The organism is Duganella sp. SG902 (genome assembly GCF_013376005.1).
In the GTDB taxonomy this organism is placed as follows: domain Bacteria; phylum Pseudomonadota; class Gammaproteobacteria; order Burkholderiales; family Burkholderiaceae_D; genus Rugamonas.
Window position 1 is genome coordinate 1 of the sequence record NZ_JABMJK010000012.1, and the last position, 57,671, is coordinate 57,671.

The window sequence follows — 57,671 nt, forward strand, 5'->3', positions numbered from 1 at the left end:
GCATGTGTAAGGCATGCCGCCAGCGTTCAATCTGAGCCAGGATCAAACTCTTTAGTTTAATCTCTGTTTGTGGTCATTTCTGACCAGGTTCGCTCTTACTCAAAATACTGACAGTATTTCTTTGTTTGAGCATTTAATGCTTTTTGTTGCAGCACCAAATGCCCACACTTATCGACTGTTAATTTTTAAAGATCTTGTGCAGCTCGCTGAGAAGCGTTTTGTTCATCAGCACAGAAGCGAGATTATGAAGCGTTTCGTTTATCTCGTCAACCCCTCGTTTCTTCATCGTTTCGCTTTGCAGCGTTGCGGTGTTTCGCGAGGGACCGAACTATAGCAAAGCCTCCGACGGCTTGGCAAGTACTTCCTTTCACTTTGCCGTCCAATCCCCGTTTTTTGCAGACTGTCGCAATCGCATGGCGCGCAAGGGCGTGGCTCGTTACACTTGCATCATGTTAAGTGTGAAAGCCGTTCATGTTCCCTACGCCTAAAGTGCAAGACACCCTGAAGACCGCCGGCAGCCTGCTGCATCGCGGCTTTGATGCGACCGCCACCTGGGTCACCCAGCTGTCGTGGTGGAAGTTCCTGGTGTTTGCCGCCCTGATGCTGGCCGCCGGCTCCATCCTGCAGGACGAGCTGTTCTCCTCTGGTCCGGTACAGGACGAGATTGACCGCGGCGCGCACATGCAGAAGCGCAAGAGCGGCGATACCAACATCCTGATCGACGACAGCGGCATCCACTTCAACCCGCGCGGCAAGATCCGCAACAAGAATAGCGAAGAAACCACCCCGCCGGTGGCGGCGCCGGAAGCGCCCGAGGCGCCGGCGGCACCGGAAGCCCCCGAAGCCCCTGCTGCGCCGGCCAAATCCGGCAAATCCGGCACCGCCTCGGTCCCCGCGCTGCCGACGTTGCCGGGTGAGGAAGTCCACATCGACCTGCCGCCGCAAATTGGCGAGGAACTGTCGAACGCGATTGAAGAAGCGGTGGACGATGCCGCCGAGCAGAAAGTGGCCCGCTACCACGGCCAAGCCTCCACCTGGTTCAAGAGCTTCATCACCCTGCTGGTGCTGGCCCTGTTCGGCACCAAGTTCCTGATGGGGAGTAAAAAACGCGCCGAGGCCGAAACCCAGACCGCCAACGCCGCCGCCGAGCGCGAATCCATGCAGCGCCAGCTGAGCGAAGCCAAGATGCAGATGATGCAGGCGCAAGTCGAGCCGCACTTCCTGTTCAACACCCTGGCCTCGGTCGAACACCTGATCGAGACCGATCCGCCGCGCGCTTCCGCCATGCAGCGCAGCCTGATCAAATACCTGCGCGCGGTGTTGCCGCAAATGCGCGACAACGCCCTGATCACCAACCTCGGCCGCGAAGCCGACATGGTCGAGGCCTACCTCAACCTGCTGAAAATGCGCATGGAAGAGCGCCTGACGGTGGACTTCGACATCCCGGACGGCCTGCGCACCGCCGCCTTCCCGCCCATGATGCTGCAGTCAATGGTGGAAAACGCCATCAAGCACGGACTGGAAGGCAAGCCGGAAGGCGGCACCCTGAAGGTGCGCGCCGACGTGGCCCACAACAAGCTGCGCGTGATCGTCTCCGACAACGGCCTCGGCTTCGGCGCCAAGCCCAGCGACGGCACCGGCCTCGGCCTGAGCAACATCCGCGAGCGCCTCAAGCTGCTGCACGGCGAGCAGGGCCAGTTGCTGATCGCCGCCAACAGCCCGAGCGGCGTGATCGTCACCATCGAAGTGCCCTACCAGTTGGCGGCGAAATCAAGTTAGAATTATTTAAACAATTATTTAGACAACCTCACACCCAAACACGATGCCTACAGCAATCATTGCAGATGACGAACGTTTAATGCGCGACCAGTTGCGCATGCGCCTGGGCCAGGTCTGGCCCGAGCTGGAAATTCTCGGCGAAGCCAAGAACGGCGACGAGGCCATCGAGCTGGTCGACCAGCTCAAGCCGGACTTCACCTTCCTCGACATCCGCATGCCGGGCAAGACCGGCATGGAGGCGGCCGCCATCATCGGCAACAAGAGCAACATCGTGTTCGTGACCGCCTACGACGCCTACGCCGTGGAGGCGTTCGAGCGCGGCGCCATCGACTACGTGCTGAAACCACCCGAGCAGGAGCGCCTGCAGATCACGGTCGAGCGCCTGAAAGGCCGCCTGAACAAGCCGGCCGCCGCCGGCGACGTCAACGCCAGCGTGACCGCCATGCTGGCCCAGCTGACCGAGAAAATCGCCGCGCCCAAGCCGCAGCACCTGCAGTGGATCCAGGCCAGCATCGGCCAGGACCTGCGCATGATACCGGTCGAGGAAATCCTGTTCTTCCGCTCGGACGAAAAATACACCTGCGTGCAGACCGAGAAATACGAGGCGCTGATCCGCAAGCCGGTGCGCGACCTGGCCGAGGAGCTGGACCCGGCGCTGTTCTGGCAAATCCACCGCGCCACCCTGGTCAACGTCAACGCCATCGAGGGCGTGACGCGCGACATCCGCGGCCGCCACCTGGTGATGATCAAGGGCCGCTCCGACAAGCTGGAAGTCAGCCGCAGCTTCCTGCATCTGTTCAAGCAGATGTAAACGCCTGAGTTACATCAACGTCCCTGCCGGACGGCTGAATTAGTGTGACTCCAGGCGGCCCGTTGGCCGCATGGAGTCACACATGGGCCGCCGCCTTCCCCCGCTTCTGCTGATCGCCGCGCTGGCGCTGACCGCGCGCCTGTCGTGGCGCATGGGCTGGTCCTGCGCGCGCGCCGCCGCCAACACCCGGCGCAGCCGCGGCATCATCCAACACGCCACCGACGCCATCATTTCCACCGACGAGCACCAGCGCATCCTGCAGGTCAACCCGTCGGCGGCCGTCATGTTCGACACCACCGCGCAAGCCATGCAGGGCGCCTCGCTGGCGCAATACATTCCGCGCGACCAGCGCCAGCGCGCGCCCAACGGCGCCGAACAATACTTCGGCGCCACCGGCATCCGCATGCGCGCCAAGGGCCGCCGCACCAGCGACTACGCCGTGACCGGACTCAAGGCCGGCGGCCAGCACTTCCCGCTCGAAGGCAGCATTTCCTCGCTGAGCGAGAACGGCAAGCGCATCTACACCATCATCCTGCGCGACATCACCGAGCGCAAACAGGTGCAGGAGCGGCTCGAGCAATCGTATTCACAGCTGCGCGAGCTGTCGGCGGCGCTGCAAACCATCCGCGAGGAAGAACGCAAGCACATCGCGCGCGAGCTGCACGACGACCTGGGCCAACTGCTGGCCACGCTGCGCGGCGACCTGGCGCTGCTGCAACGGCACAGCGGCAACAGCGCCGCCGCGCGCAAGCTGCAAAAAGGCATGGATGAGCTGCTGATGTCGGCCATCACCTCGCTGCGGCGCATCGCCAGCAACCTGCGGCCGCGGGCGCTGGATGAAGGGGGGCTGTATTTCGCGCTGGAGAGCTTGCGCCACGATTTTGAAACGCGCAACGACATCCGCTGCACGCTGGACGCCAACGAGGAGGAGTTGATCCTGGACGATGCCTACAGCACCGCCATCTTCCGCATCGCGCAGGAAGCGCTGACCAACATCACGCGCCACGCCGAGGCGCGCAAGGTGGCGTTGTCGCTGTACCGCAAGGACGGGGCCTTGCACATCACCATCCATGACGATGGCCGCGGCATCGCCGAGCAGGACATGGACAAAGCCTCGTCCTTCGGCCTGATCGGGATGCGCGAGCGCGTCTGGGCGCTCGATGGCGATATCGCCATCGTCAGCGACGGCGGCACGCGGATCATGATCCGCCTGCCACTGCCGCAAACCGATCAGAACGCGTGACGAATGCCCAGGTTGAAGGCTTTGTCGCCGCTACCGGCTTCGTTGTTGTTGCCAACGGTGTAGCCGGCGCCGTTCTTGTTCTTGATCTTGGCGTAGGCGACGTAGGCGCCGGTACGCTTGGACAGCGAGTACAGGTAGCCCAGCGCCCACTGGTCGGCGTCCTGGTTGTTGACGGTCTTGTCGTTCTTGCGGATGTACGACGCCATCACGGTGCCATTGCCGGCCGGGATTTGCGCGCCGATCAGCCAGTCGTTGCTGTCCAGGCTAGGCTTCGGCGCCACGGTGTAGCCGTAGGCGTTGGCGACCGGGATCTGGGCGCTGTTCACGCCTTTGTTGGCGCCGTAGGCGAAGTAAGCCTTGACCACCTGGAAGTCATAGTTGGCGGCGAACATGGTGGTGCGGCCGGTGTCCTGGATCTTGGCCGGGGTGGCGCCCACCGCGGCGGTGTCGTTGTTCTTGTTGTTGTATACCAGGCGCGCGTTCAGCGGGCCTTGCGCGAAGTTCAGGCCGAAGCCGAACTGGCGGCCGGCGGTCGAGCTGCCAGCCTGCTCGCCCAGGGCGTACAGGGCGTCGGCGCTGAAGCCCTCCATCACCGGGGTCGAGTACACCAGCGCGTTGCTGACGCGGGTGTTGGCGCCGGCCGACGGGAACAGGTTCTTGATCGAACCGGCATAGCCGGCGCCGAACGGGTCGGCCACCTGGCTTTGCGCCAGGTACAGCGGGGTGTACTGGCGGCCGATGGTCAACTGGCCGGCATCCTTGCTTTTCAGGCCGACGAAGGCCTGGCGGTTGAAGATGGTGTTGGCGCTGTCCAGCGCGCCGTCGTCGGCCTTGAAGCCGGTTTCCAAGGTGAAGATCGCCGACAGGCCGCTGCCCAGGTCTTCCGTGCCCTTGAAGCCGATGCGCGACTGGCCGCCGATGCCGCTGGTCACTTTGGTCAGCGAACCGGCCGCACCGCCGCGCTCGCTAACGATGCCGGCGTCCACCAGGCCGTAGATCGTTACGTTCGATTGAGCTTGTGCCTGTGCGGCGAAGCCGCCGATGATCAATGCTGCCAGAGTAAGTTTTTTCACTTGATGTTCTCTACTGAAGGTTGATAGAAACTGCGTGTTGATTCCACGGCCGGAATCATGCCTATCAATTACTTCAACAATGTGACAAACATCATTTGTTGTAAATCAACATCAAGCTTGCAAGTTATTTAAGGCGGCAGCTCAGCAGGTAGTAGTACTCGAGACGCTCGATGCGGATCTGCCTGGCGTGGTTGGCGAACCGCTTGCGCAGCGTGCTGTCGGTCAGGTAATTCTTCATGATCTCGTAGCGCTCGCCGTCGTCGGCGGTGACGATCTGGAAGGTGTTGCCCTCCGCATCGGTGCGGGCGATCACGGTGGAGTTGCCGTCCACATAGGATTCATCGAGGATCACCAGCAGGATATCCTTGCCCAGCTTGGCGCGCAGGGTCTTCAGGTATTTTTCCTGGTCCTCGCGGCGCACGTGGCACCACAGGTTGCCGATGAACACGGCGGTGTACCGGCCTTCCATGCCGTCCGGCAGGTTGAAGGCGTCCAGCAGGCCGAAGGTGACCACGTCCTCGTCCAGGCCGCGGGTTTCGGCCAGGTCCAGCATTTCCTGCGAGATATCGGTGGCGTAGACCGATTCGGCGGTTTCCGAGATCAGGTCGGTCCAGTAGGCGGTGCCGCAGCCCAGCTCCAGCACCCTGTGGTCCTGGAACAGCTCGGCGACCATTTCCTGCAGATCGTCCAGGTCGTCGTAGCGCTCTTCCTGGGCGTAGACCTGGTCGTAGTTGTCCGCGTTGACGGCGTAATATTGTGTCAACTGGTTGGTAATCATGATGATGCTTTCTTTATAGTTCGTAGTTTTCTTTTTCGCCGCTCATGGCCTGCTCGATCAACTTGCGGTTGAGCGTCGGCGTCAGCAGTTCGATAAAGGTGTAAATATAACTGCGCAGGTAGGCGCCCTGCTTGACCGCCACCCGCGACACGTTCATGCCGAACAGATGGCCCACGGGGATGGCGCGCAGGTTCTTGTCGCGCTCCGGATCGAAGGCCATGCCGGCGATGATGCCTATCCCCATGCCCAGTTCCACGTAGGTCTTGATGACGTCGGCGTCGATGGCTTCCAGCAGCACGTCCAGCTTCAAGCCGCGCAGCGAGAACGCGTGGTCGATCTTGCTGCGGCCGGCAAAGGCGCCATCATACGTGATGATGGGGAAAGCCGCGATCTCTTCCAGCGTCGGCTGCTTGTTGCGCAGCAGCGGATGGTCGGGCGGCACCACCACCACATGCTCCCACTGATAGCATGGCAAAGTGACAAGTCCGGTCACGCCGGCGATCGACTCGGTGGCGATGCACAGGTCGGCCTGGTCGCGCTGCACCATCTCGGCGATCTGCTGCGGATTGCCTTGCAACAAAGACAATCTTACTTTTGGGAATTTCTGCATGAACGCCTGCACCACCTTGGGCAGCGTGTAGCGCGCCTGGGTGTGGGTGGTGGCGATGGTGAAGCTGCCGCTGTCCTGGGCCGCGTACTCCTTGCCGATGCGCTTCAGGCTGTCGATTTCCTGCATAATCAACTCCACCGACTCCAGCACCAGCCGCCCCGGCTCCGTCAGGCCGCGGATACGCTTGCCGTGCCGGGTGAAGATATCGACCCCCAGTTCCTCCTCCAGCTCGATAATCGCCTTGGACACGCCCGGCTGCGAGGTAAATAGCGCCTTGGCGGCGTCGGTCAGGTTGTAGTTCTGGCGTACTGCTTCGCGCACGAAGCGCAACTGGTGAAGGTTCATTGCAGGTCTTGGCCCATCTTAAAATTATTAGCTTCCATGCTTATGCCCAATCCTTATATAAGCAAATAAAGACTAAGTCGTATGGAATAAAGACGAAGTTTATTACTATTAGCGCTAGTTTGGGGAATCAGCGACTATCCAGGAAGAATATTCATGTATCAATACGACCAGTTTGACCACCTCATCATCCGTGAGCGCATCGCCCAGTACCGCGACCAGGTACGCCGCCGCCTGGCCGATGAGCTGACCGAAGCCGAATTCCTGCCGTTGCGCCTGCAAAACGGCCTGTACATGCAGCGTCACGCCTACATGCTCCGTATTGCCGTGCCTTACGGTTTGCTGGCAAGCAAGCAAATGCGTATGTTCGCACATATCGCCCGCAAATACGACCGCGGCTACGGTCACTTCACCACCCGTCAAAACATCCAGTTTAACTGGGTTGAGCTGGAACAGACCCCCGACATCCTGACCGACCTGGCGTCGGTGGAGATGCACGCCATCCAGACCTCGGGCAACTGCATCCGCAACACCACCTCCGACCCGTACGCCGGCGTGGCCGCCGACGAGATCATCGATCCGCGCCCGTACGCCGAGGTGCTGCGCCAGTGGTCGACCTTCCACCCGGAATTCATCGCCCTGCCGCGCAAATTCAAGGTCGCCATCAACGGCGCCGTGGAGGACCGCGCCGCCATCGCGATTCACGACATCGGCCTGACCGTGGTGCGCAACGAGGCCGGCGAGATCGGCTTCAAGTTCATGGTCGGCGGCGGCATGGGCCGCACCCCGATCATCGGCAGCGTGATCCGCGAGTTCCTGCCATGGCGGCACCTGCTGACCTACACCGAGGCCGTGATGCGCGTGTATAACCAGTACGGCCGCCGCGACAACAAGTACAAGGCCCGCATCAAGATCCTGCTGAAAGCCATCGGCGTGGAAGAATTCGCCCGTCAGGTCGAGGAGGAATGGGCCGACCTGAAAGATGGTCCGGAAACCCTGACCGTGGAAGAGATGCAGCGCGTGATCGACTACTTCCAGCCGCCGGCCTACAAAACGCTGGAGGACAGCGACGTGGTGGCCGCGCAAGCCGGCAACAAGGCCTTCGCCAACTGGGTCAACCGCAACGTCAAGCCGCACAAGGTGCCGGGCTACGCGGCCGTGGTGCTGTCGCTGAAGAAGACCGGTGTGCCGCCGGGCGATGCCACCGCCGAGCAGATGGATTTCATGGCCGACCTGGCGGACCGTTACAGCTTCGGCGAGCTGCGCGTCACCCACGAACAGAACGTCGTGCTGGCCGACGTCGAGCAGTCGCAATTGTTCGCGCTGTGGCAGGAAGCCAAGGCGCACGGCCTGGCGACGCCAAATATCGGCCTGCTGAACGACATGATCTGCTGCCCTGGCGGCGACTTCTGCTCGCTGGCCAACGCCAAGTCGATCCCGATCGCCGCCGCCATCGCCGAGCGTTTCGACAATCTCGACTTCCAGCACGACATCGGCGAGATCGAGCTGAATATCTCCGGCTGCATCAACGCCTGCGGCCACCACCACGTCGGCAATATCGGCGTGCTGGGCGTGGACAAGGACGGCAGCGAATGGTATCAGGTGTCGATCGGCGGCGCGCAAGGCAACAACGCCGCCATCGGCAAGATCATCGGCCCGTCGTTCTCCGCGCTGCAAATGCCGGAAGTGATCGACCGCCTGCTGCAGGTCTACCTGCGCGACCGTTTTGAGGGTGAGACCTTCGCCGAATGCGTGGCACGCATCGGTGTCGCCCCGTTCAAGGAATTTGTGTACGCCACGCCGATCGCCGAAAAGGGCGGCCGCCTGGTTGGAGAGGATGAATATGTCTAAGCATTTGATTATCAAGGGCCGTGAAGTAGTGGAAGACGACTGGCAGGTGCTGCGTCTGGCCGAGCCGGTGGACGGCGCGCCGCCGCACGATCCGGCTACCGTGTCGGTCCCCGCCGGCAAATTCATCGTGCCACTGAGCCTGTGGCTGGTGCAGCGCGAGGTGCTGGCCGCGCGCACCGCCGCCGGCGAGATCGCCGTGTGGATCGCCTCCGACGAGCGTCCCGAAACGCTGAAAGGCCTGCTGGACCAGTTCCCGCTGATCGCCGTCGACTTCCCGAAATTCACCGATGGCCGCGGCTATTCGATCGCCTACAACCTGCGCACCCGCCTGGGCTGGACCGGCGAACTGCGCGCCATCGGCGACGTGCTGCGCGACCAGCTGTTCTCGATGCGGCGCGTGGGCTTCGACGCCTACTCGGTGCGCGCCGACCGCGATCCGCACGACGCGCTGAAAGGCCTGTCCGATTTCTCCGAAACCTATCAGGCGTCGGTCGATCAGAAAGTGCCGCTGTTCCGCCGCCACGCGCGCCCCGCGCCGGTGGTGGCCAACAACGACGGCGCCGGCATTTGATTGGAGTAGTGATGAGTGACCTGAGCAAGCTGATTGCGGACACGCGCGCCACGCTGTCCCGCATCGCCAGCGATTTCAGCCCCGCCGTCTTCGCCTCCTCGCTGGCGGCCGAGGACATGGTGCTGACCGACCTGATACTGAAGGGCGGCTACGACATCGGCATCTTCTCGCTTGAAACCGGCCGCCTGCACAAGGAAACGCTGGCCATGCTGGACAAGGTGAAAGCGCACTACGGCTACGAGATCGCGGTGTTCAAGCCGCAGGCCGAGGCGGTGGAGGCCTACGTGGCGCAGCATGGCCTGAACGCCTTCTACAACAGCGTGGAGATGCGCAAGGAATGCTGCCGCATCCGCAAGGTCGAGCCGCTGGGCCGCGCCCTGCTGGGCAAGAAGGCCTGGGTCACCGGCCAGCGCCGCGCGCAAGCCGCCACCCGCACCTCGCTGATGGTGGAGGAGGACGATCCGGCGCACTTCATGACCAAGTTTAATCCGCTGGCCGACTGGTCGGAGGAGGATGTGTGGAACTACATCCGCGAGAATAACGTGCCGTACAACGCGCTGCACGATCAGGGTTATCCGTCGATCGGCTGCGAGCCCTGCACCCGCGCCATCCAGCCAGGCGAGGACGTCCGCGCCGGCCGCTGGTGGTGGGAGAATCCGGAATCGAAGGAATGCGGCCTGCACGTGGTCGACGGTAAACTGATACGCATTAAATCCGTGGCCTGATGTCATTCCCGCGAAGGCGGGAATCCATAGGCCACGTCCGAAGTTACTCAGCATGGATTCCCGCCTTCGCGGGAATGACGATAACAAATAGGTTAGTTCAATGAACGCTCTAGTAGATAACAACGCGCACATGAATTCGCGCCACCTCGACGCACTGGAATCGGAAGCGATCCACATCATGCGTGAAGTCGCCGCCGAATGCAGCAACCCCGCCCTGCTGTTCTCGGGCGGCAAGGACTCTGTGGTCCTGCTGCGCATCGCGGAGAAGGCTTTCCGTCCTGGTAAATTCCCGTTCCCGTTGGTGCACGTCGACACCGGCCACAATTTTGAGGAAGTCATCACCTTCCGCGACAAGCGCGTGGCCGAACTGGGCGAGCGCCTGATCGTCGGCTCGGTGGAAGAGTCGATCCGCAAGGGCACCGTGCGCCTGCGCAATCCGCAAACCGATTCGCGCAACGCCGCGCAGGCCGTGACGCTGCTGGAAACCATCGCCGAACACGGCTTCGACGCCTGCATCGGCGGCGCCCGCCGCGATGAGGAGAAGGCGCGCGCCAAGGAGCGCATCTTCTCCTTCCGCGACGAATTCGGCCAGTGGGATCCAAAGTCGCAGCGCCCCGAACTGTGGGACCTGTATAACACCCGCGTGCACCCGGGCGAGAACATGCGCGTGTTCCCGATCTCGAACTGGACCGAGCTGGATGTGTGGCAGTACATCGCCCGCGAAAAGCTGGAACTGCCGCCGATCTACTTCGCGCACGAACGCCAGGTCATCCCGCGCAACGGCCTGCTGGTGCCGCTGACCGACCTGACCCCGGCGCGCGAAGGCGAAACCGTCGAAACCCAGGTGGTGCGCTTCCGCACCGTGGGCGATATCTCCTGCACCTGCCCCGTGTCCTCGGACGCGGCGACCGTGGAGCAGATCATCGCCGAAACCGCGATCACGCAAGTGACCGAACGCGGCGCCACCCGCATGGACGACCAGACGTCCGAAGCCTCGATGGAAAAACGTAAAAAAGCAGGATACTTCTAATGACTACGACTACTACCGAACAAAGCCTGCTGCGCTTCATCACCGCCGGCTCCGTCGATGATGGCAAGTCCACCCTGATCGGCCGCCTGCTGTTCGACAGCAAAGGCATCTTCGCCGACCAGCTGGACGCCATGTCGCGCTCCAAGCACAAGCGAACCGTGGGCGACACCGTCGACCTGTCGCTGCTGACCGACGGCCTGGAAGCCGAACGCGAACAAGGCATCACCATCGACGTGGCCTACCGCTACTTCGCCACCCCCAAGCGCAAGTTCATCATCGCCGACACGCCGGGCCACGAACAGTACACCCGCAACATGGTGACCGGCGCCTCGACCGCCGATGCGGTCATCATCCTGGTGGACGTGTCGAAAGTGAAGCTGCGCGAGGACGGCGGCGTCGATCTGCTGATCCAGACCAAGCGCCACTCGACCATCGCCCACCTGCTGCAGATCGAGCACGTGATCGTGGCCGTCAACAAGATGGACCTGGTGAACTACGACCAGGATATCTACAACCGCATCGTCAAGGCCTACGGCGAGTTTGCGGCGTCGCTGGGCCTGAAGGACATCACGCCGATTCCGCTGTCCGCCCTGACCGGCGACAACGTGGTGGAAAAGAGCGAGAAGCTGGGCTGGTACCAGGGTCCTACCCTGATCGAGCTGCTGGAATCGCTGTCGGTGTACGACGAATCGCACGACGCGCCATTCCGCTTCCCGGTGCAGCTGGTGGCGCGCCACAACGGCCACGAAGCCAACGACTTCCGCGGCTACATGGGCCGCATCGAATCCGGCAAGGTGTCGGTGGGCGACAAGCTGGTGGTGCAGCCATCGGGTCAGAGCGCGACCGTGAAGGATATCGTCACGCTGGAGGGTTCGCACCAGTCGGCGGTGGCGGGACAGTCGGTCACGCTGCTGCTGGAAGAGTACCTGGACATCTCGCGCGGCGACCTGCTGGCCAGCGCCGACCAGCCGGCCACGCAGCTCAAGCAGCTGAAGGCCGACGTGTGCTGGATGTCCGACGAGCCGCTGGACGTGCGCCGCAAGTACTGGATCAAGCATGGCACCAAGCAGACCTCGGCGAAGATCAAGACGATCGAGTCCCTGCTGGACATCAATACCCAGCAGCGCCACAGCGCCGATGGCCTGAAGCTGAACGACATCGCCACCATTGAGCTGAGCGTGCAACAGCCGCTGGCGGCCGACGCCTACAGCGACATCCGCGCCACCGGCGCCTTCATCCTGATCGATGAGGTCACGCACCAAACCGTCGCCGCCGGCATGATCCGCCTGTAACAGCAACCCCACCCCCGTCATCCCGGCGCAGGCCGGGATCCATGCTGAGTATCCCGCCCAGCGTTCCATGGATTCCGGCCTGCGCCGGAATGACGACGCCACAGCCAACAAAAGAATCACGCCATGGCCACTTTTGGAAAAGTGTATCTGATCGGCGCCGGCCCCGGAGCGCAGGATCTCATCACCCTGCGCGGCGCGCGCCTGCTGGCGCAGGCCGACATCGTGCTGCACGACGCGCTGGTGACGCCGGAAATGCTGGAACTGTGCCCGCAGGCCGAGAAGATCCCGGTCGGCAAGCGCAGTGGCCAGCGATCGGTGGCGCAGCAGTTCATCAACCAGCAACTGGTGGAAGCGGCCCAGCGCGCCCGGCTGGTGGTGCGCCTGAAAGGCGGCGACCCCATGATGTTCGGCCGCGCCGACGAGGAACTGCGCGCGCTGGAGGAAGCCGGCATCGAGGTCGACATCGTCCCCGGCATCACCACCGCGCTGGCCGCGGCGGCCGCCACCAAACAGCCGCTGACCAAGCGCGGCATCGCCCGCAGCGTGGCCTTCTTCACCTCCTCCACAGCGCCGGAACACTCCGACCACGACGCCATCCCGGAAACCGACACCCTGATCCAGTACATGGGCGGACGCGAAGCCATCGCCACCGCCGAACGGCTGCTGGCCCACGGCCACGCGCCGGACAAGCCGGTGGTGGTGATCGAAAACGTCAGCCGCGCCGACCAGCAGATCCAGCGCATGACCATCGCCCAGCTGACGCAGGGCCTGGGCACACCGCACGGCCCGGTGCTGGTGATGATCGGCGAAGCCATGCGCCCACGCGAGCATCAACGAGATTAGCAGGACAATAGTCATCCAACTCCGCGCCTGACTTCCATTTTTCGGTATTAGAATAGCCATTCCCACCAATAGAGGTAGTAATGGACATCGTTCAACGACTGGAAAGCGCCTGGCAAACCCACGCCGAGGGCCATTTTGAAGCCGCCTTGCGGGAATATCGCGCGCTATTCGATGACGCCGAGGCAGCCTCGCTGCGCCTGTCCTACATCCTGGCAGCCTGGGCCAAGCTGGCGGAGGAATACCTGCCCGCCCACCATGCGCTGGTGGACCTGCGCAACCGCCTGACCAACGAACTGCCATCCGCGCCGCAGCTGTTCCACGATATCCGCATCATCAACGACAAGCTGGGCGACCTGCAGAACACCTACCACTTGTTCCAGACCCTGCCGGAAGCGCAGGCGCAGCAGAACGCGCGCGCCGCCCTGCCCTCCATCATGGCTTGCGGCGACTACGCGCTGGCACGCCGCTACCTGCCGCAGCCCGAGCACCATCTGGCGCTGGCGGCCATGCAGCTGAATGAGCTGAAGAACAACATCAACGTGCTGACCAACGAAGGCATGGCCGACATGCTGGCCGAGGTATTCAACTACACCACCGAAGTGGCGCTGGTGCTGGACTTGCTGAACGGCTGCGGCGATACTGATGCGGCGGCGATCGCGCGCCAGCAAGCCGTATCGCTGGTGCAGTCGCCGGAAGCGCGCGCCTGCGTGCAGGCGGAGCTGGATGCTCCCGGCACCACGCTGGATGCCATGGTTGAACTTCAAAATTCGGTAACCGCATAGTGAAAAAGATTGTCGCCCAAGCCCTCCTCCTCGCCTCCCTGCTGCCATCGGCCCATGCGGCCATTCCCACCTACGACTACAAGGTGGTGCGCAGCTACCCACACGATACGCAAGCGTTCACCGAAGGCCTGCTGTACCGCGACGGCTTCCTGTACGAGAGCACGGGCCTGAACGGCAAATCCTCGATCCGCAAGGTCGATCTGGCGTCTGGCAAAGTCCTGCAGAGCAAAGACATTCCGCCGCAGTATTTCGGCGAAGGCCTGACGGTATGGGGCGACACCCTGGTCGGCCTGACGTGGCAAACACAGACCGGTTTCGTGTTCGACCTGAAGACTTTTGAACTGAAAAACCAGTTCGCCTATCCCGGCGAGGGTTGGGGCCTGACCCACAACGGCAAAGAATTGATCATGAGCGACGGCACCTCGACGCTGCGCTTCCTCGATCCGAAGACCTTCCTCGAGGTGCGCCGCATCAAGGTGACGGCGGATGGCATCGCGGTCGATCAGCTGAATGAACTGGAGGTGGTGGAAGGTGAAATCTACGCCAACATCTGGCACACGAATACCATCGCGCGCATCGATCCCGCCAGCGGCAAGATCACCGGCTGGATCGACTTCGGCAAGCTCTATCCCGATGCCGGCAAAGGCCAGAACGCCGAGAACGTCATGAACGGCATCGCCTACGACGCCGAGAAGAAGCGCCTGTTCGTCACCGGCAAGCTGTGGCCGAAGATCTACGAAGTGAAGATCATTCCCCGGAAGTGAACAAGGCGATGATCTCGTCCGCGACAGCGCGCACCGGCGCGGCGCGGCGCACGTCCTCGTGCATGACGATCCACAGCTTGCGCTTGACCGGACAGGCCGGCGCCGCGATGTCCACCAGCACCCCGGCCGGGAAATAGTCGGGCAGCACCGCCACCCCGCAACCCGCCACGGCCGCCTGATACAAGGTGCCCAGATCATTCGACCGCAGGCAGTAACGGCGTTCGCCGCGCACCTTTTCCAGCCACAGATGCTGCGGCGTGTGCTGCAGCAGTTCGTCATAGCCGAGAAATTCCCATTGTTCCGGCGCGCGCCGCGCCAGATAAGCCTCGCTCGCGCACAGCCGGTACGCCACCGTCGTCAGCGCGCGCACGGTCAGCCCGGGCGCGGTCGGCCGGTTGTAGCGCAGCGCGATATCCGACTCGCGCCGCATCAGGTCCGTCTCGCGCGCCTCTCCCCGCAAGTCCAGCTCAACCCCGGGCAGGCGATGCAGCGCCGGCTGCAAACGCGGCGCCAGTAGCCAGGACGTCAATGCCGGCGGCGCCGACACGCGCACCTTGCCATGCAGCGCCGCCGCGCCGCTGGCCGCGCGCATCAATCCGTGCATGTGGTCCTCCATCTTGCGCGCATGCGGCACCAGCGAGCGGCCGGCGGCGGTCAGCGACCATCCCTTGGGGAAGCGATCGAACAGCTTGACGCCAAGCGCCGTCTCCAGCGCGTCGATGCGGCGCGCCACCGTGGTGTGCTCCACCGCCGCCGCGCGCGCGGCGCCGGACAGCGTGCCGGCATCGTGCAGGGCAAGAAAAAAACGCAGGTCATCCCAGTCTGGTTGGTTCATTGTGCAATTATGCACACAAAACGCGCGAATTTAGGGAATTTCGCTCAGCGCTCGACAGCGCTATCGTGTCTTTATTTAAGGAGATGACGATGAAACTGTTGAACCGAATGTTTTGCCTGTTTATGTGGGTGCCCGCCCACCACGCCGCGATGGCCGCCCAGCCCTTTCCGTTGGCCGGTACATGGACGCTGGTGGTCGCCGACCGCCTGCTGCCGGACGGCACGCGCGTGCCGGACTACGGCGATGCGCCGGCCGGCCTGATGATGATCGATGCCGACGGCCGCTATACGGTGCAAATCTATCAGCACGGACGCCCGCGCTTCGCCAGCGGCGACAAGAAAAACGGCACGGCGCAGGAGTTGCGCGCCGCCGTGGAGGGATCGAGCACGCACTTCGGCCGGCTCGCCATCGACGAGCCTTCACGCACGCTGACCTTCATCATTGAAAGCGCCGCCTTTTCAAACTGGGAAGGCACGCGGCAGGAACGCCGCTATGAACTGAACGGCGATGAACTGAGATACCGTGTGCCGGCGCGGCCGGACGGGCAGGTGCCGCTGTCCGTGTGGCGCAGGTTACGCTAAGGCGCCGACGCAGTAGTCGGACAGCGCTTGCAGGACGGCCGCGTTTTCGCCGGCCGCCTCCACCACCTTTAGTTTCACCTGCGGGTAAGCCACGCGCAGATCGTCCAGCATCACCGGCAGGTCGCGCAGCACATGGCCGCCCTGGCCCAGGAACACCGGCACCACGGTGATGTCGTCGATGCCGTCGGCGCTCAGCGCGGCCACCAACTCCGGCAGGCGTGGCGACATCAGCTCGAGAAACGCCAGTTCCACCCTCACCTGCGGCTCACGTGCCTGCGTCATATCACGCAGGCGCTCGAACGGCGCCGCCCACGAGGCAGCGCGGGCGCCGTGTGCAAACAAGATCAATGCGCGTTGAGTATTCATCAGTGTCGCTCCACCCACCACATGGCCCATATCGCCAGCAGCATGAACAATAAACTCGGGGCGATCGCGGTCAGGATCGCCGGCCAGGTACTCAGCACGCCGAGGTGCGAGAACAGGGTATTCACCAGCAGGAAGCTCACGCCCAGCATGATGCCTAGGAAGATCTTCAAGCTCACGCCGCCGCTGCGCGTGTGCAGGTAGCCAAACGGCAGCGCCAGCGCCATCAGCACAAAAATCGCCAACGGATCGAACAGCTTTTTCCAGAACGCGATCTTGAAGCGCTCGGTCTCCTGCTTGTTCTCCTGCAGGTGGCGGGTGTACACCGCCAGCTCGTTGGCCGACATGCGCTCCGGGTCCGAACGCGACACCGACAAAATCTTCGGCGTGATCTCGGACAGCAGATCCTTGGTGGCGCTGCGGCGGGTCTCGATCATGCTCGATTCCTGCGCGTAGTTGTTCGCCAGCGTGGCCTCGATGCCCGGCTTGAGCAATTCCGGATTGCTGAAGATATTCTCCGTCACGTCCTTCAGCAGCCACTTGTTATTGCCCTGGAAGCTGCCCGACTTGGCCAGCGTGATGGAGCGCAGGCGGAAGCTGGTGTCGAATTCGTACAGCTTCACGTCGATCAGCGTGCCGTCCGGACGCACCTCGCGCACATTGAAGAAGCGCGATCCCAGCACCGTGCCGGTCATGCCTTCGGACTTGACGATATCCTTGGTCCACAGGCCCGAGCGGAACTCGGTGGAGATGGCGGCGCCGCGCGCGGTCAGCTTGAACTTCTCCGCCAGCGGCGCCGTGCGCGGCACCACCAGCTCGCCGACGATAAAGGTCAGGATCACCAGCACCAGGCCGATCTTGGCCAGCATCCACGCCACCATCCCGGTCGACATGCTGGACGCGCGCATGATGGTGAATTCGGAAGTGGCCGCGAACTGCGCCATGGTGTAGATGGTGCCGATCAGCGCCGCCAGCGGCATCACTTCATACACGTGGCCCGGCAGCTGCACCAGCACGTACATGAACGCATACTGGACCGCGTAGCCGTTCTTGCCGACCTTGGGCAGTTCGCCGGTCAGGTCCATGAACGCTTGCAGCGCCAGGAAGGCCACCAGCACAAAGGCGACCGCTTGCAGTATCGAGACCGCGAAATAGCGTTGCAGGATTTTCATTGCGATACAACCTTCTGGTCCGCGCCATGGCGCGAGCGCTTGAGCGCCGCCAGCAACGCCAGCGGATGATAACGATGGTTCAGGTTCAGGCGCCAAGCGAACAGCGCGAACACCAGCAGCAGCGCCACCAGGTGCAGCGGCCACCACGACACCGCGAACGCCGCCTTGCCCTGGCGGACGCTGGCCTCGATCAGCTTGACGAAGTTGTTATAGCTGAAGAAGATCAGCAGCGCGATGATCAGGTTGGCCGAGCTGCCGGCGCGCGGATTCACGAAGCCCAGCGGAATCGCCAGCAGGATCAGCACCAGGCAAGTGAGCGGCGAGGCCGCGCGCCACAACAGTTCCGCGCGCGCGGCGTTGCTGGTGTCGTCCAGCAGCTGCATGGTGGGTGTGCTGTCGGTGTCGCGGTCCGCGTCCAGCTCCTGGTTCTGGCTGGTGACGCGCATGCTGTAGCTCTCGAACTCCATGGTCTGGAAGTCGGCCTGGCCCGGCGTGCCCTGATAGCGGCGGCCGTTCTTGAGCACCAGGTACTTCTCGCCTTTGGGCCCGGTGTTGATCACGCCCTCGCGCGCGACGATGACGGCCGTGCCTTTTTCGTCGACCGTGTTGACGAACACGTTCTGCACCACCGCCGTCTTGCCGGCCACGCCTTCGACGAAGAAGATGCGGTTGGCCGACGCCGATTCCTTGAACTGGCCGGGCGAGACCTTCTGCAGGTCTTCGCGCTTTTCAAAGCGCTCCACGTATTCCGAGCTTTTCTGCTTGGCCCAGGGCGTGGCGACAAAACTCAGCATGCCGGTCAACACCACGATCGGCAGGCCGAAAGTGAGCACCGGGAGTATCCATTTGGTGAGCGACAGGCCGGAGGCGAACCACACCACCATCTCGGAATCGCGGTAGGTCCGCGTCACCACCATCAGCACAGAAATAAAGCTGGTGAGGATGAGGATAGTTGGCAGATAATTCAGCGTTGCGAACACGATCAGCGCGATCACGTCACTGGACGCCACCTTGCCGCCCGCCGCCTTGCCGAGGACCGCGATCAGGGTCCAGGTCACGCAGATGCTGAACAGGACCGTGAAGGAAGCGCCGGCCGTATTGGCCATTTCACGTCGTAGGGCGCGTTGAAAGATCATTGAAGATTATAATTCGGTAGTTTGGCCCATATATAAGCTATACGGCGCCACAAGTTTTAAGTACGTACACGACACGGAGAATCAAATGGACTTTAGCATAAAAGCATTCGACACAAAAAACACCATCGCTACGGCCAAAGCCGGCGTCATCGCCGTCGCGGTCTTCGAGAACAAGAAGCTGTCGCAAGCTGCCAAGGCGCTGGACGGCGCTGGTGAAATCACCGCTGCGCTGAAGTCCGGCGACATCACCGGCAAAACCGGCACCACCCTGCTGCTGCGCGGCGTGAAAGGCGCCGCCGCCGAACGCGTGCTGCTGGTCGGCCTGGGCAGCGACGAAGCGGTCAGCGAGAAAAGCTTTGCCGGCGGCGTGGCCGCGGCACTCAAGGCATTCTCCTCCCTCGGCGCGAGCGACGCTATTATCGCACTGCCGATGACCGAAGTGAAAGAGCGCGACGTCAATTGGGCGATCCGCAACGTGGTGCAGAGCGCCCATGAGGCGGTGTTCCGCACCGATGGTCAAAAGAGCAAGAAAGATCCGGCGCCCGCCGGCGTCAAGAAAATCGCCCTGGCCGTGCCGAACAACGCCGACACCAAGCTGGCGCTGGCGCAAGCCGTGGCCATCGCCAACGGCATGGACCTGACCAAGGAACTGGGCAACACCTCGGCCAACGTCTGCACCCCGACCCACCTGGCCAACGTCGCCAAGAAGCTGGGCAAGGATTACAAGTTCGACGTCGAGGTGCTGGACCGCAAGCAGCTGGAAGCGCTGAAGATGAACAGCTTCCTGTCGGTCACCAACGGCAGCGAGCAGCCGCCGAAATTCATCGTCATCAAGCACATGGGCGGCAAGGCCAAGGACGCGCCGGTGGTGCTGGTCGGTAAGGGCATCACCTTCGACACCGGCGGCATTTCGCTCAAGCCGGGTCCTGGCATGGACGAGATGAAGTACGACATGGGCGGCGCCGCCTCGGTGCTGGGCACCTTCCGCGCCATCGGTGAGATGAACCTGAAGCTGAACGTGATCGGCATCATCGCCTCGTGCGAGAACATGCCGTCGGGCCGCGCCACCAAGCCGGGCGACATCGTCACCTCGATGAACGGTCTGACCATCGAGATCTTGAACACCGACGCCGAAGGCCGCCTGATCCTGTGCGACGCGCTGACCTACGCCGAACGCTTCAACCCGGCCGCCGTGATCGACATCGCCACCCTGACCGGCGCCTGCATCGTGGCCCTGGGCCACCACAAGAGCGGCCTGTTCACCCGCGACGACGAGGCCCACAACAAGCTGGCCGACGAGATTCTGGCCGCCGGCAAGAACGCCAGCGACACCGCATGGCGCCTGCCGATCGGCGATGAGTACAACGAGCAGCTGAAGTCCAACTTCGCCGACCTGGCCAACATCGGCACCCCGGGCGGCGCCTCGTGCACCGCCGCCGCGTTCCTGGAAAACTTCACCCGCAAGTACACCTGGGCGCACCTGGACATCGCCGGCACCGCGTGGAAATCGGGCGGCAACAAGGGCGCCACCGGCCGTCCGGTGCCGCTGCTGTCGAACTTCCTGATCAATCGCTCTAAGTAAGCGTTCGAACCGATCAGAACAGGGTCACGCCGGGCGACGGCGTCGGCCCTTCTTCCCTCTCCTGCGCGGGATGCATGACCACGGTCAGCGTGGCCGGATAGTCATAGCCCGCGCCGGTGTTCTTGTCGATGACGTAGCCCACGCCGGCCGTCAACGCCAGGTTGCCCCACAGGTTGGCGTCCGCCTTCGATTCCACCTTCTCATAGGCCCAGCCCTTGCCCGCCTTCTGGCAGTCGATGCGCAGCGGCCCCGCGCTCTTGCGCAGCGTGACGCGTCCCGGCGTGGTCACAAACCATTTGCCGACGTCGTTGTACAGCACGCAACCCACACCAGCGATCTCGCGGTGATCGAGCACGGTTTGCACCATGACGCTTTGTTCGGTGGATTCTGTCAGGGAGGCGCAACCGGCCAGCATGGCCAGCAGCGCGGTGACCGCAAAGGCGGGGCGGAGATACATGGTCTGTCTCGGAAAATAGCGTCCGACCAGTGTACCAGCCCGCCGGCGGTTTTATTCGCTTGATCAAGCGGCGTAAAGCATTGCACTTTACGCCTTGCGCATCAGGCGTTGTGGCGGTCCGGCGTCTTGGCGGCCACCGGGGTGTCGGCCTGCTCCTGCTGCTTCTTCTTCAGGCCCTGCACCACTTTCAGGATGTCATCCATGCCGCGCTCACCGCCCAGCGAGGAAAACGCATCCAGCACTTCGTTCAGGACCTGATTGCGCACGGCGGCTTCATCCGGCTTGATCGCGGGCGGACGCTGCACCGCTTCGGCGGCGCGCTTCTCGGCGGCGGCGGCCTCTTTTTGCGCGGCGGTCTTGCGGCCGCCCGGCGCTTTGCCATGCTCCAGCGCCGCTTGCCAGATGACCCAGCGGCGTTGCGTTTCGAAGACCAGATATTCATCTGGCTTGTCTTCACGGCGACGAACGATATGACCGTCGCGCTGTGCCCATGCCTCAAATGCAGATCGCATTTTTTATTCCTTTGCAAATGCGCTAAGCGCGATTCACTGTAAAAACCACTGTTTATTTCCGTATAGTATCATTTATTGCGTCGTCACAACACAGAAATATACAACACTTAATGTTTTCTTAGTTGCTAAATGGGAACACAAGTTTTCCACTTAATTTTTATCAGTATATTTCTATTTTGTTACCTTGTCTTGCCTTTCAGTTCTATTTTGACAACAACGAGACAGTATTGGCAATTTTTTTTTGATTTCACACATTTTGCAACATTTTATGCCCTGAATGTCGCGCACGAAAGGGTTTTTCATGTTTTTTCATACACCTTAGCAAGGCGACAACTACATGTGTTAAATCCGGATGCGGTAAGATGCAAGCCACCGGAACCCCAGCATGAAAGCAAATATGAAAATAGCCACTTGGAATGTTAACTCTTTGAACGTAAGACTGCCGCACGTTATGAAGTGGCTAGAGGAAAACCCCACCGATGTGCTAGCAATTCAAGAAACAAAATTAACTGACGACAAGTTTCCGCTGGCCGAACTGGAGGCTGCCGGCTACCACGTCGCGTACACCGGGCAGAAGACTTATAACGGGGTTGCGATCATTTCCACGACGCCAATTCACGATATCGTCAAGAACAACCCCAAATTCGAGGATCCGCAGCAACGCATCGTGGCCGGCACCATCGACGGCGTGCGCGTTGTGTGCGCTTACGTACCTAACGGCCAGGCGGTCGGCTCGGACAAGTACGAATACAAGATGGCCTGGCTGAACGCCTTCCACGACTGGATCAAGGAAGAGGCGGCGCGCTATCCGCAGCTGGCGGTGGTGGGCGACTACAACATCGCCCCGGAGGACCGCGACGTGCACGATCCGGCCGCGTGGGAAGGCATGGTGCACGTGTCGCCGCAGGAGCGCGCGCAGCTCCAGCGCCTGCTGGACATCGGCCTGACCGACGCCTTCCGCATGTTCGAGCAGCCGGAGAAGTCGTTCAGCTGGTGGGATTACCGTGGTCTCGGCTTCCGCCTGAACAAGGGCCTGCGCATCGACCATCTGCTGCTGTCGGACGCGCTGAAACAGCGCTGCACCGCCTGCGTCATCGACCGCGTGCCGCGCAAGTGGGACCAGCCGTCCGACCACACGCCGGTGGTCGCCACCTTCGCCTAAGCGCGCGGCAGCAGCAGCTGGGCCGTCCCGTGCGGCACCGGCTGCGAGAACAGATAGCCCTGCGCGTACTGGCAGCCATGCTGCTGCAATAGCGCGTACTGCCCTTCCGTCTCCACGCCCTCCGCCACCACCGACAGCTGCAGGCTGTCCGACAGCGCGATGATCGCCGCCACGATGGCGCGGTCCTCCGCGCTCTGCTCCAGGTCCTTGATGAAGGCGCGGTCGATCTTGATTTTCTTGACCGGGAAGCGCTTCAGGTAGGCCAGCGAGGAATAACCGGTGCCGAAATCGTCGATCGACAGGCGGATGCCCATGGCGTTGATGTGGCCGAGGATTTCCAGCGTCTGCTCGCCGTGCTGCATCAGCGCGGTCTCGGTAATCTCGAATTCGATCAGCGCCGGATCGATGCCGGTGTCGTCGAGGATGCCGCGGATCGATTCCACCAGCCCGCGATGCATGAACTGGCGCGGCGACAGGTTGACCGCCAGCGGCACCGGCGACATGCCCTGGCTTTGCCAGCGCATGCTCTGGATGCAGGCCTGCCGTATCACCCACTCGCCGATCGGCACGATCATGCCGTTTTCCTCGATGATGGGGATGAACTGGTCTGGCGTGATCAGCTCCGTGCCGCCGCGCCGCCAGCGCAGCAGCACTTCCATCGCGTGCAGGCGGCGCGTGCCGATGTCCATGATGGGCTGGAAGTGCAACTCGAATTCATCGGCCGCCAGCGCGCCGCGCAGGCTGGACTCCAGCTCGAAGTGACGCGCCGCCGTCTGGTTCATCGCCTCCTTGAAGAACTGGTAGTTGTTACGGCCGCTGGCCTTGGCGTGATACATGGCGCCGTCGGCGTTGCGCATCAGCGTCTCGACGTCGGCGCCGTCGTCCGGGTAGACGCTGATGCCGATCGATGGCGTGATGTGCAGGTTGCGCCCCTCCAGCGGGAAGCTTTCTGACAGGGCCTCGATGATTTTCTCCGCCACCTGGCCGGCCTCCTCGGAGGTGCGGATGCCCGGCACCAGCACCACGAATTCGTCGCCGCCCAGGCGCGCCACGGTATCGCTGGCGCGCACGGCGCGGCACAAACGGCTGGCGACTTCCTTCAGCAACTGGTCGCCGGTCATGTGGCCGAGCGAGTCGTTGATCATCTTGAAGCGGTCAAGGTCGATGAACATCACCGCCAGTTTGCGCTCGGTGCGCTGCGCGGCCAGCATGGCGCGGTCCAGCCGGTCCGACAGCAGCGCGCGGTTCGGCAGGCCGGTCAGGCTGTCGTGGTACGCCATGTGGTGCACGCGCGCCTCGGCCTGGCGCCGTTCGACGATCTCGCCCTGCAGCTGGGCGTTGGCGCCCGCCAGTTCGGCGGTGCGTTCCTGCACCCGCAGTTCCAGCTCGTCGCGCGCGCGCGCCACCGCCTCCGCCGCCTCGCGCCGCGTGGTGATGTCGTCCACCAGCCACACCGAACGGCCGTTGGCCTCGGCCAGGTCGAACAGCCGGCCGGACAGGCGCGCCCAGAACGTGCTGCCGTCCTTGCGCACCAGCTGATACTCGGAGACGTTGACCTGGCCTGCATGGAAATCGCGCGCGGTCTCGGCGCGGGCCTGTTCCCACGCCTCCTTGTCGGCGTAGAAGGCTTGCACGCTCAGGTGATTCATCTCGCCCGGCCCGTAGCCGAACAGCTCCTCCATCTTGCGGTTGCAGCGCAGGTTGCGGCCATTCTCCACCACCGAGATGCCCAGCACCGCGCTGTCCAGGATCGCCTGGTTCTCCAGCAGCGCATTGCGCAGCGCCTCCTCGGCGCGCTTTTGCTCGGTGCGGTCCTCGATCACCCAGATCGTGCCCTGCGTCGGATCGTCGGGATTGACCACGTAGCCGATCAGCTGCGCCCACAAGGTGGTGTCGTCCGAGCGCCGCATCTCGATCTCGGTCTGGAACGGCTTGCCGATGGAGAGGAAGGGATAGGCCTCGCTGCCCAGTTTGTCGTAGGACTCCTGCGATGGATACAGCGCGCGGCCCGGCAGGCCCAGGCCGGAAGTCTCGGTGTAGCGGAACATCTCGGCGAAGCCGCGGTTGTAGCGCGTGATGATGCGGTTCTTGGTGAACAGGATGCTCATCGAGGCGTTGGTCATGATGGCCTCGACCTCCATCTGCGTCTGCAGCGAGTCCGTCACGTCCTCCAGGATCCAGATGGTGCCGCCGCCACGATGCGCATCGTCCACCGCGCGGGCGCGCACGCGGCACCAGAACAAGCTGCCGTCCTTGCGCCTGAATTCGTAGGCGTCTTTTTCAAACGGCTGGCCGGAGCCCAGCAGCGGTCCGGCCTCCTGGCCGAACTCCTCGAAATGCCGCTCGGACTGGAACAGGATCAGCGAGGGCTGCCCTTCCATCTCGCCCGGTTCATAGCCAAACATTTGCGCCATGCGCGGATTGCAGCGCCACATCTGCTGCGAGCGGGTGAACAGGATGCCGACCGAGGCGTTGTCCAGGATGGCCTTCTGCTCCAGCAGCATGCGGCGCAGCTTTTCCTCATCCAGCCGGTGCTCGTTGATGTCCTCCATGATCCACATATTGCCGTCGGCGGTGTGCATCGGATCGATGGCGCGGCCATACAGGCGCGCCCAGAACAGCGAGCCGTCCTTGCGCCGCACCTGGATCTCGGCGGTGTAGGATTCTCCCTGGGCCAGCTTCGGCCCGGCGTCCTGTCCGAGCCTGATGAAATCGGCCTCGCTGGGATAGATGATGACGCTGGAGGCGCCCTCCAGTTCATGGCGGCTGTAGCCCAGCATCTCGGCGCAGCGGATATTACATTCGAGGATGACGCCGTCCTTGCTGAACAAAATGCCGACCGCCGCATTCTCAAGAATGGCGCGCTGTTCCAGCAGCGTTTTGCGCAGCGCGCGCTGGTCGCGCTGGACTTCGGTGATGTCATGGAAGACGATGGTCACGCCATCGATCCCGGCCTCCGGCGGCAGGCGCCTGGACCAGGCCTGCACCGATACGTACTGGCCGTCGGCGCAAGTGAGGCAGCTGTCCCAACGTTCCGCGCCGGACAGGCTGGCCAGGCTGGCGGCGCGCACGTGGCGCGCGAACAGGTCGCCCAGCGGACGACCGCAAGGATCGAGGCCCAGCAACGCTATCAATCCGGCATTCGCGGCCAGCACGACGCCATCCGCGCCGCAGGCGCAGGCTGGCACGCCGATCAACGCCAGCGCGTCGGCTACGAAATCGGAATTGGTGGGCACTTGATACCTGGGAAGCATAGTTGGCAGATGATAAACCACATTAGTGGCCGCCGCTATCAAACCCGTTCGCGCGCACTCCTAAAAACGACAATGCCCGGCGAACCGGGCATTGTGGGTAATCTTGCTTTTTTTATCAGTGCGCCGTCGCGCCGGCGGCGCCGATGCCGGTCTCGGAACGCATCTGCTGCGCCTCATAGCCGGCACGGTCGATGCGCGCTCGGCCGCTCTTGTCCAGCAGCGAGAACACGAAGATGCAGACGAAGGCCAACGGCATCGAGAAGATCGCCGGCGAGGCGTATGGGAACAGCGCGCTGCCGTGACCCAGCACGTCCACCCACACCGACTTCGACACCACGGTCAGCACCACGGCGGTAATCAGGCCGACAAAGCCGCCGATGGTGGCGCCGCGCGTGGTGCAATCCTTCCACAGCACGGACATGAACAGCACCGGGAAGTTGGCCGACGCCGCGATCGCGAACGCCAGCGACACCATGAAGGCGATGTTCTGCTTCTCGAACACGATGCCCAGCACCACCGCCACGATGCCGAGGACGATGGTGGTGATCTTCGATACTTTCAGCTCGCTGCCGCTTGGCGCCTTGCCCTTCTTGATGACGGTGGCGTACAGGTCGTGCGACACCGCCGATGCGCCGGACAAGGTCAGGCCGGCCACCACCGCGAGGATGGTCGCGAACGCCACCGCCGAGATGAAGCCCAGGAAGACGTTGCCGCCAACGGCTTTGGCCAAGTGCACCGCCGCCATGTTGTTACCGCCCAGGAGCTTGCCCGCCGCGTCCTTGAACTCCGGATTGGTGCTCACCAAAACGATGGCGCCGAAGCCGATGATGAAGGTCAGCACGTAGAAGTAGGCGATCCAGGTGGTAGCCCAGAACACCGACTTGCGCGCTTCCTTCGCGCTCGGAACGGTGAAGAAGCGCATCAGGATGTGCGGCAGGCCGGCGGTGCCGAACATCAGCGCCATGCCGAACGAGATCGCGGAAACCGGGTCCTTGATGAAGGTGCCCGGACCCATGATGGCCTCTTTATTCGCGTGCAGTTCCACCGACTTGGCGAACAGCGCTTCAGGGCTGAAGTTGAACTGCGCCAGAACGGCGATCGCCATGAAGCTGGCGCCGCCCAGCAGCATCACCGCCTTGATGATCTGCACCCAGGTGGTGGCGGTCATGCCGCCGAACAGCACGTAGATCATCATCAGCGTACCGACCAGCACCACGGCGACCCAGTATTCAAGGCCGAACAGCAGTTTAATCAGCTGGCCCGCGCCCACCATCTGCGCGATCAGGTAGAACGCCACCACCACCAGCGTGCCGGAGGCGGAGAAGATGCGGATAGGCTCCTGCTTGAAGCGATACGCCGCAACGTCGGCAAAGGTGAAGCGGCCCAGGTTGCGCAGGCGTTCCGCCATCAGGAAGGTGATGACAGGCCAGCCGACCAGGAAGCCGATGGCGTAGATCAGGCCATCGTAACCATTGAGGAACACCGATGCCGAGATGCCGAGGAAGGATGCTGCCGACATGAAGTCGCCGGCGATGGCCAGCCCGTTCTGGAAGCCGGTGATGCCGCCGCCGGCGGTGTAGAAGTCCGATGCGGAGCGGGTCTTGGCCGCCGCCCATTTGGTGACGAACAGCGTGAAGACCACGAACACGGCGAACATTACGATCGCGGTCCAGTTGGTCGGCTGCTTGACGGCCTGTCCAAGATCGCCGCCCGCCGCGAAAACGGCGCCGCTGGCGGCCAGCAGCGTCAACGCCGTGATGTTGCGCTTAACGGCATTCATGCTTTCACCTTGTCGTGGATTGCCTGGGTCAGTTCGTCGTAGCGGCTGTTCGCGCGGCGCACATACACGCCGGTAACCAGCACCGTGAAGACGATGACGAACAAGCCAATCGGCATGCCCCAGGTCATGACGCCGTCGCCCGTTTTCCTGGCGAGGAATTCCTTGTCGAATGCGATCAGCAGGATGTAGCCGTAATAGACCAGCATCATGAGCGCGGTGAGCGCCCAGCCGAAGCGGGAGCGCGATTTAACCAACTGGTGATAATTGGGATCGCGCTTTATTTTTTGTACGAGGTCGTCGTGCATGATGTGTCTCCTTTTTTAATATATGCGGCCAGATTAAAGCCGGAGACTTACCACTCGCTTACGCGCGCAATTATTTTTGCAGCACCTGCTCGATCTGCCGCAACGATGAAGGATCCTCAATCGACGTGAGATCGCCAGGGTTGCGGCCTTCGCAGATCGCCTGGATGGAGCGGCGCAGCAGCTTGCCGGAGCGCGTCTTGGGCAGCTGCGTGACAAAGTACACGCGTGCGGGCCGCGCCACCGCGCCCAGTTGACGATCCACCACCGACATGATGTCCTGCTCATTGGTGGCCGCGCTGGCATCCTTGAGAATCGCGAACGCAACGGCGACTTGTCCCTTGACCTTGTCCTCCACGCCCACCACCGCGACCTCGGAAACGTTGGGATGACTGGTGATGGATTCCTCGATCTCGCGCGTGCCGAGCCGGTGGCCCGCGACATTGATCACATCGTCGGTGCGGCCGAGGATGAAGTAATAGCCGTCCGCATCGCGCACGCCCCAGTCGAAGGTGGAGTAAAGCATCTTGTCGCCGTGCCGGGTCCAGTAGGTGTCGACGAAACGCTGGTCGTTACCGTACACGGTCTGCATGCAACCCGGCGGCAACGGGCCTTCGATCATCACCACGCCTTTTTCGTTGGCCGCGCATTCCGCGCCGGTGGTCTCGTTCACCAGCTTGACCTTGTAGCCATACATGGCCACACCAGGGCTGCCAAGCCTGGTCGGCGCATCCTCTATGCCTTTTGCGATGGACAGGATGGGCCAACCGGTTTCGGTCTGCCAGTAGTTGTCGATGATCGGCACACCAAGTTCCCCGGCGATCCAGCTCGACGTGGTTTCGTCCAGCGGCTCACCGGCGAGGTACAGGGCTTTCAGCGACGACTTGTCATGCTTGCGCATGAATTCCGGCGGCTGCTTGCGCAGCACGCGGATAGCCGTCGGCGCGGAGAACATGCGTGTGACCTTGTACTTCTCGACGATGCTCCACCAGATGCCCGGATCCGGAGAAATCGGCAGTCCTTCGTACATGATGGTCGCCATGCCGGCGATCAGCGGGCCGTAGACGATGTACGAGTGTCCCACCACCCAGCCGATATCGGACGTGGCGAAGAACGTCTCGCCGGCCTTGCCGCAGAAGTTATGCTTCATCGACGCCGCCAGCGCCACCGCGTAGCCGCCGACGTCGCGCTGCACGCCTTTCGGCTTGCCGGTGGTGCCGGAGGTGTACAGGATATACGAAGGCTCGTTCGATTCCAGCCACGTCACCGGCACCTGCGCGGCCAAGTGCGAAGCCCGCAGCGCGGCGTAATCGACATCACGGCCCTCGACGCGGCTCATCGGCGCCAGGCCGCGATCCACCAGCAGCACGCGGGCGGGCTTGGACGAGGACAGCGCAATCGCTTCGTCCAGCAGGGGTTTGTATGGAATGGCCTTGCCGTTGCGCGAACCGGCGTCGGCGGAGACGATCAGCACCGGCTTGGCGTCTTCGATGCGGCTGGCGAGGCTGTTGGCGGCAAAGCCGCCGAACACCACCGAATGCACCGCGCCGATGCGGGCGCAGGCCAGCATGGCGAACGCCGCTTCCGCGATCATCGGCATGTAGATCAGCACACGGTCGCCCTTGCGCACGCCGAGCGACTGCATCATCGCCGCCCAGCGCTGGACCTCAGCGCGCAGCTCGTTGAAGGAGTAACTGCGCTCCGTGTTGGTTTCGGTGGAGATGGCGATCAGCGCGGGCTTGTCACCCTGCGCGGAACACCAGCGGTCCACCGCGTTATGACACAGGTTGGTGCGTCCGCCCACGAACCAGCGGGCAAATGGCGGCTGCGAATAATCGAGCACCTGCGTGAACGGCGTATTCCAATCGATGAGCGCAGCTTCGTCCCGCCAGAATTCTTCAGGCGTGACGACAGAGCGCTGATAAAAATCAGCGTACTTCATGTCCCCTCCGTTTTTTTTGACCGCTTAGGCTGGTACGCGTACCCAGCCTTCCATCAGTACTCGCGCGCTGCGGCTCATTACCGCTTTTGTCACGCTCCATTCTCCGTTCTGCCGCACCGCCTCCGCGCCGACCCGCAAGGTGCCGGATGGATGGCCGAAGCGCACCGCGCCGCGTTCACCGCCGCCGGCCGCGAGGTTCACCAGCGTGCCGGGGATGGCGGCCGCGGTGCCGATGGCGACAGCGGCCGTGCCCATCATGGCGTGATGCAGCTTGCCCATCGAGAGCGCGCGCACCAGCAGATCGATATCGCCAGCGTCCACCTGTTTGCCGCTCGACGCCACGTAGGACTTGGGCGGCGCCACAAACGCCACCTTGGGCGTGTGCTGACGCGTAGCAGCCTCGCTCAGCTCTTTGATGAGCCCCATGCGCAGCGCGCCATGAGCGCGAATGGTCTCGAACATCGCCAGCGCCTTGGCATCGCCGTTGATCGGGTCCTGCAGCTCGGTGCCGGTGTAGCCGATAGCGTCGGCGTTGATGAAAATGGTCGGGATGCCGGCATTGATCATGGTCGCCTTCAGCGTGCCCACGCCGGGGACTTCCAGATCATCGACCAGTTGACCGGTCGGGAACATCGCGCCGCCAGCGCCCTCCTCTTCCGCCGCCGGGTCCATGAACTCCAGCTGCACTTCGGCGGCCGGGAAGGTCACGCCGTCCAGCTCAAAGTCGCCGGTCTCCTGCACTTCGCCGTTGGTCATCGGAATGTGCGCGATGATGGTCTTGCCGATATTGGTCTGCCACACGCGCACCACCGCCACGCCGTCGCGCGGCACGCGGGCCGGGTCAACCAGCCCGCCGCTGATGGCGAACGCGCCCACCGCCGCCGACAGGTTGCCGCAGTTGCCGCTCCAGTCGATAAAAGCCTGGTCGATGGAGACCTGGCCGAACAGGTAGTCAACGTCGTGATCAGCACGCGTGCTCTTCGAAAGGATCACCGTCTTGCTGGTGCTGGAGGTGGCGCCGCCCATGCCGTCGATCTGCTTGCCGTAGGGGTCCGGGCTGCCGATCACGCGCAGCAGCAGTTGGTCGCGCGCGGCGCCCGGCTGCCGCGCGGCTTCCGGCAGATCCTGCAGGCGGAAGAAAACACCCTTGCTGGTACCGCCACGCATATAAGTGGCGGGGATTTTGATTTGCGGTTGATATGTCATGAATTTTTCCCTTACCGTCATTCCCGCGCAGGCGGGTACGACGTGGTTAGGCTGCCTTGGCTGATTCCAAAAAATCCTGCGCGAAACGCTGCAGAACGCCGCCCGCCTCGTAGATCGACACGTCTTCCGACGAATCGAGACGACAAGTCACCGGCACATCCAAACGCTCGCCGTTACGGCGATGGATCACCAGCGTCAGCGTGGCGCGCGGCGCGCGATCGCCAATCACGTCGTAAGTCTCGGTGCCATCCAACGCCAGCGTCAAACGATTCACGCCCGGCTTGAACTCCAGCGGCAGCACACCCATGCCCACCAGATTGGTGCGGTGGATGCGCTCAAAGCCCTCGGCCACAATCGCCTCCACACCAGCCAGGCGCACGCCCTTGGCCGCCCAGTCGCGCGACGAGCCCTGACCGTAGTCCGCGCCGGCGATCACGATCAACGGCTGCTTGCGGCCCATATAGGTTTCGATGGCTTCCCACATGCGCGTCACCTTGCCCTCCGGTTCCACGCGCGCCAGCGAACCGGCTTTCACATTGCCGTCCGCATCGCGCACCATCTCGTTCTTCAGCGTTGGATTGGCGAAGGTGGCGCGTTGCGCGGTCAGGTGGTCGCCGCGATGGGTGGCATAGGAGTTGAAGTCCTCTTCCGGCAAGCCCATTTTGTGCAGGTACTCGCCGGCGGCGGAATTCATCATGATCGCGTTCGACGGCGACAGGTGGTCGGTGGTGATGTTATCGCCCAACAGCGCCAGCGGACGCATGCCTTTCAGCGTGCGCTCGCTGGCCAGCGCGCCTTCCCAGTAAGGCGGACGACGGATGTAGGTCGATTGCGGACGCCAGTCGTACAGCGGAGCCGCACGTTCGCCGCTATCTTCGCCGCGCGCGAACATCGGGATGTACACTTTGCGGAAGTGGTCCGGCTTCACGCTGGAGACGACGATGGCGTCGATCTCCTCGTCGCTTGGCCACAGGTCTTTCAACGTAATCGCCTTGCCGCTAGCGTCATGGCCCAGCACATCCTTCTCGATGTCGAAACGGATGGTGCCGGCGATGGCGTAAGCCACCACCAGCGGCGGAGAGGCCAGGAAGGCCTGCTTGGCATAAGGGTGGATGCGGCCGTCGAAGTTGCGGTTGCCCGACAGGACAGCGGTCGCGTACAGGTCGCGCTCCACCACTTCCCGCTGGATCGCCGGGTCCAGCGCGCCGGACATGCCGTTGCACGAGGTGCAGGCATAGGCCACCACGCCGAAACCCAGCTTTTCCAGCTCCGGCATCAGGCCCGCCTCCTCCAGATACAGCGTGACCGCTTTGGAACCCGGCGCCAGCGAGGACTTGACCCACGGCTTGCGCAGCAGGCCAGCCTTGTTGGCGTTACGCGCCAGCAGGCCGGCGGCGATCATGTTGCGCGGGTTGTTGGTGTTGGTGCAGCTGGTGATGGCGGCGATGATCACCGCTCCGTCAGGCATCTTGCCCGGTTCATTCTCCACCACGCCCGCGATGCCGCGCGCCGCCAGATCGGTGGTCGCCACGCGCTTGTGCGGATTGGATGGGCCGGCGATATTGCGCACCACGGTGGACAGGTCGAACTTCAGCACGCGCTCGTATTCGGCGGTCTTCAGGCTGTCCGACCACAGGCCGGTGTGTTTCGCGTACTGCTCGACCAGCGCCACCAGCGCGTCATCGCGGCCGGTCAGCTTGAGGTATTTGATGGTTTGCTCGTCGATGGAGAACATCGCGGCGGTGGCGCCGAACTCCGGCGCCATGTTGGAGATGGTGGCGCGGTCGCCCAGCGTCAGCGCGGTGGCGCCTTCGCCGTAGAACTCCAGGTAGGCCGACACCACTTTTTCCTTGCGCAGGAATTCGGTCAGCGCCAGCACGATGTCGGTGGCGGTGATGCCCGCTTGCGGCTTGCCGCTCAGCTCAACGCCGACGATGTCCGGAAGACGCATCCACGACGCGCGGCCCAGCATCACGGTTTCCGCTTCCAGGCCGCCGACGCCGATGGCGATCACGCCCAGCGCATCCACCATCGGCGTGTGCGAATCGGTGCCAACCAGCGTGTCCGGATAGGCCACGCCGTCGCTGACCTGAATCACCGGCGACATGCGTTCCAGATTGATCTGGTGCAGGATGCCGTTCCCCGGCGGGATCACGTCCACGTTGCGGAAGGCCTTCTTGGTCCAGTCGATGAAGTGGAAGCGGTCCTCGTTGCGGCGATCCTCGATGGCGCGGTTCTTGTCGAAGGCATCGGGATCGAAGCCGCCGCATTCCACCGCCAGCGAATGGTCCACCACCAGCTGCGTCGGCACCACCGGATTGACCAGCGAAGGATCGCCGCCCTGCTCCGCGATGGCGTCGCGCAGGCCGGCCAGATCGACCAGCGCGGTCTGGCCCAGAATGTCGTGGCAGACCACGCGCGCGGGGAACCACGGGAAATCCAGATCGCGCTTGCGCTCGATCAGTTGCGACAGCGAGGCATTCAGCGTGGCCGGATCGCAGCGGCGCACGAGGTTTTCCGCCAGTACGCGTGAAGTGTACGGCAGTTTGGCCCAGGCGCCTGGCTGGATCGCATCGACGGCCTCACGCGCGTCGAAGTAGTCTAGCTGGGTGCCCGGCAAAGGCTTGCGGAAATTGGTGTTCATTTGCGGTCCTTGATCGGGACGAATTGCAGGTCTTCAGGGCCGACGTAGTTGGCGCTTGGACGAATGATCTTGTTGTCGATGCGCTGCTCGATGATGTGCGCCGACCAGCCGGATGTGCGCGAGATGACGAACAGCGGCGTGAACATGGCGGTCGGCACGCCCATCATGTGGTACGAAACGGCCGAGAACCAGTCCAGGTTCGGGAACATCTTTTTGATTTCCCACATCACCGACTCGAGGCGTTCCGCGATGTCGTACATTTTGGTGGAGCCGGCTTCCTCGGACAGCTGGCGTGCCACTTCCTTGATCACCACATTGCGCGGATCGGAAACGGTGTACACCGGGTGGCCGAAGCCGATCACCACTTCCTTGTTGGCGACGCGGTTGCGGATATCGGCTTCCGCTTCATCCGGATTGTCGTAGCGTTTCTGGATTTCGAACGCCACCTCGTTGGCGCCGCCGTGCTTCGGACCGCGCAGCGCGCCGATGGCGCCGGTGATGGCCGAATGGATGTCGGAGCCTGTGCCAGAGATGACACGGCTGGTGAAGGTGGAGGCGTTGAATTCGTGTTCGGCGTACAGGATCAGCGAGGTGTGCATCGCACGTACCCACGAGTCGCGCGGCTTCTCGCCGTGCAGCAGATGCAGGAAGTGGCCGCCGATGGAATCGTCGTCGGTTTCGACTTCGATGCGTTTGCCGTTATGGCTGTAGTGATACCAGTACAGCAGCATGGAGCCGAAGGAAGCCATCAGACGGTCCGCGATATCGCGCGCGCCAGGCGTGTTGTGGTCATCTTTTTCCGGCAGCACGCAGCCCAGCACGGAAACGCCGGTGCGCATCACATCCATTGGATGAGCCGACGCCGGCAAGGCTTCCAATGCCGACTTCACGGCTTGCGGCAAGCCGCGCAGGGATTTCAATTTGGCTTTGTAGCCCTTCAGTTCCGAGATGGTCGGCAGTTTGCCGTGCACCAGCAGGTAGGCGATTTCCTCGAACTCGCAGGTGGTGGCGACGTCCAGGATGTCGTAGCCGCGATAGTGCAGGTCATTGCCGGTCTTACCGACGGAGCACAGCGCGGTATTCCCGGCGGCGACACCCGACAGGGCGACGGATTTTTTTGGTTTGAAAGTAGCTTCAGTCATCTCGTTATCTCCAGTTACGTCGTTCCGGCGTAGGCCGGAACCCATAGAACGCATGCTCAGCATAGATTCCGGCTCTGGCCGGAATGACGGGGTTATTTTTTCTGTGCGGCGAACAGTGCATCCAGCTTCTGTTCGAAATCGTGATAGTTAATACGCTCATACAGCTCGGCGCGGGTCTGCATGATGTCCACCACATTCTTCTGCGTGCCATCGCGGCGAATCGCGCCGTAGACGTTTTCCGCCGCCTTGTTCATAGCGCGGAACGCCGACAGCGGATACAACACCAGCCCCACATCGGCGCTGCGCAACTCGTCCACCGTGAACAGCGGCGTCGAACCGAATTCGGTGATATTGGCCAGCACCGGCACCTTGACGGCGGCGGCAAACCGCTTGTACATATCAAGCGTGATCATCGCCTCCGGGAAGATCATATCGGCGCCCGCCTCCACGCAAGCCACGGCGCGTTCGATGGCGGCGTCCAAGCCCTCCACCGCCAACGCATCGGTGCGGGCCATGATGACGAATTGATCGTCCGTGCGCGCATCGACGGCGGCCTTGATGCGGTCCACCATTTCATCCTTGCTGACGATTTCCTTGCCCGGACGGTGTCCGCAGCGCTTGGCGCCCACCTGATCCTCGATATGGGTGGCGGCGGCGCCGAACTTGATCAGCGATTTGACGGTGCGGGCCACGTTGAAGGCGGAAGCGCCAAATCCGGTGTCCGAATCGACCAGCAGCGGCAGATCGCACACGTCGGTGATGCGGCGCACGTCGGTCAGCACGTCGTCCAGGTTGGAGATGCCGAGGTCCGGCAGTCCGAGCGACCCCGCCGCCACGCCACCGCCCGACAGGTAGATCGCCTTGAAGCCGGCGCGCTTGGCCAGCAAGGCATGGTTGGCGTTGATGGCACCGACCACCTGCAACGGGGACTCTTCCTGGACGGCTTTGCGGAACGCCGCGCCTGCGGAGTAATGACTCATGTTGTGACCTTTCGATGTTGCGTTGAAGTTGCGCTCTTTAGTGCAAAGGCTGTGCCAGAGCGACAAGCTATACAAATCAATCACTTACGTTGCCACGCGCGTTTCAAAATGAAACATTGAAACAAATTGAACTATAATTGAAACATGCGACATTCCACGCCCCTGCCCTTCGACGTCAACGACAAGCCGGTGATCTGGACGGTTTCCGTCTCGCGCCTGTCCGACCTGTTCCGCGACATCACGCTGGAATACGACAGCCTGGCCACCATCGAGCCGATCAATCTGGGCTTTGACGAAGCGGCCAAACATATCCGCGAACGCCTCGCCACCGAGCGTTGCGACGCCGTGATCGCTGCCGGTTCCAACGCGGCCTATCTGAAGGGCCGGCTCTCGGTGCCGGTGGTGATCGCAAAATTCAGCGGCCTGGATGTGATGCAGGCCCTGGCGCGGGCGCGGCGCGTGTCGGACCGCATCGGCATCGTGACCTATCAGGAGCGGCTGGCGGAGCTGGCCGAATTCTCCAGCACCTTCGGCTTCGACGTGGCGCAGCGCACCTACGTCACCGAGGAAGACGCGCGCGCGCAGATCAACGACCTGAAAGCGGCCGGCATCAAGGCGATCGTGGGAGCGGGCCTGATCACCGACCTGGCCGAGGAAGCGGGACTGACCGGCGTATTCGTCTACTCGGCGGCATCGATCCGCCACGCGTTTGACGATGCGCTGGAGATGGCGCGCCTGACGCAGCTCGAATCGAACCGCGGCCGCGCGCGCGGTGCGGTGGTGACCGACACGCTGCGCGCCAGGCATGGCATCAATGACCTGCGCGGCGAATCGGCGGCGATGGAAGCCGTGCGGCAGTCGGTGGTGCTGTACGCGAAATCTCCCGCCACCGTGCTGATACAAGGCGAAACCGGCTGCGGCAAAGAGCTGGTGGCGCAGGCCATCCACCGCGAGGCGCCGCGCACCTTGGGCCAGAACCGGCCATTCGTGGCGGTGAACTGCGGCGCGATCGCGGAATCCCTGCTGGAGTCGGAATTATTCGGCCACGAGGAAGGCGCGTTCACCGGCGCGCGTCGCGGCGGCCATGCGGGCTTGTTTGAAGCCGCCAACCGCGGCACGCTGTTCCTCGACGAAATCGGCGAGATGCCGCTCACGCTGCAAACGCGCCTGCTGCGCGTGCTGGAGGAGCGCGAGGTGGTGCGCGTGGGCGGCACGCGGCCGATACCGGTCAGCGTGCGCATCATCAGCGCCACGCACTGCGATCTGGAACAGCGCGTGCGCGAGGGCCGGTTCCGCGCGGACCTGTTCTACCGCCTGGCGGTGCTGCGCCTGAACTTACCGCCGTTGCGCGCCCATGTGGAAGATGTGCTGCCGCTGGCCGAATGGTCGCTGAAGAACGCGCTGGCGTCATTGGGTGCGCGGCCGCATCCCAACCTGCACGCCGAGATGACGGCCTGCGCGCCGCTGCTGCAGCGCTACGACTGGCCTGGTAACGTGCGCGAACTGCGCAATCTGACCGAGCGGCTGGCCTTGTTCCTGGCCGCTGAGCCGCTGCAGGCGCTGACGCCCGCCTTCGTCCTCAGCGTCGCCCCCGAATTGGCCGCTCGCCCTGCCGCGCCGGCGCCGGCAGTGACGCCAGTGGCAGGCGCCGAACGCGTCACCGACGTGCTGGCCCGCTTCGGCGGCCGCCGCGACGCCGCCGCCGACTACCTCGGCATCAGCCGCACCACCCTCTGGCGCAAGCTCAAGGCCGAAAGCTAACTCCGGGGTCAGGTCCTAGCCGTCATTCCCGCGCAGGCGGGAATCCATGCTGAGCTTATGGTCACGCGCCCTATGGATTCCCGCCTGCGCGGGAATGACGGCTCATCAGTTTGTGGTCGAAAAAGGCTTAACTTAGCGGCATTAGCGGCATTAGGGTCAGGTCCTCCATTTCTACATGAGCTCGTGTAGAAATGGAGGACCTGACCCCGGAGTGATGGCCGCTCATCACGGCGGTGAAACCACTCATCCCAAAGGCGTCGTCGCTGGCGCGGGGCGGCGATAGCATGGACTCACTTAATCACCAACGGAGACCACCATGCTGATCAAAACCATCGCCGCACTGGCTATTACCTTGATGCTGGGCCATGCCGCTGCTGCGGAACACCCTGCCTTCAAGGTCGACGTCACCGGCACCGGCACCCCCATCATCCTGATTCCCGGACTGGCGTCCTCCGGCGACGTCTGGGACGGCACGGTGAAGCACTACTGCGGCGGCGGCAAGTATCAGTGCCATGTGCTGACGCTCGCCGGTTTCGCCGGCCAGCCGGCTATTCAGGAGCCATTGCTGCCGGCAGTCGGGCAGCAGTTGAGCGCCTATATCAGCGCCAATAAATTCAACAAGCCGGTCATCATCGGCCATAGCCTGGGCGGGTTCCTCGGCATGAAGCTGGCGGCGGATCACCCCGAACAGGTCGGACAGTTGGTGATCGTCGATACCCTGCCGGCGCTCGGCGCGGCACAGATGCCAAGCGTGACGCCCGCCCAGCTGAAGGAGATGGCCGCCGGCATGCGCGCCAGTATGCTGTCGCAGGACGCTGCCACCTTCAACGCGGCGCAATTGCGGACCATGCGCACCATGATCACGCGCCAGGAAGATATCGACAAGGCACTGGCCCGCGGCGGACTGTCGGACCGCCGCACCGTCATCGACGCGATGGCCGATATGATGGCCACCGATCTGCGTCAGGACATCAGCCGCATCCAGGCGCCAACGCTGGTGCTGGGCACCTGGATCGCCTACAAGGATTACGCCCCCAAGCCGGCCATCACCGCCGTCTACACCACCCAGTACGCGCAGCTCAAGGGCGCCAAAATTGAAATGGCCGACAAGGCGCGCCACTTCATCATGTACGACGATCCGGCTTGGATGTATGATCGCATTGATAACTTCCTCAACTAAGTCCATGAACCACCAACGCCCACTCATCGCGCGCCTGAACTGGTACTGGATCTTCCAGCTGACCGGCTGGGGTTTCCTCCCCCTGTTTGCCGCCACCACGGGCGCGACCAGCATGCCGGGCCTGATCTGGGTGATGTGGTGGGGTGCTGGCACCGGCATCGTGATCAGCAACTGGTGGCATCACCTGCTCAAACGACGCCTCGGCAGCGGGCGGCGCATCAGCTGGACCATGCTGCTGTGCGGAGTGCTGGCGCTGGGCACGATCCACACCTTCGTGCAGTACCTCGGTTTCCTGATGTTCGCCGCGTCCATGGTGACCAAAGGCTTTGGCTGGGTACCCGGCGCGCTGCTGGCGTGGTGGGCGACTTACCTGGTCTGGAATATCTTCTACATGGCGGTGCTGTCGCTGCGGCGCGCCAATCGGGCGGAGGCGGAATCGCTGCGGCTGGAGGTCGCCGCCAAGGACGCGGAGCTGCGCGCTTTGCAGGCGCAGGTCAATCCGCACTTCTTCTTCAACAGCATGAACAGCGTGCGCGCCCTGATTTACGAAGACCAGAACGCGGCGGCGCAGATGATCGATCAGTTGGCCAGCGTGATGCGCTACGCCCTGCAATCCGGACATCACGACACTGTTCCGCTGTCGGCGGAAATCGAGGCCGTGCAGGCTTATCTCGCCATCGAAAAAATCCGCTTTGAAGAACGCTTGCAGGTCAGCGTGGACATCGGCATCGGGCTGGAGCAGGTGCGCATTCCGCCGATGTCGCTTCAGACGCTGGTGGAAAACGCCGTCAAGTATGGCGTCGAGGCCAGTCCCACCGGCAGCGAGATCCGCATCCGCGCACGGCGCAGGGACGATGGCGCCGTGCATATCGAAATCGCCAACCTCGGTGCCATCGTGCCGTTCGCGAACTCCACCAAGGTGGGCCTGGTCAATACGCGCAAGCGTCTGGCGCTGGCATTGGGCGCCAAGGCGCAGCTGGATTTATCGGAAAACAGCGGCTGGGTACGCGCCACGCTGACGTTACCGGAGGCCGCGTGATGCGGGCATTACTGATCGACGACGAGCGCCTCGCGCGGGCGGAACTGCGACGCTTGCTGGCGGCGCATCCTGACGTAGAAATTGTTGGTGAAGCAGTCAACGCCGCCGATGGCGTGCAACAGATCGCCGCGCTCAAGCCCGACCTGATTTTCCTCGACGTGCAAATGCCCGGCGGTTCCGGCTTCGACATGTTGGCCGCGTTGGAGGAAGCGCCCGAAGTCATCTTCACCACCGCCTTCGATCAATACGCGCTGCAGGCATTTGAAGTGAACGCGCTGGATTACCTTCAAAAACCGATACAGGCCGCGCGCATGGCCTCCGCATTGCAGCGCTGCGCCGCGCGCCATCACCGCGAGGCGGCGTCCACTGCTGGTAAAAAACTGTTTATCAAGGACGGCGATCGATGCTGGTTCGTCGCCATGCAGGACATCCGCCTGTTCGAATCCGAAGGCAACTATACGCGCGTCTACTTCGGTCAACACCAGCCGCTGATGCTGCGCTCACTGAACCAGCTGGAAGAAAAGCTCGACCCGCAGCGCTTCTTCCGCGCCAGCCGCCGCCACATCGTCAATCTCGACTTCATCGAACAAGTGGAACCCAACGACAGCGGCGGCCTCGATCTCACCCTGCGCGGCCAAACCGCCATCGAAGTCTCCCGCCGCCGGGCCCCGCAATTCAAGGCGCTGAGCGCCATCTAACCACGCAAAGCCTCGGCTGGCGGGAGGCGCATGGCGATCCAGGTGTGGCGGGTGATGGCGATGAGAGCTGTTGCCAACGTTAGCAGCAGCGCGAAGGCCAGGGTCCAGTAGCCGATTGGGGCATGTTCGATGTAGCTGCTCAGGTGCCGCTCGATCAGCACCAGTGCGATCGGCAGGCTGATGGCGGCCGAGATCAGTGTCATGACGCCGATTTCGCGGATCACCAGCACGCCAATGTCGGCGCGCCGCGCCCCGTGTAGCTTGCGCAGGACGATTTCCCTGGCGCGGCGCTGCACGGTGTTGGCGGACAGCGCATAGGTGCCGGAGGCGGCAATCGCCAGCGCGATGCCGGTCGCCACCGCCAGCAGTCTGGCCATGCGGGCGTCCTCGGCGTAATGCGCTTTCAGCACGTCGGCTGCGCGATAGATCTTGGGCAGCGCGTCGGGGAAGTATTGAGGCCATAGCGCCTGTGCGGCACGCTCGACGTCCGCCGGCGCGCCCGCGGCGCGCACGCTCAGCACCATGCCGTTATCGCCCAAGGCGTAGGCCGTCGCGGCCGGCGTCTCGCGCAAGGAGTGGAAGCGCAGCTCCGGTGCGATGCCGACGATGCGCGCCGCGATCACGGCGTTGTCGAATCCTGTGAAGCTGACCGTTTGCCCCACCGCCTGTTCGGCGCTGGCAAAGCCCAAAGCGCGGGCGGCGACAGCGTTCAGCACCATGCTGGTGGCGTCGTTGTCTTTGTCGATAGCCGACTGGAACAGCCGCCCCGCCGCCGGCGTGATGCCGTACAGTTCAAAGAAGTTGGCGCTGACGGTTTTCATTTCCATCAATGCGCTCTCGCCGCCGGGCCGCTTGAGTGTGCGCGTCCACATCCAGTCGAGGCGACCGACCGGGTCTTCAGACACAGCGACGCCGGCCACGCCAGGTTGCGCTTTCAAGGCCGAGATCAGGCGTTTGGCCTTGTCGGCATCACGGATGTGACCCGGCATGTCCACCACCACGATCGGCGCCGGATCGAAGCCCGGCGCGGCGCGCATGGCGTAATCGGTCTGCCAGGCGATGGCGATGGTCACGCTGGCCAAGCCCATCGCCGTGCCGATCTGGATCACGGTCAGCGCACGGCGCCATTGCATGCCGCTGCGCGATTCGGTGTCCGGGCGGCCGGCCAGCACCTGCGTCGGACGCACGCCCAGCGCGATCCACGCTGGATATGCCGCCGTGGCAGCCCCCAGCAGCGCGCCAATCCCAAACGCCGCCGCGATGTTCTGCGGCGAGAACAGACCGTCCAGCTGCCGATTGACCAGTTGCGAGAAGACCGGCAGCGCCAGCCACGCCAATAACAAGCCTATCGCCGTCGCGGCCATCGCCAACAGGATGGACTCCAGCAGAAACTGGGTCACAATCTGCGGCACGCCGGCGCCCAGCACTTTGCGCATGGCCATCTCGCGCTGGCGGCGCAGCACACGCACGGTGGTCAGGTTGACGTAGTTGATCGCGGCCAGCAGCAGGATCAGCGAGGCCAGTACCGCCAATCCGAAGACCACGCGCGGACTGGCGCGGTCGCCCGGCAGCGCGATGAAACTGTTGGCGACCTTGTCGTCGAAATAGGCGTCGCGCAGCGGCGAGATGGCCAGTTCAATAGCTTTGCGCTGGCCGAGACGTTCGCGCACTTCAGGCGGGAACTGGTTCAGGCTCGGCGCCTTGTCGACCGCCTGCTGCAATTGTTCCAGGATGACCGGTAGGGAAGCGCCGGGTTTGAGGCGCAACAGCATCTTGGTCATCCAGCCATGTTCGCCGGTCAGCATCTCGTGGCGGATGTCCGGCTCCACCACCGCGCCGTTCACGCCAAACAGGACTTCGAACGGGATGGTGGTGTTGGCCGGCGGCGCAGCCACCACCGCGCCGACCTCCATGGTGTGACCATCCGCCACCATGGTCCGGCCCAATGCGCTGCGCGTGCCGAACAGCCGCAATGCGGCGGACTCGGTGATGACGAAGCGGTCCGGCCGCTCCAGCGCGGTGGCCAGATCACCTTGCAATGCGCGTATGCCCAGCAACGATGGGAAGCCAGGCAACGTGATCAGGCTGCGTATCGTCATCAGGTTACGGTCCACGCGCACAGTCAGCGGTGTGATTTCAGGACGCGCGGGAATATAGCTGGTGACGTCGGCCACACCCGGCGTCTTCAGCGCCACCTCGCGCAAGAACATCGGCGCCAGGTCGAACAGCGGTGACGATGGTTCGACATTGAAGTGATGCTTGACCACGTACACCTGCTCCACCTCGGGCACGTGGCTGTCGTATTCCAGCGAGTAGCGTACAAAACCCAACAGCAGCAAGCTCGCCGCCAGGCCAACACTCAGGCTGAGGATGGCCGTGAGCGTGTATGCAGGTTCTTGTATCAGCGTGCGCCAGGCGATGCGTAAATCCATGTCTCAAAATCCTGTGATGAAGTTATCGCATCAACTGCAACAACCATGCCACGCGCTTGCAGGCCTGCTTTGTCCGGAACTGAACGCGCACGGTGTTCAATTCCGGACAGTCCATCATTTGACCTTGTTCGGGAAGGCCGGATGCACAGGCCGCACCGGCGGATTCTTCGCCAGTTCGGCCTTGATGACTTCAATCGCTTTTTCCAGTTGCGGATCGCGGCCTGCGATGACGTCGGCCGGATTCTGATCCACTTCGATGTCCGGCGCCACGCCTTCGTTCTCCACGCCCCAGCCTTTGTCGCGGGTCCAGAAGGCCAGGTTGGGCGCGGTGATGGTGCCGCCATCCAGCAGCACCGGGAAGCCGAGGATGCCCACCAGCCCACCCCACGTGCGCTTGCCGATCAGCGGTCCCATTTTATTTTGACGGAACATCCACGGCAGCAGGTCGCCGCCGGAACCCGCCGTTTCATCGATCAGCATCGCGCGCGGCCCCTGGATCGATGCCGATGGCGTTTTCATGTCGGCGCCATAGCGCATGGTCCACCAGGCGATTTCCTTCTTCTGCAAAATCTCCAGGTAGTAATCGGCCACGCTGCCGCCGCCGTTGAAACGCTCGTCGATGATGACGGCGTCCTTGTCGGCTTGCGGGAAGAAGTAGCGCTTGAAGTAGGTATGGCCCAGCGTCGCGGTGTTCGGCACGTAGACGTAGGCCACACGGCCGCCGGTTGCCGCGTTGACTTTGCGGATATTCCCTTCGATCCAGTCGCGGTTGCGCAGCGCGTCCTCGGCGGCGACCGGCACCACGGTGATGGTGCGCGATTTGCTGCCATCGGCGTTGGGGCCGACGGTGATGTCGATGGCCTTGTTGGCGGTGTTTTCGAAAGCGCTGTACAAATTGGTCTCCGCCCGCAGCTGCTTGCCATCCACCGCCAGCAGGTACTCGCCAGCCTTGACGTTGAGGCCCGGTTCCGTCAGCGGCGCGCGCAAGGCCGGGTTCCAGTTCAAGCCGCCGTAGATTTTCTTGAAGCGATAGCGGCCCTCGCTGATTTCGTAGTCGGCGCCCAGCAGGCCGCCCGGCACCGGCTTGGCGTCGGTGAAGAAGTCGCCGCCGCCACCCCGATGATGGCCGACACCCAATTCGCTGCACAGCCACTGGATCACGCGGTTCAAATCGGCGCGGCTGGACAGCTCCGGCAGGAACTGCGCGTACTTGGCGCGCATCTTGTTCCAATCGGCGCCATGCATGCCGGGATCGTAGAAGTAGTCGCGGTTGATGCGCCATGCCTCGTTGAAGATCTGCGCCCACTCCGCGCGCGGCTCTGCGCGCACTTCGATGGCCTCCGCCTTGACCTTGCCCTCGCCCGGCGTCAGCGTCTTGGCGGTGGCGCTGCCCATGGCCCAGGCCTCCTTCAAGCGGTACAGCAGCTTCTTGCCATCGGAAGAGACTTCATATTGATCGGCTTCGGCCAGCAAGGTCTCGGCCTTGCGGTCCTTCAGGTCGAAACGCTGGATCGCCTTCTTGCCGTCGCTCTCGCGCAGGAAGAAGATCTGGCCGGCCTCGCCGGTCTGCAGGTCGGACAGCTGAGCGGCGGGAATCGGCAGGTCGACGATGCGGGTGTCGATGCCCTCGAAGTCGATGCCGATCGGCGCCACCGGCGTCACCGTGACTTTGGGGTCGTCGCGGCCGGTCTTGGGATCGACCTTGGGCGATTCCGCCTTGGCGGAGGTGGCGCCGACCGCCGCAGCGGGTGGCGCCGGCGGCGCGCCCTTCTCCTCGTCGCTTTCCTTGATCAGTGGCGATGGCAGGTCGCGCCGCAAGGTCGCCATCCAGATCGTGCGCGTGACGCGGTTATCCTCGTTCTGCTGCGAGAACCAGTTGTTGCTTGGCCCCGCGTTGGTCGAGGCGAAGAAATACAGATACTTGCCGCTCTTGTCGAACACCGGATCGACCACGTCGGACAGGCCATCCGTCACCTGCCACGACTTGTTCTGCTCCAGCGAGTAGATGTAGGCGCTGCGCGTGTACGTCATCGAATTGAGCGCGTAGGCGATCCAGCGCGAGTCCGGCGCCCACGCGGCTTGCAGCGTCTTGTTCACGCCGTACAGCGGTTCCGAGGCGATCTTCTTGATCGCACCCGAGGCCACGTCCAGCACGTACAACGTCCAGGAGTTATCGGTGTAGGCGATCTTCTTGCTGTCCGGCGACCATGCCGGATTGTCGTAAAAGCCCGCGCCGGTCAGTTTGTACTTGCGCGGCTCGCTCTTGCCATCCTGCGCGCGGATGTGCAGCGCGTACTCGCCGGATTCGTCGGAGAAGTAAGCCACCGAGCGGCCATCGGGCGACCATGCCGGCGAGCGTTCGTGCACGGCCGGAGTCTGCGTCAGATTGCGCACATCGCCCTTGTCGGCGGGGATGGTGACGATCTCGCCACGGAACTCATAGGCCACCCGCGCGCCCGACGGCGAGATCGAGGCATTGCGGATATATTTGGCGCCGCTGACCCAGCGCGGGCGCGACAGCCCGAGGTCGGCGTTGACGCCGATGGTGAGCTTGCGCGCCTGCCCGCTGGCCAGGTCCAGCGCGTGCAGGTATCCGGCCTGCTCGTAGACGACGCGGTCGCCGGATGCCGATGCGTTCAGCACCGGGAAGTCGGTGTGGCGGGTCAGCGCGCGCACCGCCCTGGTCTTCACGTCGTAGGCGTACAGGTTGAATTCACCATCGCGGTCGGAACGGAAGTAGACGGTGTCGCCGATCCAGACCGGATCGACATCGTTGGCGCCGCCGTTCGGCTGGGGGATGCTGACCACCGTCTTGTCGCCGCGATTGAACAGCCAGAGGATGGAGTGGGTGCCGCCGCGATAGTGCTTCCACTGCAGGAAGGCCGGCGAGAACGGGTTGTAGACGATCTGCTTGCCGTCCGGCGACCATGCCGCGCGCGCGGCGTTCGGCACTTCCAGCTGGGTCTCGACACCGCCGCCGACCGGCACAGTGAACAGCTTGCGGAAGCGGTTGTTGAAGGCCGCGCGCGGCGACGTGAACATCACCGCCTGGCCGTCCGGCGTGAAGGACTGCACCACGTCCGCGCCCGGGTGCCACGTCAGGCGTTTTGGCACGCCGCCCTCGATGGGCAGCAGGTAGACATCGGTATTGCCGTCGACCTGCGCGCTGTAGGCGAGCAGTTTTCCATCGGGCGAAAACACCGGGTTCGATTTCTCGCCCGGATCGGAAGTGAGACGACGCGGCGCGCTGCCGTCCGCATTGGCCAGCCAGACATCGCCGGCGTAAATGAACGCCAGGTGATGCGCGGACAGCGCCGGTTCAGTGAGCATGCGGGTGTCGCTGGTGTTCGGCAAAGCCACCGCCGGTGCGGCGGCGGCCAGCGCCAGCAGAACGCCGGCCATGGCGCGCGCTATCACGTGCTTCATATCGTCTCCTTATTTCAATGCGGGGATCACCTGCGGTTGATACGGGTTGACTGGTTTCTCTTTCAGCTTTTTCTCCAGCAGGTCCAGCGCCACTTCCAGCTGGCGATCCTGGCCCTGGTAGGTGGCGTGCGGCGGATTGTCGACCACCACGTCCGGCGACACGCCCACGCCTTCGATCAGCCACTGACCGTCCTGCGTGTTGAACTGGCCCATCTCCGCCACGCGCGCCATGCCGTTGTCGCTGAGACCATTGTTATCGCTCAGCCAGACGCCGGCACCGGCGGTGCGCTTGCCGACCAGCGGCGCCAGTCCAAGCGCCTTGACGCCGGCCGCGAAGGTCTCGCCGTCCGAATAGGTGTATTCGTCGATCAGCACCACCAGGTGGCCGCGGAAGGTGTTCTGCATGTTCGGCGACGGCTGCACGCCCGGCGGCGCCCAGAACGCCCACGCCTTGCGCAGCAGCTTCTCGATGATCCAGCTGTCGATATTGCCGCCATTGTTGCGGCGCACGTCGATGATCAGGCCTTCGCGATTGACATTGGCGTAGAAGTCGCGCGCGAACGATGCGATGTCGTTCGGTCCCATGGCGCGCAGGTGCAGGTAGCCGATGCGGCCTTTGGACGCGGCCTCCACCTGGCGCGCGCGAGATTGCTCCCAATCGCTGTAGCGCAGCGCCGTCTGTTTGGCCATATTCACCGGCAGCACGATCACCTGGCGCGTATCGGACTTGCGCTTCACCTGCAGCAGCACCTGCTTGTCGGCCTGATTGAGCAGCAGATCGGCGATGTCGCGCGCCTCCAGCACCGGCTTGCCGTTGACGGCGGTGATGACATCGCCCTCCTTCACATCCACGCCAGCCTGCGCCAGCGGGCCGCGTTGCGACGGCAGTTCCGGTTCGCTGGCGTAGATGTGGTCCACGCGGTAGCCCTCGGCGGTGCGCGACAGCAGCGCGCCCAGGCCGGCCGGCGTGCCCTCCGGCGGGGAGCGGCGGATGTCGCCGGGACGGATCTGCGAGTGCAGCGCGCCCACTTCGCTGATCATCATGCCCAGCACGTCGTCCAGTTCCGCGCGGTCGGTCACGCGATCGACCAGCGGCGCGTATTTGGCGCGCACGGCGGGCCAGTCGGCGCCGCGCATCTTCACGTCGTACAGGAAGTCGCGATGCATGCGCCATGCGTCGTTGAACATCTGCTTCCACTCCAGGCGCGGATTGGAGGTGAAGCTCCAGTCATCCACCTTGACCTTGGCCTTGCTGACGTCCGTTGGCGCCTTGGCGCCCGCGTCCACCACCAGCATGTCGCCAGCGCCGGCGGCAAAGGTGCGGTAGTAGACGTGCTTCTTGTCCAGCGACAGATCGTATTCGCGCACGCCGCTCGCGAACACTTCCGGCTGCGGGCCGTTGCTGGCGATGGCCAGCGTTTTCAGATTGGCCTTGCCGTCATTGCCGTCGGCATCGAGGAAGTACAGGCGCTTGTCGTCCATCTGCAGCGCGCGATAGTTACCGGCGGCCAGCGGCACCTCGTACAGGCGCTCGGCCAGGCCGGCGTAGACGATCGCCGGCAGCGCCTTGCCATCGGCCTTGGCGGCGGCTTTGGGCGCGCTCTTGGCGACGGCTTTTTCGGCGGCCTTCTCCGCCGCCTGCTCGGTCGCGCCCTCGGCCGGCTTGTCGCCCGGCTTGCTCAGCTCATCGTCCGGCTTGAACGGGAAGCGGTTTTCCGGCTGCAGCGCCAGCGCGTAGATGCCGGTGCGCTTGTCGAACACCGGCCCCATATTGCGGTCGCCCCACGGCGAGCCGTTCGCCAGCTGGAAGTTGCGGGCCGAGAGGAAGTACAGCCATTTGCCGTCCGGCGAGAACACCGGCGAACGCGAGGTGTAGCGGTCGCTGGTGACGAAGGCCAGCTGCTTGCTGTCGATGTTGTACAAACCGATCTGGTTGCGCTGCTCGGTGCTGGCGGCGCGCACCAATGCCAGGTTTTTGCTGTCCGGCGACCACAGGATTTCGTCATAGTCGCCAAGGCCGGATTTGCCGGCGTCGTCGATCACGGTGTTGGCCCTGGTGGCCAGGTCCAGCAGCCAGAAACGGCCCTTCTTGTCGGTGTGGCCCAGCCAGCGGCCATCCGGCGACGGATACAAGGCCCAGCGGTGGTTGTTGCCATCCTTGGTCAGCTGCTCGCCCTTGCCCGAGCCATCGGCGGCGAATTTCCAGATTTCGTTCTCGCCCGTGGTGTCGACGATGGCGTAGATCGATTTGTCGTCATGGCTGAACACCGCCTGGCGCGCCCGCGCGCCCTCCGGTATCGCGATCTCCACGCGGCGCTGCGCGCCGGTGCCGGCCACGCTCACGCGGCCGCGCGCGGTCAATACCAGGCGCTCGGTCTTGCCGGCGATTTGCACATTGGTCAGGCTGTCCAGGGGGGAGCGGATCTGGCGCGTGCGCTGCTGGTCGAAGTCGGAGACCAGGTTGATCGCCAGCGGTTCATCCTTGCCGCCCGCCAGATCCAGCACGTGCAAATCGGCGCCCAGCTGGTAGACGATGCGGCCATCGCCGAGGGCGGCGTTGCGCACGTCCCAGGCCGTATGCCGCGTCAGCTGGCGCGCGTCGCTGCCGTCGGCGGCCATCGACCATAAGTTATCCGAGCCGCTGCGGTCGCTGATGAAATAGACGCGGTCCTGCCACCACATCGGACGCTTGTTGTTGCCGGCGTCGGAAGCCAGCAGCCGCACGGCTTCCGTATTGCCATCCACCTCGTAGCGCCACAGCTGCGCGTGGGCGCCGCCGCGATAAGCCTTGACGTTATCGTTGGTCAGCGCCAGGCCGTTGCGGGTGAAGTACAAGACCTTGCCGCTGTCGTCGAGCGCGGCGTCGTTGGCGTCGGCCAGCGGGAAGATGCGGCGTTGCAGGCTGTCCGGTTTGACGGCGGCGATCACGAAGCTGCGCCCGGGCCCCGTGCCGCTGGCCATGCTGACCAACACCTCGCCCTGCGCGCTCCAGCCCAGCACCGTGACGGCGCCGTTCTCGAACGTGATGCGCTTGGGCAGGCCGCCCGCCAGCGGCATCACGTACGCTTCCTGCGCGCCCTCATAGGAGGCCGAGAAGGCCACCCACCGGCCATCGCGCGACAGCGCGGCGTTGGTCTCCGCCGACGGATGCGTGGTCAGGCGCACGGCCTGTCCGCCATGCGCGCCGGTGCGCCACAAGTCGCCTTCGGCGGTGAACACGACGTTGTCGCCACGGATGGCGGGGAAACGGTAATAGGCATCGCCGGCATGGGCGGAGGACAGCAAACCGGCGGACATCAACAGCAGGGCAAGCGGGCGGGACAGATTCATGTGACAGGGTCGGAGGTTGTCGAATGGAACGGCAATTTTGGCACAGCTTGCGTCCCGCCGGGACGAAAAAAAACCCGCCGTGTGGCGGGTTTGGGATCAGTCGACTTCGACCGTTTCCGGCGGCTGGCTCGGGGCCGCGTCCGGCGGTTCCGGGAAGTCCAGCTTGACCACGTCCTTGTCGTCCAGGTCGACGATGACCTTGCCGCCGGTGACCAGGCGGCCGAACAGCAGCTCGTCGGCCAGCGCCTTGCGGATCATGTCCTGGATCAGGCGCGACATCGGCCGCGCGCCCATCAGCGGATCGAAGCCTTTCTTGGCCAGGAAGGCACGCAGTTTTTCGCTGAACACCGCTTCGACTTTCTTCTCGTGCAGCTGCTCTTCCAGCTGCATCAGGAACTTGTCGACCACGCGCAGGATGATTTCCTCGTCCAGCGCGCGGAAGCTGATGATGGCGTCCAGGCGGTTGCGGAACTCCGGCGTGAACATGCGCTTGATGTCGCCCATCTCGTCGCCAGCCTGCTTGCTGGTGGTGAAACCGATGGTCGACTTCTGCAGCGACTCGGCGCCCGCGTTGGTGGTCATGATGATGATCACGTTGCGGAAGTCCGCCTTGCGGCCGTTGTTGTCGGTCAGCGTGCCGTGGTCCATCACCTGCAGCAGGATGTTGAAAATGTCCGGGTGGGCTTTTTCAATCTCATCCAGCAGCAGCACGGTGTGCGGCTTCTTGGTGATGGCCTCGGTCAGCAGGCCGCCCTGGTCGAAGCCAACGTAGCCCGGCGGCGCGCCGATCAGGCGCGACACGGCGTGACGCTCCATGTACTCCGACATGTCGAAGCGCACCAGCTCGATGCCGAGGATGAAGGCCAGCTGCTTGGCCACCTCGGTCTTGCCGACGCCGGTCGGACCGGAGAACAGGAAGGAGCCGATCGGCTTGTCGGTCTTGCCCAGGCCGGCGCGCGCCATCTTGATGGCCGAGGCCAGCGCCTCGATGGCAGGGTCCTGGCCGAACACCACGTTGCGCAGGTCGCGGTCGATGGTTTGCAGCTTGCTGCGGTCGTCCTGATTGACGGTTTGCGGCGGGATGCGCGCGATCTTGGAGATGATGTCCTCGATCTCGGTCTTGCCGATGGTTTTCTTCTGCTTGGACTTCGGCAGGATGCGTTGCGCCGCGCCCGCCTCGTCGATCACGTCAATCGCTTTATCCGGCAGGTGACGGTCGTTGATGAAGCGCGCCGCCAGCTCGGCCGCGGTCGACAGCGCCGACGACGAGTATTTCACGCCGTGGTGCTCCTCGAAGCGCGACTTCAGGCCGCGCAGGATCTGCACGGTCTGCTCGACGGTCGGTTCATTGACGTCCACCTTCTGGAAGCGGCGGCTCAGCGCGTGATCCTTCTCGAACACGCCGCGGAACTCGGTGTAGGTGGTCGCGCCCACGCATTTCAGCTGGCCGTTGGCCAGGGCCGGTTTCAGCAGGTTGGACGCGTCCAGCGTGCCGCCCGAGGCCGAGCCGGCGCCGATGATGGTGTGGATCTCGTCGATGAACAGGATGCCGTGCGGGTTGTCCTTCAGCTGTTTCAGCACCGCCTTCAGGCGCTGCTCGAAATCGCCGCGGTACTTGGTGCCGGCCAGCAGCGCGCCCATGTCCAGCGAGTAGACCACGGCGTTCTGCAGGATTTCCGGCACGTCGCCCTGGGTGATGCGATAGGCCAGGCCTTCGGCGATGGCGGTCTTGCCGACGCCGGCTTCGCCCACCAGCAGCGGATTGTTCTTGCGGCGGCGGCACAGGATCTGGATCACGCGATCCACTTCCTCTTCGCGGCCGATCAGCGGATCGATCTTGCCGTCGGCGGCCGACTTGTTGAGATTCTGGGTGAACTGGTCGAGCGGGCTTTCCTTGCTCTGGCCTTCGCCGGCCGGCGCGCCCTCTTCCACGCCTTCCGACGCTTTCGCGGTGTCGGACTGCTGGTCCTTGCGCACGCCGTGCGAAATGAAATTCACCACGTCCAGGCGGGTCACGCCCTGCTGGTGCAGGTAGTACACCGCGTGCGAATCCTTCTCGCCGAAGATGGCCACCAGCACGTTGGCGCCCGTGACTTCCTTCTTGCCATTCGACGCCGACTGGACGTGCATGATGGCGCGCTGGATCACGCGCTGGAAGCCCAGCGTAGGCTGGGTATCCACCTCGCCGGTGCCCGGCACGGTCGGGGTATTGTCGCCAATAAAATTGGTCAGGGTTTTGCGCAGATCTTCAATGTTGACGGCGCATGCACGCAACACTTCGGCAGCCGAAGGGTTGTCCAGCAAGGCCAGCAGCAAGTGCTCCACCGTGATGAATTCGTGGCGCGCCTGTCGGGCTTCGACAAACGCCATGTGCAAACTTACTTCCAATTCCTGCGCAATCATACTTCCTCCATCACGCACTGCAGGGGGTGGCCTGCCTTGCGCGCATGCGTTAAAACAAACTCCACTTTGGTACAGGCTATATCTTTCGAGAATACGCCGCACACGCCTTTGCCGTAGCGATGCACACTGAGCATGATCTGCGTCGCGGTTTCACGATCCTTGTTGAAATACTCCTGGATGATAGCGACCACAAATTCCATCGGGGTGTAGTCGTCATTCAGCAACGCCACCTGGTAGAGAGGTGGCGGCTTCAGCGTTTGCCGCTCCAAGAGGGTTTCGGTGTCATGCTTGGTTGCCATACGCTTATATTCTAATGCTTTCGGGGTTCACGCAATGTGCATTTCGCTGCACACATCCAATTGTTTTCCATCTTACGCGCTTTCTCAACTTGACGCAGATGGCGACCCATTCCGCAAAATCAAGAGTTGCTTTTTCACCAATCGTCGCAAAAGTAGCAAAATGCCCACAAATCTGCTTGACTTTCAAATTTGGTCCGCTAACAATGCGTTATCGGCTTCGTGCAGCAATGTACATGTTGATAAGAAGTGGGCGTGAGGAGAGGGGCAAGAAAGCTTCTTGCTTTTATGGCTCGTGTGATCTGTTTTAATTTTGAAAGTTCTTTTTATGGCAACTGGTACTGTTAAGTGGTTCAATGATTCCAAAGGTTTTGGCTTCATCACTCCAGATGACGGCGGCGAAGATTTGTTCGCTCACTTCTCCGCAATCAACATGAACGGTTTTAAGACCCTCAAAGAAGGTCAAAAAGTTCAGTTCGAAGTCACGCAAGGCCCTAAAGGCAAGCAAGCTTCCAACATCCAGTCGGCTTAATCATTTAAGCCCACCGATGTAAAAAACCTCGCCCCGCGGGGTTTTTTTTCGCCCGCGCTGTTGTAAATAGCCGTCAGGAACGCGCCCACAGCGTTTCGACGCTGGCGGTTTTTTTGCGCAGCAAATCCTTGCTGTAACTGACCACCAGGGTCTTGACCAGGCCGCTGACGTAATCCTTGTCGCGCAGCTTGTCGCGGTAGTCGAAATCCGGCGGCAACTCCTGGGTTTCGAAGTTCAGGTCGATCACCAGCCAGGCCGCCAACTCGTCCACTGTCGCGCGGAAGCGCGCCCGCTCCTCCTCGCGCCGGACATAGTCCTGCGGCCGCGCGATCATCGCCCTGCCCGCCTCGCTCAGGTCCAGTATCTTGCGCACCGCCAGCAGCATGACGTACTTGGTCAGCACATATTTGCCGAGCAGTTCGTTGCTGAGCTGGCGCAGGCCGAGCTCCAGCGCGGCGGCGATTTCGTACAGCATCACGATCTTGTCGGCGCTGACCTCCGGCCGCCCGAACACCTCGTTGTAGCGCTCGTCGAAGACCTGGTATTTCCGGTGCGTGGTCCAGGGCTCGCCCAAATCGAAGGCGATCATCATCAGGCCGGCCACCTCGTTGGAAATCGTCACGCCGCCGTTGATCGGCTCGCCGCGTTTCACCGCCAACGCATAGCTGCCGCGGTAGTGCTTCTTGAATTCGTGCTGCAAGCGGGTCTGGATCGGATGATTGGATTTGAAGTCGCGCGCCTTGACGCCGTTCTGGTTGTTGGAATAGTTGGTGATCAACCCGGCCAGCGCGGAGCCGGCTTCCACCTGGATGAACTTGGTCAGCAGACGCAGGTCCGGCGAGATCATCGCGCGATGGTCGTACAGGCTGTTGAGGCTCTGGCAGCCGTTGACCACGTAGTAACCTTCGATCCGCAGGGTGTCCTCGTCGTGGCGCACGGTTTTCGCCAGCACCGTGACGCCATTGTGGAACAGCGGGAAGGCCTTGTGCAGGCTGTGCTGCCTGATGCTGGAGGCGATCGCGCGGTTCACGGCGGTGTTGCCCAGATCGGCCCGCACATTCACCGAAAACAAGGACTGGTCGGCAATGCCGGAAAGTTTGATCAGGTCGCTGGCCAGCACCGGGACGATGCTGGCCGAAGTGCCGGCGTCGACCACGTAGTCGGCAACCGTCAGGCCGGAGATATCGAACTCGGCCACGCCGGACTGGATCGGATCTTTCTGGTCGGAGATGTACGACTCCGCCAACTCGGCGATGCCGGCGAACTTGATCGCCGGGTGGGCGGCAAGGAAGGCCGCGCCGTTGGCGTCCAGCTCGAGATTGCAGACAAACACGCCGCGCACCTCGTATTCGCCAAGCCTGTCGACCACGGCGAGACGCGCGATCAGCGCGTTGGCTTGCGCGTCGCCGGCGCTCGCCATCAGGTTTTGCAGGGCGGGCGCCGAGCGGAACTGGGTCAGCGTGCCAGCGAACTCGCGCAGTTGCTTGTCGCCGACGCGCGCGGCGGCGCGCTGGCTGATCTTGCTTTGGAAGACGTCGATGGTGCCGGCGCCCTCGTTGATGTAGATGCCGTCGATGCCCTTGTCGCCGGACTGGTCGCACACGCAGTCGGTGGCTTCCAGCTCATCGAGCCGGTAGTAGTTGACCAGATACCAGATGAGGAAGGCGGCACTCTCGGAGCGCCGCGCGCTCTGGTATGGCTTGATGCGCGCAAGCAGCGCGGAATAGCGCAAATCGATAGGCATGGCGACCGGGCCTCCGGGGAAATTCATCACGCCCTCCATGATAGATACCGGTCCGGTTAGACCATTCAATCCTCATCAAGGTTCGGCGCGATGAACGGCCGGCCCGGCCGCACTGCGGCTTACTGCATCTGCTCGATCATCACGTCGCCAAAGCCCGAGCACGACACCTGCACGGCGTTCTCCATCAGGCGCGCGAAATCGTAGGTGACGTGCTTGGAGCCGATCGCCTTCTCCATCGACTTGATGATCAGGTCGGCGGCCTCGGTCCAGCCCATGTGGCGCAGCATCATCTCGGCCGACAGGATCATCGAGCCCGGGTTGACGTAGTCCTTGCCCGCGTACTTCGGCGCGGTGCCGTGGGTGGCCTCAAACATGGCCACCGAGTCCGACATGTTGGCGCCCGGCGCGATGCCGATGCCGCCCACCTGCGCGGCCAGCGCGTCCGACACGTAGTCGCCGTTCAGGTTGAGGGTGGCGATCACGCTGTACTCCATCGGGCGCAGCAGGATCTGCTGCAGGAAGGCGTCGGCGATCGAGTCCTTGATGATGATGTCGCGACCGGTCTTCGGGTTCTTGAACTTGCACCATGGGCCGCCGTCGATCAGCTCGGCGCCGAATTCCTTTTGCGCCAGCGCGTACGCCCAGTCGCGGAAGCCGCCCTCGGTGTACTTCATGATGTTGCCCTTGTGGACAATGGTGACCGACGGCTTGTCGTTGTCGATCGCGTACTGGATGGCCTTGCGCATCAGGCGCTCGGTGCCCTCCACCGACACCGGCTTGATGCCGATGCCCGAGGTTTCCGGGAAGCGGATCTTGTTGGCGCCCATCTCGTTGAGCAGGAAGTTGATCAGCTTTTTCGCGCCCTCCGAACCCTGCGCGTACTCGATGCCGGCGTAGATGTCCTCCGAGTTCTCGCGGAAGATCACCATATTGGTCTTCTCCGGCTCCTTCAGCGGCGACGGCACGCCGGTGAAGTAGCGCACCGGGCGCAGGCAGACGTACAGGTCCAGCTGCTGGCGCAGCGCCACGTTGAGCGAGCGGATGCCGCCGCCCACCGGCGTGGTCAGCGGGCCCTTGATCGAGACCAGGTAATCCTTCACCGCCGCCAGCGTTTCCTCCGGCAGCCACACGTCCGGGCCGTAGATCTGGGTCGATTTCTCGCCGGCGTAGATTTCCATCCAGCGGATCTGGCGCGCGCCGCCATAGGCCTTGGCCACCGCCGCGTCCACCACTTTCAGCATCACCGGCGTGATGTCGCGCCCGGTCCCGTCCCCCTCGATATAGGGAATGACCGGGTTATCTGGTACATTCAGGGAAAAATCCGCGTTGACGGTGATTTTCTGGCCGTCCGCCGGTACTTTGATATGTTGATACATCGTGGTCTTCTCCGTTGTCCAAGTCTTCTATAAGATATAAGACGGGTGTTTCACATTATGCACGAGTATGTCGCGGCGCGCCAAGGTTTTCAAGCCTACACTACAATAGCTTTCAATAATGTCCTTAATTCTATTCAATAAGCCGTTCCAGGTGCTGTGCCAGTTTTCCCCAAAGGACGGCAAGGCCACGCTGGCCGACCACCTCGCCATTCCGAAGATTTATCCCGCCGGCCGCCTCGACTACGACAGCGAGGGCCTGATGCTGCTGACCGACGACGGCAAGCTGCAGCACGCCATCGCCCATCCCGACCACAAGGCCGGCAAGACCTATCTGGTGCAGGTGGAAGGCGTGCCGGACGCCGACGCCATGGCGCGCCTGCAGGCGCCGCTCAACCTGGGCGACTTCACCACCCAGCCATGCCAGGCGGTGCGCATCGCCGAGCCGGAGTGGCTGTGGCCGCGCAACCCGCCGATCCGCGAACGCGCCGGCCAGCCCACCAGCTGGCTCGCCATCACGCTGCGCGAAGGCAAGAACCGCCAGGTGCGGCGCATGACGGCGGCGGTCGGCCTGCCGACCCTGCGCCTGGTGCGCAGCGCCATCGGCGCCATCTCGCTGGCCACCCACCCGCTGATGCCGGGCGAGTGGATGGCGGTCTCGCCGCAAGACCTGTAAACGACAAAAGCCGTGCTGGCGACGCCAGCGCGGCTTCTTGCTTGGTCTTCCGGAAGGAAGAATTAAGCGGACAGTGCCTTCAGGGCAGCTGCCAGACGGCTCTTGTGGCGAGCTGCCTTGTTTTTGTGGATGATCTTCTTGTCAGCGATGGAGTCGATGGTCGACACCGAAGCTTGGAAGATGGTCGTCGCGGCAGCTTTGTCACCAGCCTGGATGGCCTTACGCACAGCCTTGATAGCGGTGCGCAGGGTCGAACGCTGAGCCGAGTTGTGAGCGTTTTGCTTAACTGCTTGACGAGCGCGTTTGCGCGCTTGTGCGGTATTTGCCATGAAATTTCCTAAACAGGTAAATGATGCGTTTGCAAACATTAATGTTTGCCAAACAGGTGCGTCCTAGGTTGCCATAAGAGCGAACCGTGTGAGTCAAACTACTGCCTGCCAAACATTAATGTCTGCGCAACAGAATTTTGTACAGCCTGTGATTATAGCGATATTTATCAGCAGGAGCAACTATAATCACGTCCCATGAACTTGCTTAAGACACTTACCGCCATCTCCAGCATGACCATGCTGTCCCGGATTACCGGCCTCCTGCGTGAAACCCTGATCGCCCGCGCGTTCGGCGCCGGCGGCCTGACCGACGCCTATATTGTCGCCTTCCGCATCCCCAACCTGCTGCGCCGGCTGTTTGCCGAGGGCGCGTTCTCGCAGGCGTTCGTGCCCATCCTGGCCGAGTACAAGAACAAGCAGGGCCACGAGGCCAGCAAGCGCCTGACCGACCACGTGGCCAACACGCTGGTATGGGCCACGCTGCTGGTGACGGTGGTCGGCATTATAGCCTCGCCGCTGTTCATCTACCTGATCGCCACCGGCCTCAAGGAGTTTGACGCGGCGGTGTGGATGACCCGCGTGATGTTCCCTTATATTAGCTTCATGGCCTTCGTGGCCCTGGCCGGCGGCGTGCTCAACACCTGGCGCGAGTTCAAGATCCCGGCCTTCACGCCGGTGCTGCTGAACTTGTCCTCGATCCTGGCCTCGCTGTTCCTGCAGCAGCACCTGGCGCAGCCGATCTACGCCATGGCCATCGCGGTGTTCGTCGGCGGCGTGCTGCAGGTGGCGATCCAGATTCCCGCGCTGATCCGCATCGGCATGCTGCCCCGGCTGTCGTGGAACCCGGCCGCCGGCCTGGGCGACCCGGGCGTGCGGCGCGTGCTCAAGAAGATGGGACCGGCGGTGTT

46 protein-coding genes (1 of these 46 running past the window's edge) are annotated in these 57,671 nt (G+C 63.1%); 21 read left to right on the forward strand and 25 right to left on the reverse strand.

All coding sequences use genetic code 11. From position 1 onward, the window contains the following. The first annotated feature begins 471 nt into the window (after positions 1-471). From FHW83_RS22335 to FHW83_RS22345, 3 genes are all read left to right on the forward strand, one after another. Positions 472-1,779: a sensor histidine kinase gene (locus FHW83_RS22335; protein ID WP_176648571.1), complete on the forward strand. Its 1,308-nt coding sequence runs from the start codon at positions 472-474 to the stop codon at positions 1,777-1,779. Between the two features lie 43 nt (positions 1,780-1,822). Next, the gene (locus FHW83_RS22340; protein ID WP_176648572.1) at positions 1,823-2,590 is read left to right on the forward strand and encodes a LytTR family DNA-binding domain-containing protein; all 768 of its coding nucleotides are present in this window, start codon (positions 1,823-1,825) and stop codon (positions 2,588-2,590) included. 82 nt (positions 2,591-2,672) lie between these two features. After that, positions 2,673-3,833, forward strand: coding sequence for a PAS domain-containing sensor histidine kinase (locus tag FHW83_RS22345; protein ID WP_176648573.1), 1,161 nt, complete (start codon positions 2,673-2,675; stop codon positions 3,831-3,833). On the opposite strand, the gene FHW83_RS22350 is transcribed toward FHW83_RS22345, so the two are convergent. From FHW83_RS22350 to FHW83_RS22360, 3 genes are all read right to left on the reverse strand, one after another. Then, positions 3,821-4,906 (reverse strand): porin, encoded by a 1,086-nt coding sequence (locus FHW83_RS22350; RefSeq protein ID WP_373997250.1) that lies wholly within the window; start codon positions 4,904-4,906, stop codon positions 3,821-3,823. The genes FHW83_RS22345 and FHW83_RS22350 overlap by 13 nt on opposite strands. Before the next feature lie 124 nt (positions 4,907-5,030). Then, the gene (locus tag FHW83_RS22355) at positions 5,031-5,684 is read right to left on the reverse strand and encodes a class I SAM-dependent methyltransferase (RefSeq protein ID WP_176648574.1); all 654 of its coding nucleotides are present in this window, start codon (positions 5,682-5,684) and stop codon (positions 5,031-5,033) included. Between the two features lie 13 nt (positions 5,685-5,697). Further along, on the reverse strand, positions 5,698-6,639 hold the full coding sequence (locus FHW83_RS22360) for a CysB family HTH-type transcriptional regulator (protein WP_176648575.1): 942 nt from the start codon (positions 6,637-6,639) through the stop codon (positions 5,698-5,700). 153 nt (positions 6,640-6,792) lie between these two features. Here FHW83_RS22360 and FHW83_RS22365 point away from each other — a divergent pair, with 153 nt between their 5' ends. The 8 genes from FHW83_RS22365 (at position 6,793) to FHW83_RS22400 (ending at position 14,494) form a co-directional block, all read left to right on the forward strand. After that, positions 6,793-8,487 (forward strand): nitrite/sulfite reductase, encoded by a 1,695-nt coding sequence (locus FHW83_RS22365; protein ID WP_176648576.1) that lies wholly within the window; start codon positions 6,793-6,795, stop codon positions 8,485-8,487. Beyond that, complete coding sequence (locus FHW83_RS22370; RefSeq protein ID WP_373997251.1) at positions 8,474-9,058, forward strand: DUF934 domain-containing protein; 585 nt, start codon at positions 8,474-8,476, stop codon at positions 9,056-9,058. Before FHW83_RS22365 ends, FHW83_RS22370 begins: the two co-directional genes overlap by 14 nt. 11 nt (positions 9,059-9,069) lie before the next feature. Next, positions 9,070-9,783 carry a phosphoadenylyl-sulfate reductase gene (locus FHW83_RS22375; protein WP_176648578.1) on the forward strand — a complete coding sequence of 238 codons (714 nt, stop codon included), beginning with the start codon at positions 9,070-9,072 and terminating at the stop codon, positions 9,781-9,783. Positions 9,784-9,883: 100 nt separating this feature from the next. After that, positions 9,884-10,813, forward strand: a complete 930-nt coding sequence (gene cysD / locus FHW83_RS22380; RefSeq protein ID WP_092281643.1) for a sulfate adenylyltransferase subunit CysD — start codon at positions 9,884-9,886, stop codon at positions 10,811-10,813. Next, on the forward strand, positions 10,813-12,105 hold the full coding sequence (locus tag FHW83_RS22385; protein WP_176648579.1) for a sulfate adenylyltransferase subunit 1: 1,293 nt from the start codon (positions 10,813-10,815) through the stop codon (positions 12,103-12,105). Before cysD ends, FHW83_RS22385 begins: the two co-directional genes overlap by 1 nt. Before the next feature lie 123 nt (positions 12,106-12,228). Beyond that, complete coding sequence (gene cobA, locus FHW83_RS22390) at positions 12,229-12,948, forward strand: uroporphyrinogen-III C-methyltransferase (RefSeq protein ID WP_176648580.1); 720 nt, start codon at positions 12,229-12,231, stop codon at positions 12,946-12,948. Between the two features lie 80 nt (positions 12,949-13,028). After that, positions 13,029-13,730 carry a hypothetical protein gene (locus tag FHW83_RS22395; protein WP_176648581.1) on the forward strand — a complete coding sequence of 234 codons (702 nt, stop codon included), beginning with the start codon at positions 13,029-13,031 and terminating at the stop codon, positions 13,728-13,730. Then, a complete protein-coding gene (locus FHW83_RS22400) occupies positions 13,730-14,494 on the forward strand; it encodes a glutaminyl-peptide cyclotransferase (RefSeq protein WP_176648582.1) in 765 nt (254 codons plus the stop codon). The genes FHW83_RS22395 and FHW83_RS22400 overlap by 1 nt, the downstream gene beginning before the upstream one ends. Here FHW83_RS22400 and FHW83_RS22405 read toward each other — a convergent pair. Beyond that, entirely contained in the window at positions 14,478-15,329 is an 852-nt protein-coding gene (locus FHW83_RS22405) for a LysR family transcriptional regulator (RefSeq protein WP_176648583.1), read from the reverse strand. The two genes, FHW83_RS22400 and FHW83_RS22405, sit on opposite strands and share 17 nt — an antisense overlap. 89 nt (positions 15,330-15,418) lie before the next feature. Here FHW83_RS22405 and FHW83_RS22410 point away from each other — a divergent pair, with 89 nt between their 5' ends. Beyond that, the gene (locus tag FHW83_RS22410; RefSeq protein ID WP_229224314.1) at positions 15,419-15,910 is read left to right on the forward strand and encodes a lipocalin-like domain-containing protein; all 492 of its coding nucleotides are present in this window, start codon (positions 15,419-15,421) and stop codon (positions 15,908-15,910) included. Here FHW83_RS22410 and FHW83_RS22415 read toward each other — a convergent pair. The 3 genes from FHW83_RS22415 to lptF are packed head-to-tail and all read right to left on the reverse strand — an operon-like array spanning position 15,902 to position 18,551. Beyond that, positions 15,902-16,276 carry a sirohydrochlorin chelatase gene (locus FHW83_RS22415; protein WP_176648584.1) on the reverse strand — a complete coding sequence of 125 codons (375 nt, stop codon included), beginning with the start codon at positions 16,274-16,276 and terminating at the stop codon, positions 15,902-15,904. The two genes, FHW83_RS22410 and FHW83_RS22415, sit on opposite strands and share 9 nt — an antisense overlap. Continuing rightward, a complete protein-coding gene (gene lptG, locus FHW83_RS22420) occupies positions 16,276-17,445 on the reverse strand; it encodes an LPS export ABC transporter permease LptG (RefSeq protein ID WP_176648585.1) in 1,170 nt (389 codons plus the stop codon). The genes FHW83_RS22415 and lptG overlap by 1 nt, the downstream gene beginning before the upstream one ends. Continuing rightward, a complete protein-coding gene (lptF, locus tag FHW83_RS22425; protein ID WP_229224315.1) occupies positions 17,442-18,551 on the reverse strand; it encodes an LPS export ABC transporter permease LptF in 1,110 nt (369 codons plus the stop codon). Before lptF ends, lptG begins: the two co-directional genes overlap by 4 nt. 115 nt (positions 18,552-18,666) lie before the next feature. Here lptF and FHW83_RS22430 point away from each other — a divergent pair, with 115 nt between their 5' ends. Next, on the forward strand, positions 18,667-20,163 hold the full coding sequence (locus FHW83_RS22430) for a leucyl aminopeptidase (protein ID WP_176648587.1): 1,497 nt from the start codon (positions 18,667-18,669) through the stop codon (positions 20,161-20,163). Between the two features lie 13 nt (positions 20,164-20,176). On the opposite strand, the gene FHW83_RS22435 is transcribed toward FHW83_RS22430, so the two are convergent. Both FHW83_RS22435 and FHW83_RS22440 read right to left on the reverse strand, forming a co-directional pair. Further along, positions 20,177-20,620: a hypothetical protein gene (locus FHW83_RS22435; protein ID WP_176648588.1), complete on the reverse strand. Its 444-nt coding sequence runs from the start codon at positions 20,618-20,620 to the stop codon at positions 20,177-20,179. Positions 20,621-20,721: 101 nt separating this feature from the next. Next, positions 20,722-21,132 carry a hypothetical protein gene (locus FHW83_RS22440; RefSeq protein WP_176648589.1) on the reverse strand — a complete coding sequence of 137 codons (411 nt, stop codon included), beginning with the start codon at positions 21,130-21,132 and terminating at the stop codon, positions 20,722-20,724. 397 nt (positions 21,133-21,529) lie between these two features. On the opposite strand from FHW83_RS22440, the gene xth reads away from it, so the two are divergent. Next, positions 21,530-22,294 (forward strand): exodeoxyribonuclease III, encoded by a 765-nt coding sequence (xth, locus tag FHW83_RS22445; RefSeq protein WP_176648590.1) that lies wholly within the window; start codon positions 21,530-21,532, stop codon positions 22,292-22,294. On the opposite strand, the gene FHW83_RS22450 is transcribed toward xth, so the two are convergent. From FHW83_RS22450 to prpB, 8 genes are all read right to left on the reverse strand, one after another. After that, positions 22,291-25,530 (reverse strand): EAL domain-containing protein, encoded by a 3,240-nt coding sequence (locus tag FHW83_RS22450; protein WP_373997252.1) that lies wholly within the window; start codon positions 25,528-25,530, stop codon positions 22,291-22,293. The genes xth and FHW83_RS22450 overlap by 4 nt on opposite strands. A 133-nt stretch (positions 25,531-25,663) precedes the next feature. Continuing rightward, complete coding sequence (locus FHW83_RS22455) at positions 25,664-27,328, reverse strand: cation acetate symporter (protein ID WP_176648592.1); 1,665 nt, start codon at positions 27,326-27,328, stop codon at positions 25,664-25,666. Then, positions 27,325-27,633, reverse strand: coding sequence for a DUF485 domain-containing protein (locus FHW83_RS22460; RefSeq protein WP_176648593.1), 309 nt, complete (start codon positions 27,631-27,633; stop codon positions 27,325-27,327). The genes FHW83_RS22455 and FHW83_RS22460 overlap by 4 nt, the downstream gene beginning before the upstream one ends. A 70-nt stretch (positions 27,634-27,703) precedes the next feature. Next, entirely contained in the window at positions 27,704-29,572 is a 1,869-nt protein-coding gene (locus tag FHW83_RS22465) for a propionate--CoA ligase (RefSeq protein ID WP_176648594.1), read from the reverse strand. A 24-nt stretch (positions 29,573-29,596) separates the two neighbouring features. Beyond that, positions 29,597-30,778: a 2-methylaconitate cis-trans isomerase PrpF gene (prpF, locus tag FHW83_RS22470; RefSeq protein WP_176648595.1), complete on the reverse strand. Its 1,182-nt coding sequence runs from the start codon at positions 30,776-30,778 to the stop codon at positions 29,597-29,599. A gap of 46 nt (positions 30,779-30,824) precedes the next feature. After that, positions 30,825-33,422 (reverse strand): Fe/S-dependent 2-methylisocitrate dehydratase AcnD, encoded by a 2,598-nt coding sequence (acnD, locus tag FHW83_RS22475; RefSeq protein WP_176648596.1) that lies wholly within the window; start codon positions 33,420-33,422, stop codon positions 30,825-30,827. Then, on the reverse strand, positions 33,419-34,564 hold the full coding sequence (gene prpC / locus FHW83_RS22480; protein ID WP_176648597.1) for a 2-methylcitrate synthase: 1,146 nt from the start codon (positions 34,562-34,564) through the stop codon (positions 33,419-33,421). The genes acnD and prpC overlap by 4 nt, the downstream gene beginning before the upstream one ends. Positions 34,565-34,656: 92 nt before the next feature. Further along, positions 34,657-35,544 carry a methylisocitrate lyase gene (gene prpB / locus FHW83_RS22485; RefSeq protein ID WP_176648598.1) on the reverse strand — a complete coding sequence of 296 codons (888 nt, stop codon included), beginning with the start codon at positions 35,542-35,544 and terminating at the stop codon, positions 34,657-34,659. Between the two features lie 144 nt (positions 35,545-35,688). On the opposite strand from prpB, the gene prpR reads away from it, so the two are divergent. The 4 genes from prpR (at position 35,689) to FHW83_RS22505 (ending at position 40,222) form a co-directional block, all read left to right on the forward strand. Further along, the gene (prpR, locus tag FHW83_RS22490) at positions 35,689-37,305 is read left to right on the forward strand and encodes a propionate catabolism operon regulatory protein PrpR (protein ID WP_176648599.1); all 1,617 of its coding nucleotides are present in this window, start codon (positions 35,689-35,691) and stop codon (positions 37,303-37,305) included. Between the two features lie 316 nt (positions 37,306-37,621). Continuing rightward, positions 37,622-38,485 carry an alpha/beta fold hydrolase gene (locus tag FHW83_RS22495; RefSeq protein WP_176648600.1) on the forward strand — a complete coding sequence of 288 codons (864 nt, stop codon included), beginning with the start codon at positions 37,622-37,624 and terminating at the stop codon, positions 38,483-38,485. A 4-nt stretch (positions 38,486-38,489) separates the two neighbouring features. Further along, positions 38,490-39,524, forward strand: coding sequence for a sensor histidine kinase (locus tag FHW83_RS22500; RefSeq protein WP_176648601.1), 1,035 nt, complete (start codon positions 38,490-38,492; stop codon positions 39,522-39,524). Then, positions 39,524-40,222, forward strand: coding sequence for a LytTR family DNA-binding domain-containing protein (locus FHW83_RS22505; RefSeq protein WP_176648602.1), 699 nt, complete (start codon positions 39,524-39,526; stop codon positions 40,220-40,222). Before FHW83_RS22500 ends, FHW83_RS22505 begins: the two co-directional genes overlap by 1 nt. Here FHW83_RS22505 and FHW83_RS22510 read toward each other — a convergent pair. The 5 genes from FHW83_RS22510 to clpS all read right to left on the reverse strand — a co-directional run bounded on the left by FHW83_RS22510 (position 40,219) and on the right by clpS (position 52,112). Continuing rightward, on the reverse strand, positions 40,219-42,654 hold the full coding sequence (locus FHW83_RS22510; RefSeq protein ID WP_176648603.1) for an FtsX-like permease family protein: 2,436 nt from the start codon (positions 42,652-42,654) through the stop codon (positions 40,219-40,221). The two genes, FHW83_RS22505 and FHW83_RS22510, sit on opposite strands and share 4 nt — an antisense overlap. 114 nt (positions 42,655-42,768) lie before the next feature. Next, on the reverse strand, positions 42,769-46,080 hold the full coding sequence (locus tag FHW83_RS22515; protein ID WP_176648604.1) for a S41 family peptidase: 3,312 nt from the start codon (positions 46,078-46,080) through the stop codon (positions 42,769-42,771). Positions 46,081-46,089: 9 nt separating this feature from the next. Then, the gene (locus tag FHW83_RS22520; protein ID WP_176648605.1) at positions 46,090-49,410 is read right to left on the reverse strand and encodes a S41 family peptidase; all 3,321 of its coding nucleotides are present in this window, start codon (positions 49,408-49,410) and stop codon (positions 46,090-46,092) included. Between the two features lie 96 nt (positions 49,411-49,506). Beyond that, on the reverse strand, positions 49,507-51,813 hold the full coding sequence (gene clpA / locus FHW83_RS22525) for an ATP-dependent Clp protease ATP-binding subunit ClpA (protein ID WP_176648606.1): 2,307 nt from the start codon (positions 51,811-51,813) through the stop codon (positions 49,507-49,509). Continuing rightward, complete coding sequence (gene clpS / locus FHW83_RS22530) at positions 51,810-52,112, reverse strand: ATP-dependent Clp protease adapter ClpS (RefSeq protein WP_008446470.1); 303 nt, start codon at positions 52,110-52,112, stop codon at positions 51,810-51,812. The genes clpA and clpS overlap by 4 nt, the downstream gene beginning before the upstream one ends. A 325-nt stretch (positions 52,113-52,437) precedes the next feature. Here clpS and FHW83_RS22535 point away from each other — a divergent pair, with 325 nt between their 5' ends. Further along, positions 52,438-52,641, forward strand: coding sequence for a cold-shock protein (locus FHW83_RS22535; protein ID WP_008446468.1), 204 nt, complete (start codon positions 52,438-52,440; stop codon positions 52,639-52,641). Positions 52,642-52,714: 73 nt separating this feature from the next. Here FHW83_RS22535 and FHW83_RS22540 read toward each other — a convergent pair whose 3' ends face one another. Next, on the reverse strand, positions 52,715-54,412 hold the full coding sequence (locus FHW83_RS22540; protein ID WP_176648607.1) for an AIPR family protein: 1,698 nt from the start codon (positions 54,410-54,412) through the stop codon (positions 52,715-52,717). Positions 54,413-54,504: 92 nt separating this feature from the next. Further along, positions 54,505-55,761, reverse strand: coding sequence for an NADP-dependent isocitrate dehydrogenase (icd, locus tag FHW83_RS22545; RefSeq protein WP_176648608.1), 1,257 nt, complete (start codon positions 55,759-55,761; stop codon positions 54,505-54,507). Between the two features lie 118 nt (positions 55,762-55,879). Between icd and FHW83_RS22550 the strand changes: the two genes are divergently transcribed. Beyond that, positions 55,880-56,434, forward strand: coding sequence for a pseudouridine synthase (locus FHW83_RS22550; protein ID WP_176648609.1), 555 nt, complete (start codon positions 55,880-55,882; stop codon positions 56,432-56,434). A gap of 62 nt (positions 56,435-56,496) precedes the next feature. Here the strand turns inward: FHW83_RS22550 and rpsT are convergent, their stop codons facing one another. Further along, the gene (gene rpsT / locus FHW83_RS22555) at positions 56,497-56,763 is read right to left on the reverse strand and encodes a 30S ribosomal protein S20 (protein WP_055937377.1); all 267 of its coding nucleotides are present in this window, start codon (positions 56,761-56,763) and stop codon (positions 56,497-56,499) included. A gap of 195 nt (positions 56,764-56,958) precedes the next feature. Between rpsT and murJ the strand changes: the two genes are divergently transcribed. Then, on the forward strand, positions 56,959-57,671 hold the 5' portion of the coding sequence (gene murJ / locus FHW83_RS22560; RefSeq protein ID WP_176648610.1) for a murein biosynthesis integral membrane protein MurJ. The gene runs 826 nt beyond the window's last position; the window shows 713 of its 1,539 coding nt (coding positions 1-713); it begins with the start codon at positions 56,959-56,961; the stop codon falls past the right edge of the window.

What these genes read in the sequence shown, in the direction of transcription:
- FHW83_RS22335 (WP_176648571.1), top strand. Translation starts at nt 472, where the DNA reads ATGTTCCCTACGCCTAAAGTGCAAGACACCCTGAAGACCGCCGGCAGC.
- FHW83_RS22340 (WP_176648572.1), top strand. Translation starts at nt 1,823, where the DNA reads ATGCCTACAGCAATCATTGCAGATGACGAACGTTTAATGCGCGACCAG.
- FHW83_RS22345 (WP_176648573.1), top strand. Translation starts at nt 2,673, where the DNA reads ATGGGCCGCCGCCTTCCCCCGCTTCTGCTGATCGCCGCGCTGGCGCTG.
- FHW83_RS22355 (WP_176648574.1), bottom strand. Translation starts at nt 5,684, where the DNA reads ATGATTACCAACCAGTTGACACAATATTACGCCGTCAACGCGGACAAC.
- FHW83_RS22360 (WP_176648575.1), bottom strand. Translation starts at nt 6,639, where the DNA reads ATGAACCTTCACCAGTTGCGCTTCGTGCGCGAAGCAGTACGCCAGAAC.
- FHW83_RS22365 (WP_176648576.1), top strand. Translation starts at nt 6,793, where the DNA reads ATGTATCAATACGACCAGTTTGACCACCTCATCATCCGTGAGCGCATC.
- FHW83_RS22370 (WP_373997251.1), top strand. Translation starts at nt 8,474, where the DNA reads ATGAATATGTCTAAGCATTTGATTATCAAGGGCCGTGAAGTAGTGGAA.
- FHW83_RS22375 (WP_176648578.1), top strand. Translation starts at nt 9,070, where the DNA reads ATGAGTGACCTGAGCAAGCTGATTGCGGACACGCGCGCCACGCTGTCC.
- cysD (WP_092281643.1), top strand. Translation starts at nt 9,884, where the DNA reads ATGAACGCTCTAGTAGATAACAACGCGCACATGAATTCGCGCCACCTC.
- FHW83_RS22385 (WP_176648579.1), top strand. Translation starts at nt 10,813, where the DNA reads ATGACTACGACTACTACCGAACAAAGCCTGCTGCGCTTCATCACCGCC.
- cobA (WP_176648580.1), top strand. Translation starts at nt 12,229, where the DNA reads ATGGCCACTTTTGGAAAAGTGTATCTGATCGGCGCCGGCCCCGGAGCG.
- FHW83_RS22395 (WP_176648581.1), top strand. Translation starts at nt 13,029, where the DNA reads ATGGACATCGTTCAACGACTGGAAAGCGCCTGGCAAACCCACGCCGAG.
- FHW83_RS22405 (WP_176648583.1), bottom strand. Translation starts at nt 15,329, where the DNA reads ATGAACCAACCAGACTGGGATGACCTGCGTTTTTTTCTTGCCCTGCAC.
- FHW83_RS22410 (WP_229224314.1), top strand. Translation starts at nt 15,419, where the DNA reads ATGAAACTGTTGAACCGAATGTTTTGCCTGTTTATGTGGGTGCCCGCC.
- FHW83_RS22415 (WP_176648584.1), bottom strand. Translation starts at nt 16,276, where the DNA reads ATGAATACTCAACGCGCATTGATCTTGTTTGCACACGGCGCCCGCGCT.
- lptG (WP_176648585.1), bottom strand. Translation starts at nt 17,445, where the DNA reads ATGAAAATCCTGCAACGCTATTTCGCGGTCTCGATACTGCAAGCGGTC.
- lptF (WP_229224315.1), bottom strand. Translation starts at nt 18,551, where the DNA reads ATGGCCAATACGGCCGGCGCTTCCTTCACGGTCCTGTTCAGCATCTGC.
- FHW83_RS22430 (WP_176648587.1), top strand. Translation starts at nt 18,667, where the DNA reads ATGGACTTTAGCATAAAAGCATTCGACACAAAAAACACCATCGCTACG.
- FHW83_RS22435 (WP_176648588.1), bottom strand. Translation starts at nt 20,620, where the DNA reads ATGTATCTCCGCCCCGCCTTTGCGGTCACCGCGCTGCTGGCCATGCTG.
- FHW83_RS22440 (WP_176648589.1), bottom strand. Translation starts at nt 21,132, where the DNA reads ATGCGATCTGCATTTGAGGCATGGGCACAGCGCGACGGTCATATCGTT.
- xth (WP_176648590.1), top strand. Translation starts at nt 21,530, where the DNA reads ATGAAAATAGCCACTTGGAATGTTAACTCTTTGAACGTAAGACTGCCG.
- FHW83_RS22455 (WP_176648592.1), bottom strand. Translation starts at nt 27,328, where the DNA reads ATGAATGCCGTTAAGCGCAACATCACGGCGTTGACGCTGCTGGCCGCC.
- FHW83_RS22460 (WP_176648593.1), bottom strand. Translation starts at nt 27,633, where the DNA reads ATGCACGACGACCTCGTACAAAAAATAAAGCGCGATCCCAATTATCAC.
- FHW83_RS22465 (WP_176648594.1), bottom strand. Translation starts at nt 29,572, where the DNA reads ATGAAGTACGCTGATTTTTATCAGCGCTCTGTCGTCACGCCTGAAGAA.
- prpF (WP_176648595.1), bottom strand. Translation starts at nt 30,778, where the DNA reads ATGACATATCAACCGCAAATCAAAATCCCCGCCACTTATATGCGTGGC.
- acnD (WP_176648596.1), bottom strand. Translation starts at nt 33,422, where the DNA reads ATGAACACCAATTTCCGCAAGCCTTTGCCGGGCACCCAGCTAGACTAC.
- prpC (WP_176648597.1), bottom strand. Translation starts at nt 34,564, where the DNA reads ATGACTGAAGCTACTTTCAAACCAAAAAAATCCGTCGCCCTGTCGGGT.
- prpB (WP_176648598.1), bottom strand. Translation starts at nt 35,544, where the DNA reads ATGAGTCATTACTCCGCAGGCGCGGCGTTCCGCAAAGCCGTCCAGGAA.
- prpR (WP_176648599.1), top strand. Translation starts at nt 35,689, where the DNA reads ATGCGACATTCCACGCCCCTGCCCTTCGACGTCAACGACAAGCCGGTG.
- FHW83_RS22495 (WP_176648600.1), top strand. Translation starts at nt 37,622, where the DNA reads ATGCTGATCAAAACCATCGCCGCACTGGCTATTACCTTGATGCTGGGC.
- FHW83_RS22500 (WP_176648601.1), top strand. Translation starts at nt 38,490, where the DNA reads ATGAACCACCAACGCCCACTCATCGCGCGCCTGAACTGGTACTGGATC.
- FHW83_RS22505 (WP_176648602.1), top strand. Translation starts at nt 39,524, where the DNA reads ATGCGGGCATTACTGATCGACGACGAGCGCCTCGCGCGGGCGGAACTG.
- FHW83_RS22510 (WP_176648603.1), bottom strand. Translation starts at nt 42,654, where the DNA reads ATGGATTTACGCATCGCCTGGCGCACGCTGATACAAGAACCTGCATAC.
- FHW83_RS22515 (WP_176648604.1), bottom strand. Translation starts at nt 46,080, where the DNA reads ATGAAGCACGTGATAGCGCGCGCCATGGCCGGCGTTCTGCTGGCGCTG.
- FHW83_RS22520 (WP_176648605.1), bottom strand. Translation starts at nt 49,410, where the DNA reads ATGAATCTGTCCCGCCCGCTTGCCCTGCTGTTGATGTCCGCCGGTTTG.
- clpA (WP_176648606.1), bottom strand. Translation starts at nt 51,813, where the DNA reads ATGATTGCGCAGGAATTGGAAGTAAGTTTGCACATGGCGTTTGTCGAA.
- clpS (WP_008446470.1), bottom strand. Translation starts at nt 52,112, where the DNA reads ATGGCAACCAAGCATGACACCGAAACCCTCTTGGAGCGGCAAACGCTG.
- FHW83_RS22535 (WP_008446468.1), top strand. Translation starts at nt 52,438, where the DNA reads ATGGCAACTGGTACTGTTAAGTGGTTCAATGATTCCAAAGGTTTTGGC.
- FHW83_RS22540 (WP_176648607.1), bottom strand. Translation starts at nt 54,412, where the DNA reads ATGAATTTCCCCGGAGGCCCGGTCGCCATGCCTATCGATTTGCGCTAT.
- icd (WP_176648608.1), bottom strand. Translation starts at nt 55,761, where the DNA reads ATGTATCAACATATCAAAGTACCGGCGGACGGCCAGAAAATCACCGTC.
- FHW83_RS22550 (WP_176648609.1), top strand. Translation starts at nt 55,880, where the DNA reads ATGTCCTTAATTCTATTCAATAAGCCGTTCCAGGTGCTGTGCCAGTTT.
- rpsT (WP_055937377.1), bottom strand. Translation starts at nt 56,763, where the DNA reads ATGGCAAATACCGCACAAGCGCGCAAACGCGCTCGTCAAGCAGTTAAG.